Source organism: Aquimarina agarivorans (assembly GCF_000218485.1).
GTDB lineage: Bacteria > Bacteroidota > Bacteroidia > Flavobacteriales > Flavobacteriaceae > Aquimarina > Aquimarina agarivorans.
The window spans coordinates 1-50,172 of record NZ_AFPB01000144.1 but is presented as its reverse complement, the minus strand read 5'-3'; the positions used below and the strand labels follow the sequence as shown (position 1 = coordinate 50,172).

The window sequence follows — 50,172 nt, the reverse complement described above, 5'->3', positions numbered from 1 at the left end:
GAAAATTGATCCTGCTACTGGGTTCATTTATATCATTTATTACGAACAAAACCCCAATAATGCCCCTTTGATAAATGTGAAGCTTGCCGTTTCTAAAAATGGCGCAAAAAGTTTTAAAAATTATACTATTTCCGAAAAACCATTCCACCCAAAAGGAGCTAACTTTTTTGGAGATTACAACAATATTGATGTCCAAAATGGAATTATTAGACCCATTTGGACTCAGGTTGAAAATGGCTTAGTGAGTGTTTGGACTGCTATTATTGAAGTATCTAATTTGCGATAATGCACATATACGATTTAAATGAACCACTATTGACCAAAAGCACCATAGTTTCGGTTATGACTAAAAGTCATTACTTTTTAAACATCAGTTTTTTGCAATTAGCTATTATTAACCCGACGGCAATAAATAGAGATTTTATGCTGCGTATTTTATATCCTTATGGTTAAAATATTTAGCTACTCTTTGGCTATTTTCAGTTAGCATTTTCATATGATTCTTGACATTTTCTTCAAGCTGTTTTTCGTTTTTAGGAGCAGGTTTTTCAGATAAAGCATATTTTAAATCACAGTTTAGATACTCATCAGGGTTTTTCTCTGGAGAATAAGAAGGCAAGAAGAATAACTCAATATGTTCCAGTTTTTCTTCAATCCATTTCTTTACTATTTTACTGTGATGAACTCTTAAATTATCTAGGATTAAAAATATTTTTTGTGTTTTATCCTTTGATAAGCTGTTCTAGAAATTCAATGAATCTATCAGCATTCATAGTTCCTGAGTAAATCATAAATTGAACACTTCCTTGATTAGTTACTGTAGAAATCATGTTTACAGAAAAACGTTTAGACATACTTTTCTTTACAGGCGTTTTTCCTTTGGGAGCATAAGAACGACCATGTTGATTAGCGTTTCTTACTCCTGTTTCATCACCCCATTGTATTTCTGCATTTTCCTCTTTAGCGCGTTTCTTAATGGCTGGATATTGTTCATCTAACCATAATTGCACTTTTTTAGAACATTGTTCGTAAGCTTGTTTCTTGGGTTTTTGAGGACTAAATCCCCAAGAGCGTAGATAATCCCCCATTGTATTTATCGCTAATTTTACACCAAATTCACGTTCCACTAATTCCTTTACAGCTTTGCGTGTCCATAAAGCAAAATCCAATTTTAGTTGATCTGGCATAACATCTGTAATCATGCGTTGGATCTCTAACTCTTGAGTGCTACTAAGTAATTTTTTATCCTCAGAGCTAACACCGCGCTTATTATCTGTCAACCCTTTAATCCCTTCTTTTTTTATGTTTTTTAACCCAATTAGTAATTGTGTTTGGGTTAACTCCGTACATCATAGCTACTTTTTTCTTTTGAACACCTGAATTAATTTGCTTGATCGCTCGTTTGCGTATTTCCTTTCTGCTTGCAGAATCTACTGATCTAAAATCCATATCCTTCAGAAGGAAAAGATACGAATAATATCGCACTTAATCTAATTATATTACCGCTATGTTAATAGCAGTATTTTAAAGCCAATAGCTAATTACTAATTGCCAATAGCTCTTGTAATATTTTTAGAAGCTAAAAAGTGAAATGCATTAAAATTGCATAGTTTTAATTAAACCTGAGACCAATAAAAAGATGCTTAATTTTTTAAAGTTCATACACATTAATATCAAACTAAGTATTACAATGTTGTTTTTAGTAAATTTAAAACTGTAATTTTGCAATGCTTGTTATTAACAATTTTTTAATGAAAAAAATTTTTCTAGAAACTCATAATATAAATAATCTAAAATCTGGATTTGGTCAATTTAATCTAAATTTGATTAAGGCTCTTGCTAATCAATCAGAGTTTGTAAATGATTACAAAATTATTTGTAATGATAATAAAAATAACGCAAAAAAAGAACTAGGAGAGCTTGTAATGTATCATAAATATTGGCAAATTACCCGATACCCTCTTTTTAAAGGAGAAAACCAAGTTTGATTTATGGCATTCTGTTAATCAGAATACTAAAATTGAACCTTTTTCCACATCTATCCCTTATCTACTTACGGTTCACGATATCAATTTTATGGAAGAAGATACAGGCGAAAAATTAGATTTTAGAATTAAGCAATTCAAAGAAAAATTAAACCGAAGTAATGCTATAGTTTATATTTCCGAATTTGCTAAAAAAAGCACGCACGCTCATTTTAACATTCCTGATATCCCTGAATATATAATATACAATGGAAATACACTCAACAATTCAAAAAGCATAAATTTTGATAAATCTAAACCAAAAATTTTACCTAGAAGACCATTTCTATTTACAATAGGACAAATGGTCGAAAAGAAAAATTTTCATACTTTAATTAATATGATTGATTTTTTACCCGAAATTGATTTGGTAATTGCTGGAGATACTAGAACAAAGTATGCTGAAAACTTAAACCAATTAATACAAAAGAAAGGATTAAAACAAAAAGTTCATGTAGTTGGTCGCATAAATGATCAGGATAAAATTTATTATTATAAAAACTGTATGGCTTTTACATTCCCTTCATTGAGAGAAGGCTTTGGTTTACCTGTATTAGAAGCTATGTCATTTGGAAAACCCACCTTTTTGGCAAATAAATCATCTTTGCCTGAAATTGGGGGGGAATATTCATTTTACTGGGATCATTTTGAACCTAGGTACATGTCAAATGTATTTAGAAATGGAATGACTAAATTTAATTCTAATAAAGATTTTTATATAAACAAGTATACTAAACATTCTCAAAAATTTACTTGGGAAAATGCAGCTAAGCAATATATTAAAGTTTATAAAAGCATATTGGAGAAAGCATAATCTTTATTTTCCTTTAAATTTTCTTACTCTATTTTTTAAAAACAAAACAAATTTTATAATCAAATTCTTTTTCATTCGATGTATGTCTCTTTTTAGGTGAGTTATTTCGGAGTTTGCTATTTGTAATTGATTTAGCAAATAAGCATCGTGGTTTTTATTGATTGTTAATTCATCAAAATTTATATACAAATGCTTTAATCTATTACTCATTATTCTTCCCACAGCCTCAAATGACAATTTGGATTTAATACTTTTTTCAGCATTAATCGATTTTTGATTTCTTAAATTTGAATTTTTATAAACTAATTTCAACTTTTTTACGGTATCTTCTAAAATTGGATGCCCCCAAATAGTCTTACTTGAAAAATTTGCATCTGGATTTTCAATTTTCCCTACATGACAATCCACCAAATAGCTATTATCATTATTCATGTATTCGGTATTCCCAGAATAATTAGATGCCAGGGTTGGCTTACCTAAATACATTGATTCTGCCAATGTCAATCCAAAACCTTCAGAATGATGCAATGATAAATAACAGTCACAATTATTAATTAGTTGATCGACATTATTTCGATCTAAATCAATATCTATAATTTTAATATTATCTCGCCCCTCAATGGAATCATGCAATTTCTTTTCTGCTTTTTTATAGTTAGAAGATCCTGATGTTTTTATAATTAATTCTACATCTTCGTCATTAGCAAAAGCTTCTGAAAATGCTTCTATCAAATGAAAAGGATTTTTTCTTTCAATTGAACTATGATAATTAAAAATAAATAAAAAACTAAACTTAGTTTCAGAAAAAAATATTAATGAGTTGTGATTTTGTATCGGTTTCAAATTTACTTCTACTGGATGAGGAACAGTTATAATAGGACCTTCATAATTTTTTTTAAATATATTTTTACAGTAAGTTGACGGTGTCCAAACTTCATTAAAAAGATTTATTGCTTTTTTCAATTCGCTAGTAACATATTCTGATTCCCAAACTAAAAATAAGATAGTGTATCTATTTTTAAAAAAATTAGGGGTTATTATGCTAAAAAAATGATCTATATCATTTAATGATATTTGCACCAAATTTATTGAATAATCAAATTTATATTTATAATCACTAACTCTTTTGAGCATCTCAAAATCAATTTCACAAATTGGCACTTTTGCAGATCTCAAAGCTTTGATATTTAGCCTAACAGCCTCTCCTAGACCAAATTTTCCATTCAAATAACCTAAAATGTTTATACCATTCATGTTAGATACTTAATAATAAATTAACTTTTTAATTAACTTCTAACGACTGCAACTTTACCAAGTTTGTATAAGTTCCATTCATTTTTAATAATTGTTCATGTGAACCCTGCTCGACAATACTACCTTTTTTCATGACAACAATTAAATCAGCATTTTGAACTGTAGATAATCTATGAGCTATTACGATAGATGTTCTATTCTCCATCATATTTTCCAAGGCATCTTGAACCACTTTTTCTGATTCTGTATCTAAGGCAGAAGTAGCTTCATCTAATATCATAATCGGTGGATTTTTCATTACTGCTCTAGCAATTGCTATTCGTTGACGCTGACCTCCTGAGAGCATCCTTCCTCCGTCTCCTACTGAGTTATTATATTGCTCAGGAAACTCGGATATAAAATCATGAGCATTAGCTATTTTAGCTGCTTCAATAATAGCAGCTTCTTGAGGGTTATCTATTCCTAAAGAAATATTATTAGCAATAGTATCATTAAATAAAATAGAATCTTGAGCAACTATTCCCATTTGCTCTCTTAAGGATTTTGTAGTAACCTCTTTGATGTTGGTACCATCAAAAGTTATGTTACCCTCAGTCACATCATAAAAACGCGTTACTAAGTTTGCCAAAGTTGATTTTCCGCTACCAGATTCCCCGACTAAGGCTACTGTTTTACCCTTGGGCACTGTCAAACTAAAATCCTTTAAAACATATTCATCTTTGTATTTGAATGATATGTTATTAAATTTAATTTCTTGATTGAATCCACTAATTACTTTAGCTCCTTCTTTATCCTTCAGTGGATTCTCTGTGTCCAATATAAATGCCACTCGATCATATGCCGCGTTCCCTCCTTGCAATGCATGATTTGCTTTTGTTATTGCCTTAGCTGGTGTCAGAATTTGATAAGCTAATCCCATATATGCAATGAATGCTCCTCCACTTAGGGTTTTATCAATTAATACCAACGAACCTCCATATATTAAAATTATTGAAATTACGAAAATTCCTAAAAATTCACTTGAAGGTGCCGCTAAACTCATTTTTTTTCCAATAGAATTATTCATTTTATTGATTGTATCTGTGAATTCAGTAAATCGCTTCACAAAATAATTTTCAGAAGTAAAATTTTTAACTACTTGAATTCCTCCTAATGTTTCTTCAATATTTGAAAGTAATTCTCCTTCCATTGCGAAAATATCACCAGACTGACTTTTTATAGACCTTCCTAATTTAGAAATTAAAAAACCTGAAACAGGTATAAAAACAAAAACAAAAAAGGTTAATTTCCAACTTATCAGTACCATTGCCACTAAAGTAAAAATAACTGTTAATGGTTCTCTTATCATCATTAAAACACTCATAAACGATGCTTTAATTGTATTTATATCCGAAGTCATGCGAGCAATTAGATCTCCCTTACGTTCATTTGAAAAAAAAGAAACATGTAAGCTTATCACTTTTCGATAAACATCCTGTCTCAAATCTTTAAGAATTCCATTATTCAAATAAGTCATATAAATAATAGATAAATAGCTAAATAAATTTTTAAGCAAAAAAGTACTTAATACAAAAGCCACCATCCAAATTAATGTAACTAATGGACCTTTTGACTCATTCGTATTTGTAATAAAATAATTCAAATAGTTCTCAAAATAGTCCAAATCAAAATCTTGAATTCCTTTAAATATTGGTTTTTTATGAATTTTTTCTCCATCCTCAAATAGAACTTTAATCATGGGAAGTAATGAAAGCATTGATATCGACGAAAACAATGCGTAAAGTATGTTGAATAAAACACTTAAAAATTGATATTTTTTATAAGGTATAACATACTTTAAAAATCTTTTAAAATTTTTCATCCATTAATAATGTCATCATTCAAAATTATTTTTTTTGAATTTTATATAAGATGTAAAATTACAAATTAAAACTCTCTATTCTTTAGATTATATTAAATTTGTAGCCCTAAAAAACTATTCTACAAGATTAATGATAAAAATAGATAATTATAATTGATTGTAGTTTCTCATAAACTACAATCATTACTCAAAAACCATTCCAGCCAAAAGTAAATGTTGATGAATTTGTTCTTGGTTCGAAAGACGAAGAAAAAATCGTTAGAAGCTGCAATAGTAAGAAGAAAAAGGCAGTAATAGCTGTCAAACTAACCAAAGAAAGAAAAGTAAAAAGAATAGATATTTTAATGAATTTTGTTTTAGAATTAACCGATCCCAAAGTAAATATTTCCAACAATTTAATAGTGAGGATGACTAAAGCTGATTAGTTTCAAAAAAAGTATACATTTCATGAATAATAATAAGTAAAATAAAATAGCCAAAAACAGAATTATACGTAGTTCCCCGATCCGAGTAAATAACTATTGAAGTTGCCGAAAGTGGTAAAGAAATTATAAGTAGTTTGATCCATTGCCATTTTTTTTGTTCAACCAAATAGAACAATAAAGGAATTCCTAAAAACCCCAAATAAGAATACGGTAAAGTTCTGGTTAACAATCTCATAATTCGTTTCCAAATAATGTCAGCATACCACAATGGATCATTTATAATATCCGCCAATACTTTTGCTTTCACGATAGGTTCATATTCTGGAATTTCATCAAATTTTACGTAATACAATTTTTCATCATCATAAAATTGATCTAAATGATATCCTCCATTATATTTTAAATTTAAACCATACTTATTATTCAAAATAGGCATAGCATAATTAAATGCTACCATATCATTCCACTCATACCCATATTTAGTATCAAAATCGCCCAGCCCACAAAAAACAGGATGCCAAACCATATGCCCCTTTATAACGCTACCATGGTAAACATGTCCTCCTTTGCTTGCAACTAACGCTGTAGTTTCAGCAAACTTACTTTTAAAATAAAACCTTAAATACTCTTTAGTGCTTTTAAATGAAAATAGTACTAATACCAAAGCAAGAACTTTAAACTTATACCCTAAATTGTTTGTAAGTATATAAATTAGTAGTAGCGAAAGTAAAACTACAGCTATCTCATTTCTTATTTCACTGAAAAAACCAATAAAAAAAGCTGATAAAATTGGAACCATTAGTTTGTAGTATAGGCTTGTTTTTTTATTGAAAAGAATAGGCAAATTAAGTCCTAAAATTATATAAAAAGTAGCTGGTAAAATTCCAAAGATATTCTCTCTGGTAAATACCTCAAACAAATAAAATGGTGTGGTATTTATACAAAAAATGAGTAGTAACCCAAACAATAATTTTTTTATTTCCCCAAAACCCCAACATAAACACAATAAACTAAAAATAAAAACAATTGTATTAAACAACCTAATTGAAGGCTTTTCTACTCCACCATCCAACCAGGCATTAGGTAAAAAAGCAAAAATTCGTGTGTTTTCTCCTAACCTAGACCAATGATAAAATTCCATGATCAAATCACTCCCTCTTTTTTCAATTTCTTGTGCTGCTCCTTTATCAGTATACACTAAATCTGTATTGATGGTTCCTAAAGGGAAATAACCGGTGTGGTAATAAAAATAAATGAATTTTTTAGCAAAATATATCGAAAAGGCGGAGGCATCTCTCCTAGACTGTTCTGCCGAAAATTTATGAGTATTAGATACCGAATAGATTACTAAATTAGATGCTATTATAGCAAACATCGCCAAATACAACCCAACTTTTTTATCAAAAAAGCGTTTAATTTTTTCGGTTTTTTCTAAAAAAAGCCATAATCTTGACAATCTGTTTGTAATTTAAAATTAGAATACAAAATACTGAAAATAGTGAGTTTATCAGCATTTTTACTTTTTTTTTAATTACCTCCTGACTTCCAAATCACTTTAACCAATAGTTTCAATGGATTTATTAGAATCAAACAACAGTAATAATGAGCGACGACACCCCTGGGAATTAGCCCGTATAGAAGTAGTAAAACATTTAATTACGCTTCAATTTCCTGATACTGATTTTTCGCAAATAAATGTTTTTGATATAGGCTGTGGAGACGCTTTTGTACTTGAGCAATTGACTACTCATTTTAACTTTAATGAATGTTTTGGTGTTGACACTGCTTTAAATAAATCAGATCTTATTGAAATTAATAAAATTCTAAATCCAAAAAGTATAACTATATATAACAATTTAAATGATATAAAAACTACCAAAAATAACCGAAAATCGATAGTATTATTACTGGATGTTATTGAACATATTGAAGATGATAAAGGTTTTACTAATTCACTAGCTAAAAATGAACTTTTTAATACGGATACAACATTCTTAATTACTGTACCTTCCTATCAAAAATTATTTTCAATCCACGATCATTATTTAAAGCATTATAGAAGATATACTAAAAAAACGCTTAAACAATTACTAGTAGCAAATTTTCAAATACAAACCTCTGGGTATTTTTTCACCTCTTTATTACTTCCTAGGATACTGGGTGTTTTAAAAGAAAAAATCACCAAACCAAAATTGATAACTAATACAGGGTTAACCAAATGGCAAGGAGGTAGCAATATCACTAAAATAGTTACAAAAATATTATTTATTGATTATTTAATATCTTTAAAAGTATCAAAAACAATCCCGCTTCCTGGATTATCAACCTATGCTGTATGCAAAAAAAGTGTATAATTATTCCTTGTTATAATGAAGAAAAGCGTTTGCAACTAGATAAGTTTATTTCTTTCCTTAAAAAAAATTCAAATACTCATTTTCTTTTTGTTAACGATGGGAGTTCCGATAATACAAAAGCTATTTTAACCGAGGTTGCGAGTACAAATGATAGAGTGCATTTTCTTGATTTAAGTAAGAATCAAGGCAAAGGTGAGGCTGTAAGGCAAGGGATGCTGAAAGCCTTTGAAGATACTAGTTTTGATATAATTGGTTTTTTGGATGCTGATTTGTCCACTCCATTAGAAGAAATTCCAAAATTGGCGACCCATTTAAAAAATGATGTTTTGTTTGTTTTTGGAGCTCGAATTAAAAAAATAGGCGCTTTTATTGATCGAAAAGTACACCGCCATATTTTAGGTAGAATTTTTGCAACCGCAGTAAGTTTAACTCTACATTTAAATGTGTATGATACTCAATGCGGAATTAAGTTATTTAAAAGAAAAGTGGTTTTTAAAATTTTTGAGACTCCGTTTTTGAGCAAATGGATTTTTGATATTGAAATTTTTCACAGGTTCTCTAATATTTGTAAACCAAAAACTATTAATCATACGGCTATTGAAGTACCAATTAGTGTTTGGAAAGATGTCAACGGCTCAAAATTAAAATTGATTGATTTTTTAAAAGTCCCTTTTGAATTACTTCTTTTCATCAAAAAAAAAAGATAACTAGTTTAAAAAACTAAGGTCAGCCCCATGATAAATTACTATTGTTAATGCTTAGAGCACTACAAATTTACCAATATAGCTGAAAACTTTAAATTGATAATCACTTCAAATACTGAATTTAGTTTTTTAAAAACAATTTATTTGAGTAACAGAAGCAGGACTAACACATCTAAAAAATTGTTAATTACAACCTACTTTCAAGTCATAATTAACAATTACTTTTCAAATAATTTATAGCTTAAATAAATTAGCATTTACGTTCGTATAAAATTATCGCTTAATTGTTTTTACATAACTGTATCCCCCTTGATACATTACAACATTATATTCTGTGTAAGGTAAAGATTTGAATCTATAATTTTTAACAATTTTAGCAGCATTAATTTTTTCATCCGCAATTGCCACACTGCTTTCTTTAGGATAAATAATTATTGACACATCGTGCATATCAGGATTATCCATACTCACCCTCAAAACATCATTTTTAAAATCGAATTTAGGGGTGTTAAACGTTTTTACATCACCCTTAATTACTTTCGCTTTATCTGCATCAACAACAAAAGGTGTAATATTAATTTTATCAACTGTTTTGGTTTTCAAGTAATATAATCCATTTGGTAAGTTTGATAAATCAAATTTTTTAATGAACGAACCAACTTTAATTACTTCATCCGAAAACAAAACAAGCTCATTGGTATCTACTATTGAAATTGAGACTCCTGTAGATACTTCCGATAAAGATACATTTAATGATTTTGATCCTAATACTTCAACTTTAATTTTTTCTACTGCATTTGCTACTACGCTTGTCATAAGTGCTACACTCAACAAACCAATTTTAAATAAATTTTTCATTTTTTTTACAATTAATTGTTTATCAAATTGTTACATGACAAATTTATCTTTAAAGTGTAATATTATGTTTCACCACAATTTACCAATATTGATGCTAAATTAACGCAAACAACTAATTTTCAAACGATTAAATACAATTAAAGTTTTATTTAAAAAAAAATGGATTAACACTAAATCGTAACGCTAGCAAATTTCTAATCAAAATTACTTACGTATGCAATTTCTTTTTAAACTTGTTTGCTTAAAAAATAATACCAATACTGGTTTGAAATCACTCAAATAAAAATTGAGTTTTTTTTATTTGGACGATAGATAAATAAAAAGTGGGCTTTAAACTTTGGATTAAGCTCTTTTTTTATTTTAAAATATGTTTGTAGAAATGTTCTTTTAAACGGAGCAAAGTTTGTAATAATATGGACTAAAAGTACCGTAGTTTCGGTTATGACTAAAAGTCATTACTTTTTAAGCATCCGTTTTTTGCAATTAGCTATTAGTAGTATTTTAAAGCCAACAGCTAATTACTAATTGCCAATAGCTCTTGTAATATTTTTAGAAGCCAAAAGCGGAATGTATTAAAAATGCATAGTTTTAACTAAACCTGAGACCAATAAAACAAATGTGGTGTAGCATTTTTGAAAATAAATAGCCCTGCATATTGGGGTTATGCAGGGCTTACTATTTAAGATATTTTATAAAAACTATCTCTTTACTTTTTTTACGTAGCTGTAATCTCCTTGATATATAACAATTTTATATTCAGAAATTGGTAATGATGCAAAATTATATGTTTTGGAAATACTTGGTGTACTTACCTTAATATCTTCCATTGGAATACTACTGTTATTAGCATATACAGTTATTGAAACTTCGTGCTCATCTTCATTATTAATATTAACCTCAACTAAGCCATTTTTCACATCAAATACTGGTGTATGGTAAGTTTTAGTTTCACCTTTAATGATTTTAACTTGATCTGGTACAATAATAAATGGAGTCACTTTTATTGCTTCGTCAGTAGCTGCCTTAACGTAGTATACTCCTTGCGTTAATTTTGAAAAATCTAATGTTTTATTATAAGAACTAGTTGCGCTCAATATTTCAGAAAATACTAATTCACCTTTTTTATCAGAAATTGATAATACTTCACCTTCAACCACCTCTGACATTGTTATGCTTAATTCATTTGAAGATAACACTTCAACCTTAACTTTTTTCGATGCAGACATAATTCCAGTTGTCATAAGTGCTACACTTAACAACCCTAATTTCAATAATTTTTTCATAAGTAAGATTTTTTTGCAGACTATCGACGATCTGCGCATATTCCGCTGCAAATATACTACCGAACCTAACTTAGATACCTACTTAGAATTTACCGATTTTAATGCTATTTTAACCCTAACACAAGTCATATGCTATTTACGCATCAATTTAACATACACTTAACAACAAAACCTTCATAATTACACGATAAAGAACAAAAAATACTGCAGTATTGGTATACATAGAAAACTATTAATACAAAATCCTAAATAAGATCAATATTTCCTTTACCCGTTCTAATAATTTCAGGGGTGTCACCTGTGACATCTACTATTGTTGATGGAATATTATCACCATATCCCCCATCAATCACCAAATCGACCAAATTATTCCATTTTTCTAAGATTAATTCAGGATCAGTAGTATATTCTAAAATTTCATCTTCATCATGTATTGATGTTGAAATAATAGGATTTCCAAGAACTTCCACCAAATCATAGCAAATTTTGTTGTCAGGCACACGTATCCCTACAGTTTTTTTCTTTTTAAATACAGTAGGAAGTTGATTGTTGCCTGGTAAAATAAATGTAAAAGGACCCGGGGTGCATCTTTTTAATAACTTAAAAGTTGTAGAATCAATTTGACGCACATAATCCGAAAGATTGCTTAAATCTTTACAAAGGAAAGACCAGTTTGCTTTTTCAAGCTTCACACCTTTTATTTTAGCTATACGATTTAATGCCTTTACACTAGTAATATCGCAACCCAAACCATAAACGGTGTCAGTTGGGTAAATAATTAAGCCCCCACTTTTTAACACATTAACAGCCTCTGCAATTTGCTTCGGATTAGGGTTTTCTTCGTAAAGTTTGATAAATTTCGCCAAAATGATTTTATTATTTGGTATAAAATTACTTAAAACTAGCTAGTTGTATGGCTATTATTGCATAAAACAATACACCAATTACAATATATTGGTCGAGTCAAATTATAATTTGTAACACTTTTAATAAGTCAGCTAATATAATTCCAAATATTTTTGTGCTGTACTAATTGAGTATAAGCTTGTTTGATCATACTATTTTGGGGCAATGCTAAATTAGGGTCTTCCTTCAGTATTTGCTGAGCAAAAGCTCTTGCTACGTGCAAAATTTGATTGTCCTTTACAATATCAGCAATTTTTAAATTGAGTACACCACTTTGCTGCGTACCCATAATATCTCCAGGACCTCGTAATTTTAAATCCACTTCAGCAATTTCAAAACCATCATTAGTTTTCACCATGGTTTGTAATCGGGTTTTACTATCCTCGGATAATTTAAATCCTGACATTAGTATACAGTAACTTTGTTCGGCACCTCGGCCTACCCTACCACGTAACTGATGTAATTGTGATAAACCAAAGCGCTCCGCGCTTTCAATAATCATTAAACTAGCGTTAGGCACATTTACGCCAACTTCAATTACTGTTGTAGCCACCATTATTTGAGTCTCACCTTTAATAAATCGTTCCATTTCCATATCCTTGTCTGCAGGCTTCATTTTGCCGTGTACAATTGATATTTGATAATTGGGTTTAGGAAAATCACGCGATATACTTTCGTACCCATCCATCAAGTCTTTATAATCCATTGCTTCAGATTCCTGAATTAATGGATATACAATATATACCTGCCTCCCTTTGGCTATTTCTTTTTTTACAAAATGAAATACGTTCAATCGTTGTCCGTCAAACTTGTGCATGGTTTTAATTGATTTTCGTCCAGGTGGTAGTTCATCAATCACAGAAACATCCAAATCTCCATACAAACTCATAGCAAGGGTTCTGGGTATTGGCGTGGCGGTCATAACTAAAACATGTGGTGGTAATTTATTTTTTCGCCATAATTTAGCGCGTTGTGCAACACCAAACCGATGTTGTTCATCAATAATAGCTAAACCTAAATTATTAAATTTCACTTTGTCTTCTAATAAAGCGTGAGTACCAATTAAAATATGAATTTGGCCATTCTCCAAATCAGTATGTAACATCCGTCTTGCTTTAGTTTTTGTACTTCCCATTAATAAACTCACGTTAATTTGCAAGTCCTTGACTAATTCCGATATCCCATCAAAATGTTGTTTGGCTAATATAGCTGTTGGTGCCATAAGTGCAGCCTGAAAACCATTATCAATTGCCAATAACATACTCATTAAAGCTACAATAGTTTTTCCTGAACCAACATCGCCTTGTAATAGTCTGTTCATTTGGGCTTCATTGCCCATATCCCTCCTAATTTCTTTAATCACTCGTTTTTGAGCACCAGTTAAATTAAAAGGTAAATGATTCTCATAAAAATCAGTAAACATAGCACCTACCTTTTCAAATGCATAGCCTTTTATTTTTTGCTTTTGCAGAATGTTTTTACGAATCAATTGTAGCTGAATGTAAAAAAGCTCTTCAAACTTTAATCGGTAACTCGCTTTAGTCAATAAATCCTGACTTTTCGGAAAATGGATATTTAACAAGGCATCAGATTTGCCAATTAGTTTTAAATGATCCAAAATATTTTTGGGTAAGGTTTCTTCAAAAAAAATACCCTTAGTTAAAAATAGATTTTGAACCATTTTAGAAATGACCTTGTTGGTTATATTTCTTTTCTGCAACATTTCTGTTGAAGAATATATAGGTTGCATAATGGAGCTCATGCTCGATTTATGGATTTCCAGAAGTTCCATTTCCGGATGTGGCATGGAAAAACCGTTGTAATATTTTGTTTTACCAAATATAACGTAAGGTACGTTAAGCTTTATACTTTCCTGAATCCATTTGGCGCCACGAAACCAAACCAATTCCATAGTACCCGTTTTATCCTGAAATTTAGCTACCAAACGACTTCCGCCTCTTTTTTGGGTCACGGTTTTAATATGTGTAATTACTCCAACAATTTGTACTTCGGCATCATTTTGTTGCAATTCGCTAATAGTGTAATATCGAGTACGGTCAATATAGCGATGTGGAAAAAAATGAAGCAAATCCTGACAAACACGTATTCCGATTTCTTTTTCCAACACGGTAGCCCTTGTAGGACCTACACCTTTTATATAAGCAACGGGAGACTGTAATATATCGGCACTCATTAACTACTATTTTACTTCAAATAATCTAAACTATAAAAGGAATCTGAGGCATTCCTAACTTTTTTGGTCACTAATGCTGCCATTTCAACCCTTTTATCATCAACTGTTTCGTCACTTAATAATTCAAAATGTAATTTATTGACTAAACCTACATCCCTTTTAAACAACCGAAGCAATAATTTATTTTTTTCGCTTTCAGGAAGATTTATAATAGCTTCTTTAAATTGCTTATCAAACTTCATTATTGAATTTTTTAACAATATACACTTTTCGTATTTTTCAGCATATACTTTTTGTAATTTGCCTGATTAATAACCGTATTATTTATATGAATGTACTAGTAACTTTTACACTCTTTATTTTTTCCTTCTGCGCAAGCGTCAGTAGCCTATTGGCACAACAAAATAACACGGTTGATTTTAAAACTATTGAAGCTCAACTACAACTTGACACATTACAACAAAAAATTAAAGGAAACCTTACGGTAACTTTTAAAGCATTGCAAAATAGCACCAAGGTATATCTGGATGCTCAAAAAAATGGAAACTGTTGACCCTTTAAAGGGTGCTAACTTAAGTTATAAAGACAATAAAATTTATCTTAAAGGGGACTTTAAAGATAATCAGGAATATTCTTTTAGTTTTAACTACACCACACAGCCCAAAAAAGCGCTTTATTTTTGGGGTTGGGATAAAAAAAATATTGACCCAAAAGTTCCTAATCATAAACAAATTTGGTCGCAAGGACAAGGGAAATATACTAGTAATTGGCTCCCTAGCATTGATGACATGAATGATAAAATTAAATTCAAAATAACTGTTACGTTTAATAGCGACTATCATGTCATTTCTAACGGCAATTTGCTTGAAAAAAAATCAGCCAATAACCTTACCACATGGACGTATCAAACAAGTCACCCCATGAGTAGCTACTTGGTTGCCCTAGCTATCGGAAAGTATGCTATAAAAGAAACAAAAAGCGACTCTGGCATACCATTAGAAAATTATATATATCCAAATCTTGTAGCTAATTACGAACCTACATATCGCTACCACAAACAAATTTTTGATTTTTTAGAAGGTGAAATTGGAATTCCTTATCCATGGAGTGTTTACAGGCAAGTTCCTGTACGCGATTTTTTGTATGCTGGTATGGAAAATACTGGATGCACTATTTTTTCGGATGACTTTATTGTGGACAAAAACACCTTTAATGATCAAAACTTTGTCAACGTAAGCGCACATGAATTGGCACACCAATGGTTTGGGAATATAGTTACAGAAACCGATAGCAATCACCACTGGTTACATGAAGGTTTTGCCACCTATTACTCACTGCTGGCAGAAAAAGAACTATTTGGCGAAGATTATTTTTTCTACAAACTTTACGAAAGTGCAGAGCAACTGAATCACCAAAGCGAATTACAAAAAGGAAGCCCTTTGGTTACTCCAAAAGGATCTTCGCTTACCTATTACCAACATGGCGCTTGGGCTATAGTTGCTTTACGCGAATGGATTGGGGACACTAAGTTTAAAAAGATAATACCACAATTTTTAAAAACTCACCAATATAAAAATGTTACTACCGATGATTTTTTAAAAATTGTGACTGAAGTTACAGGAAAAGATGTTTCTGAATTTGCAAAAAAATGGTTACACAGTACAAAGTTCCCTGCTGAGGATGCTTTAAAAATAGTTACAAAATCTGATTTTATGAAAAGCTATTTACAATTAGCTGGCGAACGTACACAACCGCTAATTGGTAAATATCAACTTTTATCAAAAGCGCTTGATTTTCCTACAAATCCATATTTAGGACAAGAAGTAGTCTCCCAACTCCAAGGAGACTTTTCTGCCACAGCATTGCAATTACTCGAAAAAGCTTTTGATAGTAACCAACCACAAGTATTACAAGCTTTAGCAAATTCGTTAGTAAAAATTCCTGAAGCTTTTGAACCGAAAATGGCACAACTTTTAAAATCAAAGTCATATGCTATTGTTGAAGGTGCTTTGTATAATTTGTGGAATAATTTTGACTCAAAAAAAATGAGTTATTTGCAAACCACAAAAGCTATAATTGGTTTTAATGACAAAAATATCCGATCGCTTTGGTTAGTTTTGGCATTAAACACACCTGGTTTTTCTACGGAAGAGCGCACTCATTTTTTCGAAGAATTAAATTCATATACAGCCACAAACTATAACTTTAGATTACGCACCAAGGCTTTTGAATATTTAAAATTACTACAAAGCTATTCGGACAAAAGTTTACAAAATTTGGCTTTAGGAGCTACACACCCAAATTGGCGATTTAAAAAAAGTTGCACAGCCACTTTAAAAGAACTTTACTCCAATAAAAAGTATACCCAAAGACTAAATCGTTTATTATCAACATTTCCTGATAAAATAAAGCAATTACTTACCAATAAGTAAATGAACCAATACGGACTAAAAGTACCATAGTTTCGGTTATGACTAAAAGTCATTACTTATTAAACATCTATTTTTTGCAATTAGCTATTAGCCTTTGGCTATTAGCATTCGATGCAAGCCTGGTATCTTAAAATGACAAAAGAGGATTATTGTTAATTTTTTGACACAAAACATTTCATTTTCTTCGATGAATAACACAAAAAAAGTAAGAATGTAAGATTACTATAGCAGGTAACAATATACTTTGCTCGGTTTAGTTTCTTAACCATTAACCATATTTAAAAAAATGAAAATGAAACTGAGATTACACAAATTGAAGCTTTTAAAAAGAATTACTAATCTATTGGTTACACTAACTATTTCTCAAACTATGATTGGACAAGCTACTAGCGATACTGCTAATTGCTCTTATGATACGCCAAGAAATAGTCCTATGCCTATTATGAATTACCGTTCATATAACACGGACACCAATTTTGAGGGTAATATAACTGTTTTTGGTAAAAATGGTCCTGATTTAAGCCCTTACAGAAAATTGGACATTGCGTACACAAATGGTGAATTAAGCACTTTTTTCTTTCAATTGTTTGGTGGTGCAGGACAAGTTAATTTAATACCTAATACAGTAATTAATTTTGAGCAAACGGAACCTGAACTTACAATATCAAACTCTGGAATTGAAAATTTTGACGGTTCTTACTATACTAATATCATTGATAACGGAATGCGTGTAGATTTACATGATTTTGTTATGGTTTCAAAAACTGGCGATTTTTCAATCTATTTTGGGAATTTAGACGCCCCCGTAGCGTGTACTGATGAAGCTATTACACCGGATGAAAGCTTAACTTATGACGAAAGTTTGAATGGCAATTTATCAACCGATAATAATAATCCAACACTTATTGAATTCAAGCCTGGAGATAACCGTATAGCTTCTACACAACAAACTGGGGATGCTGCAAACTTTTTTACCTTTCAAATTCCTGAAGGCTATGAATTATCACAATTAATTGTAGATAATTATGATGGTTCTGATGATATTGGTTTTATCGGTATTAATAATGACTCTTCTATTTCAACAGCTCCTGCCATATTTAAAGGTGGATTGAGCTATGGAACTGCAAATATTGGCACTGATATATTACCTGCTATGGGTGATGCATCAAACCCTGCGGCTATTGCGATTACTGGTTTTGGGTTTACACCCCCTTTAAGAGATAATCAGTATACCGTTTGGTTAAATCAAACAGGTCTTAACTCGTCATCTGTATTAAATTTTGTAATTTCAGCTAAGGAAACAACTTTATCAGTACCTGATATTAACGTAGAAAATGGAATAGTACTAAAGCAGAATTATCCAAATCCTTTTAAAAATGCAACTACGCTTGAATATAGCTTAAGTAAAAAGTCTACTGTAAAACTTAACATATATAATTTACAGGGTCAATTAGTTAAATCGTTAAATGATGGTGTTCAAAGTTCAGGGAGTCATAAATTAACTTTTAACTTAAACGAAATGAGTAATGGTGTATACATATCAGTATTAGTAACTGATAATGGAAACCAAAAACAATTTATTGTTTTAGATAAATAAAAGGTGTTAAACCTGAAAACTCCTTTTAATTAAAGTAAACTACCTCAAAGCCAACTTACAAGGTAAGTTCAAAAAAATAGTTTGATTTTTAGGAAAACCTAAAAGAATTAACCCCTCATTGAGGGTGAAAATCAAGAGACTGGTTAAAAAGCAGTCTCTTTTTTTGTGAATTTTTGAACATACTATTCATAGAAGTGTGTACCTTCAGCTATTAAGGTTCAGCAATCATTACCGACCAATCAGATACTATTAATTTTTATATATTAGTTAAATCTTATTTCAGCTTATATTTTAAATTCAATTGAAGAAATATGCGATTCTTAGTACTAAATTCTTATCTGAATTTTACTTAAACTGACATATTTCCTTATTAAAGACTAAAAAATGCGTGCATTAGTAATTTCAGGTGGTGGTAGTAAAGGAGCGTTTGCTGGTGGTGTTGCCGAATACCTAATGCAGGTTCAAAAACGTAAATACGATTTGTTTTTAGGCACCTCAACAGGTAGCCTGTTAATCCCACATTTATCAATTAATAAAATTGATAAAGTACATGATATTTATACTAATGTAAACCAAAACACCATTTTCAGCTTAAATCCTTTTATAATTAAAAGCAAAGGTGATCGAGAATATGTAAGTATTAATTATTTAAATACTTTATTGCAATTCATTAAACGCAAACGCACCTTTGGCGAGAGTAAAAATCTTAAGAAGAATATTCGTAAAAATTTTACTCGTGAAGAATTTGAATTTGCCAAAAAAAACGTGACTGATGTAGTAGTAACGGTTTCAAACCTTTCAAAAAGTTGTACGGAATATAAGTCCATACACGATTTTAGTTACGAAGATTTTTGTGAATGGATTTGGATATCCTGCAACTACATTCCTTTTATGAGTATTGCCAAAAAAAGCGGTTATGAATATGCCGATGGTGGCTTTGGAGCTATTGTACCGATCCGAGAAGCTGTAAAACGCGGGGCAACTGAAATTGATGCCATAATATTAGAGTCCGAAAACTTAGATCGTAATAAAATTTTAGGTAAAAACCCGTTTTCGTTAATGGTGAATTTATTTGGGTATTTATTAGATCAAGTCGAACAGCATAACGTTACTGCTGGTAAATTGGCAGCAAAAAACAAAGATGCCATACTTAATTTGTACTATACGCCTACTGAGCTTACGGAAAACTCATTAGTATTTAATAAAAAACTAATGACGGAGTGGTGGCAGCAAGGTTTTGACTACGCTCGCGAAAAATTTGAACAAAAAGATTTAAACAGAATACGTGACTTAGATATGATGGGCTAGCTTTTAGTTTTCTTTAATAAAACCTTAATCAAGCTAATTCAAAACTCATTACAATAAATGAATCTCACTTTTAAATTACCTAAAAAGTAAACTCACCTCCGACCTAACGAAAGCTTGTGCTATGTTAGTTGGACTGGTACTGGAAGGGAATTGCGCAATTCCCTCATTTCGGTAAATAGCGGCATTATCAACACCTTCCTTAACCGATAACGTATGTAATTGAGATATTACTGTGTTTTTTGCGGTTAAAATTGTTTTCCAACATTCCTCTGAAATATAAATTTGCTGCGTTAGATTGTGCTCAAATTCTTGCTCAATGGTAGCAATCAATAAATTTTTGTAGCCATTTTTATCTTCTCCATTAGGGGAAACCCTAACCAATAATTTATCTAAACTAATCCTATCCAAAAGTAGTGTAAAGCGCTCGTAAGCTTGAAGCTTTAAAGGCAAAGTCTCTTTTTGAGTACTTTTTAACAAATTGTATTTTTGCTTCATCAACTCTTTTTTTAGCATGGATTGTATGGAATAAAAACAAACTAATGCTACTACAATTGCTGGTATAATTACTAGGATAACTAAATATATATCGATTTTCATAGGTGTATATGTACGCTGTTGAAATTTTACTGCTACAAATATAATTTAAGCATTAAGATTTTTATAGTTGACAACTATAATTTTAAATTAATTCTTTTTAATCATCGTCTTAATCACCATCCTCTTTTAGTAATTTTTAATTTTTCGTTTTCAAACTGTACTTCAAAATGACCTTTGTTCGTTTTTACAGCAGCCTGAAATGTTACTGGCAAAACAGCTACTTCAGTAGGAAACCAAGTGGTTTTGAAATTGTAATTGGGCAATAAAAAAATACCTTCAAGATCTCCATGGACTCCAAACCGTTTAAGGTCACCTTTCCAAAAATTTGTCCCTAATGTTGTTTCTAATTGACAATTAATGGCTGATATATTGGTAGTAGGCATTCCTATTTCATGAACACAAATTATTTGATTGATATTAAAATTATCATCAGTAAAATTATTTAAATCATGCCTAATAATAAATTCAACAACATTACCGCTAGCATCATAAAAATAAACAGATTCTGCATTCCAATCCTTAAAGTGCACTGTCTTTTTTGTCTCACTTATTTTTATAATATCCATCCTAGTTTCCAACCAAACAACAGCTTCCTGTAATTTGTTTGCAGGTATCAAAAAACAATAGTGATAGTTCTGTGCTTTTGACGCATATTTAAAAGTTAACAGTGTCCACCCTACTTTTATAGTAAAATGTGTTTGCGAAGCCTGCTTAATCGGAAATCCAAGAACATCGCTGTAAAAATCTTTTTCAGCTTCTACATTTGTTGTTTGTAAGATTAACTCCTTAATTTTCATTGCTTATCTTTGATTTACGCGACAATTAATACCTTACTTCCGCTTCATTTACCTTATCATTTTTATAATTCCCTCCTAGGTTAGGGCATGCAACTAATTCCTCAAAACCAGCAAAAGGCACTGGTGTTTTGTGATAGCCATAATTTCTTGCCAAGCTGGTCGTTTTGTTATTGTCTCCCTGACCAATATTTATATCATCCATTGCAAATTGTGATGGGTGCTCGTATCCGCAAGCATGTGTAATTTCTAACAACTCTTTATTAAAATTTTTAAAATAGTACTTTACACGCTCCGCTTTATTGGTAACATCAATTCCTGCTTGCAACCATTTATTTTGGGTAGCAACTCCCGTGGGACACCTGTTAGTATGACAAACTTGTGCTTGAATGCATCCTACGCTTAGCATCGCTTCACGAGCAACATTAATACAATCAACCCCCATAGCAAACGCCATGGCTGCTCTAGCAGGAAAACCTAATTTGCCACTGGCACAAAACACAATTCGATCCGTAATTTTGGCTTCGGCAAATAGTTTGTACACTTCACTAAAACCATACACCCAAGGTAAGGCTACATGATCTGCAAAACTTGGTGGTGCTGCACCAGTACCACCTTCGCCACCATCAATGGTAACAAAATCAGGCCCTTTATCTTGGGCTTTCATTTCAGTAACCAACTCTTTCCATTGATCTATCTTACCAATTGCCGCTTTGATTCCAACAGGCAACCCTGTTTCTGTAGCAATTTGTTCTACAAAATTTATGAGCTCAGGCACGTTTGAAAATGCAGTGTGATACGCTGGCGAAAGGACATCAACACCAACTTTTACATTTCTAATTTCAGCAATTTCCTTAGTGATTTTTGAACCTGGCAATACGCCACCCTTTCCTGGCTTTGCTCCCTGCGATAATTTAACCTCAATAGCACGTATACTAGGATTATTTTGCACTAATTTTTTTAGCATTTCCATAGAAAAATTACCGTCGGCATCACGTACACCAAAATACCCTGTACCAATATGAAAAACAACATCACCCCCTTTTTTATGGTAAGGCGATAATCCGCCCTCGCCAGTATTATGATAAGCATAAGACAGTTTACATCCTTTATTTAAAGTTTCTACTGCTTTTGCAGAAAGTGAACCAAAACTCATAGCCGAAACATTAATTATTGAGGCTGGTCTAAAGGGTCGTTTTCGTTTATTATAAGCTCCCATGACTTTTGCACATGGTAAAAAGTAAGGATCTAATGCATTTGCATGCTTCTTTTTTACCTTATAGGGAAACATAGCGTTTTTTATAAAAATATATTGAGGTCCATAAATATCCTGATCCGTACCAAAACCTTCATAATTATTTTCATTTTTTGAAGATGCATAAATCCATCCGCGTTCTATTCTATTAAAAGGAAGTTCTTCCCGGTTGTTTGCCACAATGTACTGACGCAATTCTGGACCAATACTTTCTAGCATATAGCGAAAGTGTCCTACAATTGGAAAATTATGTTTAATCGTGTGTGTTTTATTAAAGAAAACATCTTTTATTGCTACAACTAACAAAGCAATTAAAACCCAAGTCCACCAGGCAATGCCCGAAATAAATTCAATCATTTTTTTATAAATATGTCTAGCTAAAGTTAGTTTTCTTTACAGAAATGAGAAATTTTTTTATCAACAAAAGATACTGTCCATTTTATACATTTACTGATTTTTGATTATTAAATGAAAAATTAGGATTTTTATAAGAACTAGAAAGAAATGATAAGCAGTAATTTGGATTTATTTTGAAATATCAAGCAAAAAAACATTTCAAATAAGAAGCTTAATACTGGAAACGGTATATGTAATCTCTTTCTAAGTTTGACTTAGGTTTCAAGATTATGAAATAAAAAAAGGTTACTCAATAAATTAAGTAACCTTTTTTTTGAAATTTATTTTAATAAGATAGAATATTTAAAAAACTATTCAACAATTAATTTTGCTGCAGCTTGGTTTCCAACTTTAACAAAATAAATACCAGTACTAATACCATTCAAACTCAAATCTTGAGTTCCAGAAGCATCAACAGCTAACGTTTTTACAACTTGACCAGAAACACTGTACACTACAACTGTAGCATCAGATGCTTTTGCATTGATCCCCGCTAAAGTAATTGTACCGCCCACAGTACTAGGATTTGGGTATACTTCAAGTGCAATCGCACTATCATCCAATACTTTCAATCCGCTTGAAGTTCCTGAAATTTCCCATTTTTGGTTATTATTTGATGAATTGTACGCCCATGTAGTTAAATTTGCATCTACCAATCCACCTGCTCTGTCTAAAGCTTGAGAAGTACAATGTAATGGTTTTAATGCATAATATTTACCATTTTTCTCAACCTTCCATTTTTGATGGTTTTGTGCTGATCCTGTCCAAGTTCCTACATTGGCAGCATTTTTACACTCACCAAAAGGTACTTCTAAATATCTGTTGTTTCTATTATTTTTAATGGTATATGTATTATTTCCTAAGTGAGTAAACACCCATTGTTGATCAGTGTAATTTCCTTGATCAATCATAGTTGCATTGTAATTATCCAACTCTCTAGCTAAAACTGCTTGATTCTTAAACGGATCTTTAATGGTGTGTAAACCGTTTGCTATTAATTGATTTCTATTATTTCCAGGATTTGTCGGAACATTTACTCTATTAGTTACTGATACATTTATACTTCTTTCTCTGGTAGCACCTTTTTTATCAGTAGCAATAATTTTTAAAGTATATTCACCTAGTTTCATGTTTTTCAAAATTCCATCCTGATTTGTATTACCCCACTCATAAGGAGCAATATTTTCCTGACGCACAAATTGATTATTAATATATAATTTCAAATTAGCTATTCCGTCATTATCTGAGGCAGTTGCTCTTACTACTAAATCACTACCAATTCTGATATTAGCATTGTTAGCAGGCGCTGAAATATTTAATGATGGCTTTCCATTTCCGTTTGATGGTGGATTTGACACCACTGGATTAGATGGTTGCACTGAATTTTTTTTCACAGGCTTGTAAGTACGTACCCAATCCACTAACATTTTGTTTTTGCTTGGATTTCTTAAATCGGCATCTGATGCCACAATTCCTTGCGCTGATCTCCAACTGTGATCTTCAGTATCAATAATCATAAATACTGGTCGATCCATATTGAATTTATTCTTATCCATAACAGCCCCTGTGTAATCTTTATCTACAAATCTGGATTCTTGCCAAGATCCTTTTTTTGTCTGTTTTCCATCTATATAAAAGTATACTTCTTGAGGACTTTTCCAATACACCCCAAATGTATGGAACTTGTTTCTCCATAGTTCATTATTAGGTAAAGTTACGTGATTTTGGTCATTGAAATCTGATATAATTTGATTTCCACCACCTCTAACAAACATGTGAAAGTTAGTAGACATACGCTGAGCAAACCATACGTCACTTGCACCACCATATACCTCAAGCACATCAATTTCTCTTCTATCATCCTCACTTAACATCCAAAAGTTAGAAGAAAGTTCCAAGTTACTTACCTTGACTCTTGCTTCCATAAAAATTGGATAAATCACTTTAGTTTTAGAGGTTACCACTCCACAATTTACTCTATTAGCACCATGTCGCGAAGCTCTAATAACCAAATTACCACCCGATACATCAGAATGGTTTGATTGCCATTGCGTTAATCCTGGTCCAGTCCAACTATGAAAATAGGTGTCTCTCCAGTTTTTTCTGAATTTTGCATTTTTACCACTGTAGTTAAAATCATCAGAATAACTTTCCTGCAATTTCCATACGTTACCATCACCTGGATTAGCTGGTACAGGCCTGTTTTTCCAATCTTGAGCGCTTACTGAAGTAGCAAAGGAAGCTGACATTAGTGTAAATGCCAAAAGTTTAGTTAATTTCATAATATAAAATTCAATGAAGTTAGTTAATTATAGTTGGTAAAATAATTATCCTTTCATCTTGTATTTATTTAAAAAAGAAGGAATAATACTACGTCAATAGCCCTTACAACAAAAACATAACAATTTAATAAATAATTAATTACTTAATTGAAAATGAAATTTATAAACGGAATACGTTACTTTTAAAAGATTAAAAGTAAAAAGTTGCTTACATTTCCACATGAATTTCAAAAAAAAGTGACGATTTTACCTAGGTAGTTAGTTGTAGTTAATTTTATAAAACAATGATTGTTAAATAATTCTTTATAACTATTCAATTTATAACATTAAGTACACCTAGTCCCTCCTACACACGCTTATACTAACTTAAAAGTAGTTATCACATAAATTTGTTGTTAGTGTTTCCCATAGAATCAGTAATTTTATATTCACAAAAAAAGGCATTTTGGAAGAATACTTAAAACAACTTAATGAGGCTCAATTAGCACCAACTATTCATACAGAAGGTGCGCTAATGGTAATTGCCGGTGCAGGATCAGGAAAAACTCGTGTACTTACTTATAGAATAGCTTACTTAATGCATAAGGGAGTGGATCCGTTTAATATTTTGGCGCTAACATTTACCAACAAAGCTGCCAGAGAAATGAAACATCGTATTGCCCAGATTGTTGGTAGTAGCGAAGCAAAAAATTTATGGATGGGAACATTTCATTCTATTTTTGCAAAAATTTTAAGGTTTGAAGCTGACAAATTAGGGTACCCTTCAAATTTTACTATATATGACTCTCAAGATTCTCAAAGACTTGTTTCAAGCATTATAAAAGAAATGTCTTTAGATAAAGACATTTATAAATACAAACAAGTACACGGTAGAATCTCTTCATTTAAAAACAGCTTAATAACTGTAAAGGCGTATTTTAACAACCCTGAGCTTATGGAGGCTGATGCTATGGCTAAAAAGCCACGGATGGGTGAAATTTATCAGAATTATGTGGATCGCTGTTTTAAAGCTGGAGCTATGGACTTTGATGATCTATTGCTTCGTACTAATGAATTGCTTAATCGTTTTCCTGATGTTTTAGCTAAATACCAAAATAGATTTAAATACATATTGGTAGATGAGTATCAGGATACCAACCACTCACAATATTTGATTGTTAAAGCTTTGGCTGATCGTTTCCAAAATATATGCGTAGTTGGAGATGATGCACAAAGTATATATGCATTCCGAGGAGCCAATATTAATAACATTTTAAATTTTGAAAAAGATTACGATGACGTTAAAACCTATAGATTGGAACAAAATTACCGTTCTACAAAAAATATTGTTGAAGCTGCCAATTCAATTATAGATCACAACAAAACCAAACTTGACAAAATTGTATGGACAGCAAATGACGATGGTCCAAAAATAATTGTGAATCGCCTGCCCACTGATGGTGACGAAGGTCGTTATGTAGCTAGCTCTATTTTTGAAAATCAAATGACAGAGCAACGCAAAGCCTCCGACTTTGCTATTTTATACCGTACCAATGCACAATCCCGTGCTATGGAAGATGCGTTGCGCAAACGCGGAATTAAATACCGTATATATGGAGGGCTATCATTTTATCAGCGTAAAGAAATTAAAGACGTTTTGGCTTATTTGCGCTTAATTACCAACCCTAAAGATGAAGAAGCGCTTAAACGTGTTATTAATTACCCTGCGCGTGGTATTGGTGCAACTACTATCGATAAACTAATACTAGCTGCCAATCATTACAAATGTGCAATTTTCCAAGTAATGGAAGGTATTGATCGCATTCCCGAATTAAAGATTAATGCAGGCACAAAAACAAAGCTTCAAAACTTTGTAAACATGATCAAAAGCTTTCAGGTGACCAATCAAACTGCTGATGCGTTTACCCTTGCGGAAGAAGTAACGAAAAAGACAGGCTTAGTTCAAGAATTTAAAAAAGATGCCACACCCGAAGGTATTGCGCGAATTGAAAATGTTGAAGAACTATTAAATGGTATGCGTGATTTTGTAGAAGGGCAAAAAGAAATTGATGAAGCTACAGGCTCGCTCGACGAATTTTTAGAAGATGTAGCCCTTGCCACTGATATGGACAAAGAAGTAGATGATGAAGATCGGGTAGCATTAATGACCATTCACTTAGCTAAAGGCTTAGAATTTCCATATGTTTATATAGTTGGTATGGAAGAAGATTTATTCCCATCAGGAATGAGTATGAATACCCGCAGCGAATTAGAAGAAGAACGCCGGTTGTTTTATGTAGCATTAACAAGAGCCGAAAAACAGGCCTATTTGACCTACACACTCTCGCGTTACCGTTGGGGAAAATTAATTGATGCTGAGCCGAGTCGCTTTATTGAAGAAATCGATGACAAATTTATTGATAACCTAACGCCCTTAGACAATTACCGTTATAAATCTCTAATAAATACAGATATTTTTGGTGAGGTGGATAAAAGCAAGCTTCGCCAAAAAAAACCAGTAGCCAGCTCACCACCACCATCACATAAACCCACCGACGACCAATTACAAAAACTACGTAAGTTGCGTCCAATAAATACCAGCACACAAAAAATTGACAATGAGACCATGAATAAACTCATACCAGGTACTCAAGTAGAACACATGCGCTTTGGCATTGGACAAATTTTAAATATAGAAGGTAGTGGGCAAGACAAAAAAGCGGAAATTAAATTTACGCAAGGTGGTATCAAAAAATTATTACTCCGATTTGCTAAGCTTAAAGTATTGCAATAAAAAAAGCCTCAATAAAGAGGCTTTTTTGTAAATAATTTATATCGTAATTGAACCATTAAATTATTATTGCTCATTTAAAAGTACCTTGTCAATTATGTGAATCACACCATTTGATGCCATGATATCAACCGTAGTTATAGCTGCTTCTCTATCATTTGGATCAGTCACTTTATTAGGATTTAAATTAATTGTTAGCGCTTCCATAAAAAGTGTTAATGGCATCATACTATCGGTTAAATCGCCTGATGTTACTACGGAATTCAACACGTGCATTTTTAAAACGGTATCTAACGTTTCTTTGGTTAAATCCGAATATTCCACACCCAATTCCGCCAATAAAGCTTCAAAAGCAGCGTCTGTTGGTGCAAACACAGTAAATGTTCCATTACCATCAAAAGTTTGAGTTAATTCGGCATCTTCTAATGCTGTTTCTAACATTTCAAAATTATCGTTCACTTTAACAATTTCAGCAATTGTCATCATTTCTTCCATAGGCTTTTCAGCTGGCAAAATTACGGTATCCACAAAATGGATTATACCATTTGAAGCTTCCGCATCGGTAAGTATTATTCGTGATATTCTGCCTCTAGGATCTGTAATTGATGGCGGATTTAACGAAGTTGTAATATTTTCGCCTTCAAAGGTAGCTACACTAGCACCCTCCATTAAGTCTGTTGAACGAACTTCGGTTGTCAATACATGCATTTTTAATATTGAAGCCAGTAAATCTTTTGGCACTTCATCGTATTCAAGACCTAATTCAGTCAATAACTTTTCAAAAGCATCATTGTTAGGCGCAAACACAGTAAAAGTACCTTCACCTTCAAATGTAGCGAATAAATCAGTGTCTTTTAATGCCATTTCTAATAAGCTAAATTCTGAGCTTCCCTCTACAACTGCTGCTATACTTACCGTTTGAGTATCATTCCCAGAACCGTCATCATCATCATCACAAGAAAATGCAGTAATTGCCAATATTGAAAAGAGCGTAATTTTTAAAAATTTCGAAATTGTTTTCATAATAAATTGATTTTTTATTCTATGCTAAATTGAAAAAATATATCTTTTTTTGTTTAACTTTTTGTTAAATTTATTAAACAAAATATAATCTGCTAAAAAACAGAATACTATAATCGTGTGTTTTGAAAAATTTGATTTTATAATTAGGTTTATTGCAATTATGTGTTACAAAATAAACTTGAAAGAATTAAAAAATTGCATCTATATAAACAAAAAATTAACGCCATAAATAAGGATTACTTATTTGTAATCGTAATTTTTATCAGAAAAACATGAATTATTAAATTGTTATAAATTTTATCAACGAATACTATTTTATAAAATTTATTATGTTTTATTTAATATTACAATTAAAGTTACATTATAATGAAACTTAAGGAAGTCTTTAAAATTTTCTAAAAAAAGAACAAAAGAGGGAGATCTTTAAAATTTAAACTATAAATTTGTATAATATTTAAAGGGATAGATTTGACTGATTGCAACCCTTAGTGTTTTTCACTAAAAATATGCTAAAGCCAGTGTAAACTTCTTTCGTATATTTCGTCATACCTACCTTTTAAATAATATTAATTAAAATTTTTTAAAAAGATTTTGATTCATTTTTTATTATTCCAGAATAATCTGAAAATTTAACCCCACAATTTTGTGGACAAAAAAGTAAATTAGATGTCATATTTATTTACCTCTGAAAGTGTATCCGAAGGACACCCAGATAAAATTGCTGATCAAATTAGTGATGCTTTAATTGATAATTTTTTGGCTTTCGACCCTGAATCCAAAGTAGCTTGCGAAACTTTAGTAACGACTGGTCAGGTGGTTTTAGCGGGCGAAGTAAAATCTACCACTTATTTAGACGTTCAAAAAATTACCAGAGAGACCATCAATAAAATTGGCTACACTAAAGGTGAATATATGTTTGATGGAAACTCCTGCGGGGTACTTTCTGCTATTCATGAACAAAGCGAAGACATTAATCGTGGCGTTGACAGGGATACCAAAGAAGAGCAAGGAGCTGGTGATCAAGGTATGATGTTTGGCTACGCTACGCGCGAAACTGAAAATTTTATGCCACTGGCATTAGACTTATCACACAAATTACTTATAGAACTCGGTAATTTACGCAGGGAAGCTGATGCAATTCCATATTTAAGACCAGATGCTAAAGCACAAGTAACCATTGAATATAGCGATGACAATGTACCTCAACGCATTGATGCCATTGTAGTTTCCACGCAACATGATGATTTTGATGAAGATGAAGCAATGCTTACTAAAATTAGAAAAGATATTGTGGAAATTTTAATTCCAAGAGTTAAAGCTACTCTTCCAAAACATCTTGCTAATTTGTTTAACGACCGTATTAAATACCATATTAATCCAACTGGCAAATTTGTAATTGGTGGACCACATGGTGACGCTGGATTGACTGGTCGTAAAATTATTGTAGATACTTATGGAGGAAAAGGAGCCCATGGCGGTGGTGCTTTTTCAGGTAAAGATCCTAGTAAGGTAGACCGTTCAGCTGCCTATGCAACGAGACATATTGCCAAAAACCTTGTAGCTGCTGGTGTTGCCGATGAAATTTTGATACAGGTTTCCTATGCTATTGGAGTCGTTGAACCTATGGGTATTTTTGTGGATACTTATGGTACAGCAAAAGTAAATTTAACTGACGGGGAAATTGCTCAACTAGTTACTAAAATTTTTGATATGCGCCCTGCTGCCATTGAAAGCCGATTAAAATTAAGAAATCCTATTTATAGTGAAACTGCTGCTTACGGCCATATGGGACGTAAAAATGAAGTGATTACAAAAACTTTTTCACAACCTGATGGAAATAGTGTCACTAAAGATGTAGAATTATTTACTTGGGAAAAGCTTGATTACGTAAATAAAGTTAAAGAAGCGTTTTTTATTTAATTTTAAATTACTTATAATCAATTACTTATATGAAAAAGTAATAAATACGAATTAAAAAAGCCTCAATTTTTTGAGGCTTTTTTTTGACCAATGGAACAATTTTAACACCATACAAATACAGATAAAGACTACTTAATATACAAAAAAATATGCATTTCATCGATCATTAAAAACATATAAACGTCATTTTTTTGGATTTAATCTGAATTTCAGTTTGATTATTAAATAATTATTATATTTTTGTACAATGATTCTTACGATTCTATTTCTATAAAGATTAATGGAAATTACTTAAAAATTCGAATCAAAATTTTAATTCTAATTAAAGCTTTATGGACATAAAAGAACTAATTTTTTATTATCAATCAAGATTTTTTGGTAAAAACAATGAAGAAAAATTAAATCAAGAATATTTGAACGAAATTCAGGAAATAAGAATGAATACCAATTTGGATGAAATTGACACTACAGCTTACAGTGAAAATACTAATAATAAGCAAGCTTCATAACCACGCTTTTTTTATGATTAATTAATTTAACGTTATTGTTAATTTATGACACTAAAATTAAATACAACTCATTTTTAAAGTGAAAAAATTCACATATTCATATTTTTTAACTAAATTAATAAAAATTATAAAAAACATCTTATGAGTTTTTCCAATATTCAGTTTTATTACTTAAATCGCTTTAATAAATCCAGTATCAATTTGGAGCATACTAACAAAGAGCTAACTAATGAGCTAGAGGCTATTTTGAAAAATAACGATTTACAACATCCTGATACTGGCGCTCAATCTGCTCCTGATAATAAAATTGCCTCATAACTTAGGCTCTTTGTAGGATCTTCAATTTATTTATTAATTTGAAGCTATAAATTGAACAATTTTATTAGCATCTTCTCTTGAGTTTTCGATAAAGTAGGTACTCGTTTTCATTCCTGATTTGATAACTCCTGCAACAAACACATTTGGCAATTCAGTCAGTAGTGTTTCTTTATCGTGAATAGGTTTTTTTTGAGCATCGTCACTTATAGGCACCCCCATTTTCCTGAATAACTTATAATCAGGTTGATACCCTGTCATTGCTAACACGAAATCATTTTCCAATATCACTTCTCCCGTAAGGGTTTGCAATACCACTGTACTTTCCGTAATTTCTTTTATCGTAGTTTCAAAAAAAGCTTTAATACTTCCCTCCTTGATACGGTTCTGAATATTTGGCTTAATCCAGTATTTTACCCTCGAATTTATTTCCGAACCCCTAACCATCATGGTCACTTCAGCATTTTTGTGATACAATTCCAACGCAATATCGCAAGCCGAATTAGCTGCCCCTATAACTAATACTTTTTTGCCTACATAAGGGTGCGCATCATCATAAAAATGCTTTACTTTAGGAAGCGATTCTCCTGGCACATTCATCATCCGTGCGGTATCATAAAAACCTGTACTAATAACTACATTTTTAGCTTTCAAAGTTCCTTTTGGTGTTTGTATACTGTATCCGCCACCTTGTAACTTTTGTAAAGCTTGGGCTTCGCAAAAGGTAATAATGTTTAAATTCCAAGTATCAACAACCCTACGGTAATATTCCAGGGCTTCGGATCGGGTAGGTTTATCGTTATGAGAAATAAATGGTACATCTCCAATTTCTAATAATTTAGACGTGGAAAAAAACGTCATGTTGGTAGGAAAGTTGTAAATGGAATTTACCAAAACTCCTTTTTCTAAAATTAACGCAGTCATGCCATGCTTTTGTGCTTCAATGGCGCAGCATAAGCCAATAGGTCCAGCACCTATAACTATCATATCATACGTTTGTGTATCCATATCGCATTTATCTATTTCTCCAAAAAAATGGGGTAAACAAAATTAAAACAGTAAACAGTTCTAAACGACCAATTAACATTAGAAATGAACACCACCATTTACCCACATCTGGTAATGAATTAAAATTATTTACTGGACTCAACTGTCCTAAACCTGGACCTACGTTTCCTAAGGAAGTAGCAGCACCTCCGATAGCGGTTTGAAAATCCAGTCCCATTAATCCAAATACTAGTGCTCCAATTATAAATGACAGCATATATAAAATAAAAAAGCCCAATATAGTAAATACAATTTCTCGGGTAACTGCTCTGTTATTATACCTAACCGGCAATACGGCATTAGGGTGCAAAGTCCGTTTAAATTCTAAAAAACCATTTTTTATAGTGATTATATGACGTACCACTTTAATCCCTCCCGAAGTAGAACCTGCGGAACCTCCTGAAAACATAAGCCCAAAAAATATTACCGTTAAAAAAGGCGTCCACATGGTATAATCAGCACTTACAAAACCTGTGGTTGTGACCACGGCGAGCACCTGAAAAATTGCATGCCTAAAGGAGCTTTCCGCTTTTCCCCAAACCATAGGATGTTCAATAGATGAATTTGCAGGGTCGGCTTGAAAATATATAAACAGCGCTACAATAATCGAAAAACCTAAAACGTAACCTGCGTAGTACCTAAATTCTTCATCATGCAATACTTTTTGAACCCTTCCCTTAAAAGCAAAATAGCTCAAAACAAAGTTTCCACCTGCCAAAAACATAAATAAAATAATAATCCATTGTATTAATGGATTATCGTTCCAATGAGCTGCACTGGCATTTTTAGTTGAAAATCCACCGGTTGAAAGTGTACTCAACGCATGATTAATGGCATCAAAAAAATTCATACCTGCCAATTTTAGCAAAATTGTTTCGGCAATGGTATAGCCCACATAAATTAACCAAAGGCGCTTTGCTGTATCTGTTATACGAGGATGAAGTTTATCCGCACTTGGCCCAGGCGCTTCTGCCGAAAATAATTGCATGCCACCAATACCTAATAAGGGTAAAATTGCTATTGCGAGCACTATAATTCCCATACCTCCTATCCAATGCGTTAAACTCCGCCAAAACAAAATACCTTTAGGCATAATTTCAATATCATCCAATATTGAGGCTCCTGTGGTGGTATAGCCCGACATCGTTTCAAAAAAAGCGTTGGTAAAATACGGGATTGAACCCGAAAATAAATAAGGTAACGTACCGCTAAAAGACATAAATATCCAACCGAATGTTACTACTATATACCCCTCTCGCTTTCCTAAATCTTTTTCATGCTCCCTTGTGAAGAACATAAAACTTAAACCTGTAAAAATCGTTAACATTGAAGCTAATGCCATTTTTATGGTAACTCCATCGTGATACAAGTAACTGACTAGCGTTGCCAATAACATAAACCCCCCATTGCAAAGCAAAAGCAGCCCCATGATAAAAAAAATAATCTTGTAATTTAACTTAGGCATCTACACAAAAAGTTTTTCTACTTGTACAATGGCTTTAGGAAGACAGCAAACTACCACTTTATCTGCTGGTTTTATTTTGAAATCTCCTAAAGGTATTAATCCTTCTTCGCCCCTTACGACACCCGCAATAATTGCCGAACGTGGAAAGTCAATTTCTTTAATAATAGTATTAGCTACTTTGGAGGTGTATTTAACTTCAAACTCCAACAACTCCGCATTCATATTATTTAGCTTTGTCATTGCCAATACTTCCCCTCTTCGCACATACCTAAATATAGAATTTGCAGCTAATAACTTTTTATTGATCAAAGTATCAACTCCTATAGAGTGTGATAACTGAAAATAATCCATATTTTCAACCAAAGCAATAGTTTTAGGCACTCCTTTTGACTTTGCTATTAAACAGGACATAATATTAGTTTCCGAATTACCTGTAACAGCAACAAAGGCATCCATGTCATGTAAATTCTCCTCCTCAAGCAGTTCTACATTGCGTCCATCGCCATTGATAACTAATGCTTTCGGAAGATTGTCCGCCAAATCAAATGCCCTTTCTGGTATTTTTTCAACCAGTTTGATATTGAATTTGTTGGCGCATAGATCTTTTGCAGATTTAGCTCCAATTTTACTTCCTCCCAAAATCATTACATCTTTGATTTTAGTTTTTTCCTTCCCAGTCAGTTTATACAATTCATCAACACCTTCTCGAGCCGTTATAAAATATACATGATCCCCTTTTCTAAACTCAGTTGATCCTCTTGGTATAATTGTAAATTGCGTACCCATTCGTTGTATAGCAATGGGTATAAAATGAAGTTCTGGAAAAATTTTAGCAGCTACCTGTACTGTTTTACCCACAAAAGGAGCTTCGCCCGAAAGGGTAGTCCCTACCATTATTAATGCTCCATTATCAAATTGATAAGTGTCATCAAAAGCAGATTGATTCAGCAATAAACTAATTTCATTGGCTGCTAGTGTTTCAGGCGAAATTAACTCATCAATACCAAACTTTTTAAAACCGATATCTTCATCATTGTTAATAAATTCAGTATTTGAAATATTGGCTATAGACTGTCCAACCCCCAATTCATTTGCCAATACACCAATAGTGATATTTGCAGTTTCAACACCAGTAACGGCAATAATTAAATCTGCCTTTCCTACATTGGCTTTTTTTAGTACACTAATGGATGTAGCATTTCCTTTCACTGCTCGAATATCCAGATGGTTTTCCGCATAAGCGAGTGCATCTTTATCTAAATCAATTAGTGTTATGTCCTGGGATTCAAACGAAAGTAGTTTTGCTAAGTGAAATCCAACTTCACCAGCTCCTGCAATAATAATCTTCATGCAATGCAAATTTTTAAAAGTGTTTGATCAGAAATAAATACACTTTTAATGCTCAACAAATATAATGTAATTAACAAAAACTAAAACATATTAAAAGGAGCTAATTTTTATTATCGCATACGTATTCAAAATCATATATTTGCCTAAATTTAAATTATGCTAAATAACATCACCCCATACAAAGATTCTGCAGCAAGTAAAAAAGAGCAAGTAGCCTCTATGTTTGATACTATTTCAGGGCATTATGATGGATTAAACCGTGTAATTTCATTCGGAATTGATATTAAGTGGCGTAATAAGGTGGTAGCGTTAGTTAAAAAAACGAATCCTCAACGTATTTTAGATGTAGCCACTGGCACTGGTGATTTGGCTATAAATCTTGTACGCACTGGGGCTACTGAAATTATTGGACTTGACATTTCAGCTGGAATGCTAGAGGTAGGAAAAGAAAAAATTTTCGAAAAAAAACTGGATGCTACTATTACAATGGTTTTGGGCGATGGTGAAAAAATTGATTATCCCAACGACCACTTTGATGCCATAACTGTTTCCTTTGGTGTAAGAAATTTTGAAAACTTAGAACAAGGACTTTCTGAAATTTTGAGGGTGCTAAAACCAGGTGGTATTTTCGTAGTCTTAGAAACCTCTATTCCTACAAAATTCCCTTTTAAACAAGGCTATACGTTTTACAGCAGACGTATTTTGCCGTTAATAGGAAAAGCTTTTTCTAAAGATAAGGTAGCTTACAAATACCTTTCTGAAAGTGCTGCTGTTTTCCCTTACGGAGAAGCATTCAACAATATTTTGACAAAAATTGGGTTTAAGAATACAGTAGCGCGTCCGCAAACGTTCGGTGTAGCTACCATTTATACCGCTACCAAATAATGATGAAGAGAATTTTAGCTATATGTTTTGTGTTTATTTGTGCTCAGCAAATTGGAGCCCAAGGAATTTTTACTAAAGAACGTTTATTAAATCGGGAAAACCATGACAAACAACGTTTCCGTTGGGGGTATTACCTTGGTTTTAATTCTTTAGATTTTAAAATAGACTACACCGCGGACAGAATTAACACATTGGCTGATGGCGTTACACCTACATCTCCCGATACTCAAGATATTGTAACCAATAAAGCACTTGGATTTAATGTTGGGTTAATAGGAAATTTACGCATTAACGATTATTTGGATTTACGTACGGAACCGGGAGTAATATTTAATACGCGCGAATTATTTTTTCCTAATTTAGGCCCCCAAAATAGTGATCAAATCAGAGAGGTTCAAACCACTGCCGTTCATATACCATTGCTTTTAAAACTTTCCACTAAACGTTTGAATAATTTTAAACCGTTTGTTGTTGGTGGTGTTTCGGCATCTATAAATCTTTCCAGTAACGAGAAAAATCCTGATGATAACAGTTCTGGTCAATTTAGAACAGCTACAAATTTTTACTCTTATGAACTAGGTTTCGGAATTGATTTCTTTTTGCCCTATTTTAAATTTACACCTTCAATTAGAGGTGTTTTTTCTACTACTGATGAAATCATACAAGACGAAGACCCCAATAGTAATTACACCAAACAAATAGATAAATTAAGTACCAGAGGGGTATTTATTAATTTTACTTTTCAATAGTTGATGGTTGATGGTTGATGGTTGATGGTTGATGGTTGATGGTTGATGGTTGATGGTTGATGGTTGATGGTTGATGGTTGATGGTTGATGGTTGATGGTTGATGGTTGATGGTTGATTTTTTTGGTAAACCAAAAAAATGGAGCTAATCCTTAAAGTAAAATCATTAAACCCAAAACTAACAACCAATATCAAGAGACAGACTTAAAACAATTGTTCTTCATTGTAATATATAACACTCCAACCTGACAACCCACAACTGACAACCCACAACTGACAACTCAAAACTCACAATCCTCAACTAAAAAACCTAAGCTCTTCTAAATTCACTTAAAAGAATAGCAGTTGCTGTGGCTACATTTAAACTTTCGGTCTTTTGTGTAGTACCAAATCTGGGAATAGCAATACGCTCATTTACCAATTGGGCAATTTTAGGACTAATTCCATTAGCTTCATTACCCATAATAAGTAAACCTTCTTGCGGAAGCTGCTTTTGGTATACGTTTATGCCGTCCATAAAAGTTCCATAAACTGGAAGCTTACTAACTTTAATATACTGCTCAATGTCAGTATACATTACTTTAACCCGCGTTAACGAACCCATAGTAGCCTGAACTACTTTTGGATTATAACAATCAACAGTTTCCACTGAACATATTACTTGTATCACCCCAAACCAATCACACAAACGAATGATAGTTCCTAAATTTCCTGGGTCTTTAACATCATCAAGTACAACTTGCAATCCTGAACTTACATATTGAGACGCTCCATTTGAAATTTTAAATACTGCTACTGCCTTTTGAGGTGTTGTTAAAAAAGAAAGTTGCGATAATTCCAAAACGGAAACCGTGTTTAGTTTGTTCCGATCAACTTCTTTAAAAAGGTGAATTTCGGACTCAAGTACAAAAATTTGTTGTAAAATGTAATGTGTCTCTAAAAATTCACGAATTACTTTTATACCTTCAACAACAAATAAACCATGTTGTTTTCGGTATTTTTTTTGTTTTAAACTACGTATTAATTTTTTTTGGTTTTTGCTAACCATACAAATAATGTACATTTGACTCCAATAACTACACTTTAGTAATTAATTGAATAGATTTTTTGTAAAAATATCACTTATTCTGCTACTACCGCTTATAATTTTAAGTTGTAATGTCGTAAAAAAAGTTTCTGAAAATGAAAGCCTGCTTACTGAAAATACCATTTTAGTTAACGGCGAAAAAACTAAGAACAACAAGCTTTATGACTATTTAGTGCAACAGCCAAACAAAAAACTTTTAGGAATACCTTTTAAATTGGGTATTTACAATTTAAGTAAAGATGATGCTGATTCTACTTATGTTAACAGGTTAGCAAATAATCCGCGAAGAAAAAAACGTTTAGCCAAACTACTCTCAAAAAAACAAGTCAACCGTATTGCTAAACGCAAAGCAAATTTTAATGATTGGCTAAAAAAAACTGGAGAGCCTCCCGTAATTAATAGAAAAAGTAAGATTGAAAAATCTCAAAAAAAGTTAGAAGCTTATTTTTGGAACAAGGGATGGTTTAATGTTACTTCCTCGCATAAAATTACCCCTGTAGACAGCTTAAAGTCCGCAGTGTCCTACAATATTACTACTCGAAAACCTTATGTTGTGGATAGTATTGGTGTGCAAATAAATTCAGCAATAGCTGATTCCATTTACCAAAAACACCAACACAAATCACTTTTAAAAAGTGGACAACAATACAACACCATTGAACTTGAAAATGAACGAAATCGAATTACAAATCGCCTCCGAAATGAAGGCCTTTTTCATTTTGAACGTGATTTTATAAAATTTGAAGCGGATACCATAAATACCAACAAAAAAGTAAATCTGACTTTAAATATTAATAACAGACCCATAACCTTAAATGACTCCACCGCGCAAGTACCTTTTAAGGTACACACTATAAGTAAAGTCAATATTTTTACTGACACTGCCCTAAAAAATAAGTCAAAAAAACTACAGGATAGCGCTACTTATAAAGGTTTTGAACTATTTAGTTTCAATAAACTGAAATTTAAACCAAAAGCAATTACTAACGCTGTTTTTTTAACACCAAATTCAATTTACAGGGATAGTTTACGGACACTGACTTACAATTCACTAAATAGTTTGGGAGTATTTAAATATCCTAGTATTACCTTTCAGGAAGATGGTAGGGATCCTAAAGGAGAAGATTTAATTGCGAATATTTTTTTAACACCCCGAAAAAAATATGCCATTGGTTTTAATTTTGATGTTTCTACATCTATTATTCAGGATATTGGATTGGGGTTTGGAGGTTCCTTACTGATCCGTAATGTATTTCGAAGAGCTGAGTCTTTTGAAATTTCAGCACGTAGTAATATTGGATCATCAAGGGATGTAGCTGATAGCGATGAAAAATTTTTTAATATTTCCGAGTTAGGCTTGGATGCCAAACTTAGTTTTCCGCGAATTTTATTTCCACTAAGGACAGATAAAATCATTAAAAAATCAAGTGCTCCTCAAACCAGCATCAACCTAGGTATTACTACACAACAAAATATTGGACTGGATAAAGAGAGTGTTTCGGGTATTTTTAATTACAAATGGAAACCTAACAGAGTACTTTCTAATCAATTTGATCTTTTTGGCTTGCAATATGTCCGAAATTTAAATGCACAAAATTATTTTAACGTCTATCAAAATTCTTATAATCGCCTGAATGATATTGCCCAAAATGTACTTGACACAAATAGTCCCTTTTTTAACGACAATAATAATTTAGATATTTTGTCAGGAGCAGATCAATTTATTAACAGTGTCATAAATGGTACAATTGTTACTAGCACCAATCAGTTGAATGATGTTAGAAATATTTCCGAACGTAAAAATCGACTTACAGAAGACAATTTGATTTTAACCACCAGTTATAGTTTTATTAACGATACGCGTAAAAATTTGTACGATGAAGATTTTTCTCGTTTTCGTTTAAAAATTGAAAGTGCTGGTAGTTTTTTATCCACTATTGCTGGCATAGCAAATAGAGAAAGAAACGAGGATGACAACTTTGACCTTTTTGGGGTGGAATTTTCTCAATTTATTAAACTTGAATCAGAATATATTAAGCACTGGGATTTTGGAGATAAAAATGTTTTAGCCGTACGAGGTTTTGGTGGGGTTGCTTTTCCTTACGGAAACTCCAACTCCATCCCATTTTCGCAAAGTTATTTTGGAGGAGGATCTAATGACAATAGAGCGTGGACGCCTTATGATTTAGGCCCTGGAAGAAGCAGTGGCCGAAATGAATTTAATGAAGCCAATTTAAAACTTGCTTTTAATATTGAATACCGCTTTAATTTAGCAGGAGCTTTAAACGGTGCCTTGTTTGCAGATGCTGGAAATATTTGGAATGTGCTTGATAGTTTTGAAGACGAAGAAGATGTTAATTTTTCTGGCTTTAAAGATTTATCAGAACTTGCACTAGGATCGGGACTTGGATTGCGCTATGATTTTAGCTTTTTTGTGCTGCGTTTGGATGCGGCTTGGAAAATTTTTAATCCTGCCCGAATTGATAACAGGCCTTGGCTGACCGAACTAAATTTCTCAAAAACCGTGTTCAACGTAGGAATTAACTATCCGTTTTAACGACCAAATAAGAACCAGCATCTTACAAGTCGATATGATGATTATTTATTTACCGAACACTACTTACTGTAATTTACAACCTAATTACTAAAAACATAATAAGGTATTCTGCTTTAAAACAGGAATTGTTTTTATGCGCTTTTTCAATAGAAATTCATTACTTTTATGCCTTTAAAATAAACAAAAAACTAATGAGTCATAACATTAAACCAGGAGTAGTAACCGGAGACGATGTACAAGCGTTATTTAAATATGCCAAAGAAAAAGGCTTTGCAATGCCTGCTGTAAACGTAATTGGATCAAATACAATTAATGCAGTTTTGGAAACCGCCGCTGAATTAAATTCACCTGTTTTTATTCAATTTTCAAATGGAGGTGCTCAATTTAATGCTGGTAAAGGCCTTTCCAATGAGGGGCAAAAGGCGGCCATTGCCGGAGCAATTGCTGGCGCTAAACATGTACATTTAATGGCTGAAGCTTACGGTGTCCCTGTAGTAATGCATACGGATCACTGTGCTAAAAAACTACTTCCTTGGATTGATGGATTACTTGATGCTGGTGAAGAGTTTTACAAGCAAACGGGCAAGCCTTTATATTCTTCTCATATGATTGATCTTTCTGAAGAGCCATTAGAAGAAAACATTGAAATTTGCAAAACATACCTTGAGCGCATGAGCAAAATGGGAATGACTTTAGAAATTGAATTAGGAATCACAGGTGGTGAAGAAGATGGTGTAGACAACAGCGATGTTGATGTTTCTAAATTATACACACAACCTGAAGAGGTAGATTACGCATATACTGAATTAAGCAAAGTAAGTGATAAATTTACTATTGCTGCTGCTTTTGGAAATGTACACGGGGTATATAAACCTGGAAATGTAAAGTTAACGCCAAAAATTTTATTAAATTCACAAGAGTATGTTACCAAAAAGCATGGGGTAGAAAAAAATCACATTGATTTTGTATTCCATGGTGGTTCAGGTTCAACGGTTGAAGAAATTAGAGAAGCTATTGGTTACGGAGTAGTAAAAATGAACATTGATACTGATTTACAATTTGCTTTTTGCGATGGTATCCGTGATTATATGGTGAATAACGAAGCGTACTTAAAAACGCAAATCGGAAATCCTGAAGGAGCTTCTGAACCAAATAAAAAACACTACGACCCTAGGAAATGGTTGCGTGTTGGAGAACAAACCTTCGTAACGCGTTTAAAGAAAGCATTTGCTGACTTAAATAACGTTAACACACTGTAAATCCTTATAGGTTTCAATATAAATTTGCAATCTATACTTTATAAAGAAAAGTCAGACTAAGTACACTGCTGATACGTTTATTTTTATGAACAACAAACAGTAAACACTTATTAGTCTGACTTTTTTGGCAATTAATTTTAAACAATACTTATGGCTTGGTTTAAAAGAAAAGAAAAAGGAATACAAACTCCTACCGAAGAAAAAAAAGATGTACCAAAGGGGCTTTGGTACAAATCACCAACTGGAAAAGTAATTGAAGCTAAAGAGCTTGAAAAAAACTTTTACGTCAGTCCCGAAGATGGTTACCACGTCCGAATTGGAAGTGCAGAATACTTTAATATCATGTTTGATAATAACGAGTTTAAAGAACTTGATAAAAACATGACCTCAAAAGATCCTTTGAAATTTGAGGATAAAAAGAAATATACGGATCGTTTAAAACAAGCGCAATCTAAAACCAAATTAAAAGATGCTGTCCGTACGGCTGTTGGCAAGTCCAACGGAAATGAGTTAGTGATTGCCTGTATGGATTTTGCTTTTATTGGTGGCTCCATGGGAAGTGTTATGGGCGAAAAAATAGCACGCGCTATTGATTATGCCATTGCTCACAAGCTCCCGGTAATGATTATTTCAAAATCGGGTGGCGCTCGTATGATGGAAGCTGCTCACTCACTTATGCAAATGGCTAAAGTTTCGGCAAAATTAAGTTTACTATCAAAAAAAGGATTGCCTTACGTGTCATTATGTACTGATCCTACCACTGGTGGAATTACAGCGTCATTTGCCATGCTTGGTGATATTAATATTGCCGAACCTGGTGCCTTAATTGCATTTGCAGGTCCACGTGTGGTGCGTGATACTACAGGAAAAGAACTCCCTGATGGTTTTCAAACATCTGAATTTTTATTGGAACACGGCTTTTTAGATTTTATTGTACATCGAAAAGATCTTAAAAATAAAGTAAACAAGTACTTAAATCTTATTTTAAATAAACCATTAGCTACTACTGAATAGTACTAATTAAATTATAGCGAAATAAACCGTTTTCTTTTCAGAAAGCGGTTTTCTTTTTTAAGCAACTTTTACACTATAACAGCTTTAAATTACGTTTATAACTTACAATACTGTTTCGCTCATTATATGACCCATTTAAAATGGTCTTTTTTTGCTTGAAACTTTAAAATAAAATTTCAGCGATGCTCAAGCTAAATGAAGGTTTTCTTTTTTGTCCAAATAAAAAATTTAAATTTTTATTTGAGTAATTTAAAATCCGAATTGTACTAAAAATCAATGTTATGAAGACTATACTACTTAAACTATTTGTTTCATTACTCATCACCAGTTGCACTTCTGACGAAAGTCAACAACCTGCAAACAATGACAATATGGATAATATTAATCCTTCCGTAACTTCCAAAGACACTATGTCCACAGATGGTGTGCAAAACGTAACCGTAAGCGGAAATGAAAATGAATACACTTTTAGTGTCACTGTTAAAAGTCCTGATACTGGTTGCGATCAATATGCCGACTGGTGGGAAGTTATAGACTTGGAAGGCAATTTAATTTACCGAAGAATTTTGGTCCACAGCCACGTAAACGAGCAACCATTTGCACGCTCTGGCGGTAAGGTTTCCATTACAAGTAAGCAACAAGTAATTGTTAGGGCACATATGAATACTAGCGGATATTTACCCCAAGTGAGTAAAGGTACTGTTGCCAATGGATTTTCAAATGAAGCTTTTGACACTAAACAATTTGAAGATGCGGCTCAAAAAGGAAATCTTCCTACTAATTGTGCTTTTTAATACTTTGATTGTTCTGGTTCAACTATATTATAAATAACTTTTAATAGAATCAATTTCATAAATGTAAGTATTCATTTGCTATGCAAATAGCTAACCTTACTACTTACAATACATTAAAACACTATAGTATTTATTACTTATATTGCAATTTCAAATCAATTAACTACACTTAAAATGCGAATTATATTTTCAGTAATTATTACTGCGCTCTTATTATTTTCTTGTAAAAAAGAAACAAACCAAAAACCTATTCCTACCACAAATAATGTTGCTTTAAACCAACTTAAATCAAATCAATTTAAAATTGAAGGTGAGTTCCAGCAGTTTAAAGACAGTACAATGGTTGGTTTATTTATTGATAATGAAATAGTAGACTCTACTTATATTTTCAACAAAAAATTTGAGTTTAAAGGCGACTTCACTGAACCTATTGATGCTAGAATTTTAGTTAAACAAACGCCATTTTTTGCTGATTTTTGGATCGAAAACGGGGTAATTTCTATAAAAAACACCACTGGCAAACGCCTGGATACAAAAATAGTAGGTGGTAAAGTACAAACTGAAGAAAACATATTGACTGAAAAAATAGTTACCGTATCCAAAAAGCGAGATAGTTTATACAGCATTTTATCAAACCCTGAACTAGACCCTAACACCAAAACAAAAACCAACAACTACCTTGATGTACTACAAGAACAAGAAAAACAAATGTGCTTTTCTTTTTTAGAAACGTACCCAAGCTCAGTAGTAAGTATGCGTTTATTAAATATTTTTAAAGGAATTTGGAAAAAAGATGAAGTAGCCAGCATCTATAAACAAGCGGATAATAAAACTAAACAAACCAAATACGGTAAAATTATTGGAACATTTTTAAAACTAAGTGGAAACCCGAAAAAAGGAGATAGTTACACGGATTTTACCCAAAATGACATTACTGGAAAACCTGTTACATTTTCCGAAGTAAAAAAGAAATATACATTATTAGATTTTTGGTCGTCATGGTGTAGGCCTTGCCAAAAATTAAATCCTGAATTTAAAAAAGTATATGATGAATTTAAAGATAAAGGATTTGAAATTGTAGCTATTTCTTTTGATCAAAATAAGGATGTTTGGAATAATGCAGTAAAAAGAGATCGTACAAACTGGATTCATTTAAGCAGTTTGGAAGGATGGGAAAACCCAGTGGGCTACATGTATGGAGTTAACAATGTTCCTGAAAACTTTTTAATTGATGCCAATGGTACTATTGTGGAAACAAAAATTAACCCTAACAAACTTCGAAAAGTATTATCAAAAGCTTTAAAATAAGAATTCCCTTAACTAAAATTTTAGTATCCCTAAAATAGATTAGTATCAGAAAAAAGAATATATTTGCACCCTTGAAAGAAAACCTTTCAAATACATAAGAATCATTTAAATAATATTGGAATGTATTTAACAAAAGAAGTTAAAGAGGAAATCTTTGCTAAACACGGTAAAGGTAAAAATGACAGTGGAACTGCAGAAGCACAAATTGCTTTATTTACGCACAGAATTACACACCTAACTGAGCACTTGAAAAAAAATCGTAAAGATTATAATACTGAACGTTCATTAGTAAAATTAGTAGGTAAACGCAGAAGCTTACTAGATTACTTAATCAAAAAAGACATTTTAAGATACCGTGCTATTGTAAAAGAGCTTGGTTTAAGAAAATAAGTCATCAATACTTTAAAAAGCGGAGCTTGCAGCTCCGCTTTTTTTTATCTGCAAATAGTAAAGAAAAACGTATCTTCGTTAACATACAAAAACAAATTTAATTGTACTTACGTAATTTTCCGAAATACATTAAATGTAGATATAAATACTTATTACCAGAAATAATGTAAAATACAATTAAGTTTTATGCTGTTTTTGGTAAGATATAAATTGTCTCCCTTGCAAAGGAACTTCTCGCGAAGCTTAGCAACACAACAACCAATGATTTGCCACCAACAAATCGAGACAAACTAAAATGAATTAAACAAATTATGATTCCACAAGTCTTTAAGGAGGTCATTGACCTAGGTGACGGTAGAGAAATTACTATCGAAACCGGAAAATTAGCAAAACAAGCCCACGGGTCTGTTGTTGTGACTATGGGTAAAACCATGTTGCTTTGTACCGTAGTTTCTAATTATGAGCAAAGTAATGTTGATTTTTTACCCCTTACGGTAGATTACCGTGAAAAATTTGCCGCTGCGGGTCGTTACCCTGGTGGTTTCTTTAAAAGAGAAGCGCGTCCTAGTACCGAAGAAATATTAGTTATGCGAATAGTAGATCGTGTATTGCGTCCACTATTCCCTAAGGATTACCATGCCGAAACACAGATTATGATACAATTAATGTCTCATGATCCGGAGGTGATGCCTGATGCCCTTGCCGGCTTGGCTGCATCAACGGCTATTCAACTATCGGACATTCCTTTTGAAACTCCAATTTCAGAAGTGAGAGTAAGCCGAGTTGATGGTCAATTTATTGTAAACCCTAGCTTTGAACAATTAGCTGCTTCTGATATTGATATGGTTATCGGTGCATCTGCCGATTCTGTAATGATGGTAGAGGGTGAAATGGACGAAATTTCTGAAGAAGAAATGATCGAAGCCATTAAAGTGGCTCATGAAGCTATAAAAGTACAATGTGCTGCGCAAGTAAAATTAGCAGAAGCTTTTGGCAAAAAAGAAACACGTGAATATACCGCTGAAGATGCTGATGAAGATTTAGCAAAGGTAGTGAATGAGTTTGCTTATGATAAGTGTTATGCTATTGCAAAACAAGCTTCGTCCAAAAAAGATAGGGGTGCCGCTTTCGCAGAAGTAAAGGAGGCATTAAAAGCGCAATATTCTGAAGAGGAATTAGAAGAAAAAGGCGCTTTAATTTCCAAATACTTTAACAAATCGCAAAAAGAAGCCGTTCGTAACTTAACTTTGGAAGAAGGTATTCGTTTAGATGGTCGTAAGACTACTGATATTCGTCCAATATGGTGTGAAATAGATTATTTACCAACAACTCACGGTTCTTCTATTTTTACTCGTGGTGAAACTCAAGCTTTAGCTACAGTAACTTTAGGAACATCTCGTGATGCTAATATGATCGATAATCCTTCGCAAGAAGGTGAAGAGCGTTTCTATTTACATTACAACTTCCCTCCTTTTTCTACTGGAGAAGCTAGACCTTTAAGAGGAACTTCACGCCGTGAGGTAGGGCATGGAAATTTAGCGCAACGTGCATTAAAAGGAATGATCCCTGAAGATTGCCCTTATACAGTTCGTGTAGTTTCAGAAATTTTAGAATCTAACGGTTCTTCATCTATGGCAACTGTATGTGCGGGTACAATGGCATTAATGGATGCAGGTGTTCAGATTAAAAAACCTGTTTCGGGTATTGCTATGGGATTAATTTCTGATGGTGATCGCTATGCGGTATTATCTGATATTTTAGGTGATGAAGATCACTTAGGAGACATGGACTTTAAAGTTACAGGTACAGAAGATGGTATTACTGCATGCCAAATGGATATCAAAGTTAAAGGCTTAAGCTATGAGATTTTGGTAAATGCATTAAAACAAGCACGTGACGGTCGTTTACATATTTTAAGTAAACTTACAGAAACTATAACTGCACCAGCAACTGACGTTAAAAATCACGCTCCAAAAATGGTGACTCGTGTAATTCCAAATGAATTTATTGGAGCATTAATTGGCCCTGGGGGTAAAAATATTCAAGAGTTACAAAAAACTACAGGTACTACTATTGTAATTAACGAAGATCCTGTTACTGAAGAAGGTATTGTAGAGATTTTAGGAACTGGAGCAGATGGAATTGATGCTGTTTTAGCTCGAATTGAGTCTATGTTATTCAAACCACAAGTGGGAAGCGTGTACGAAGTTAAAGTAATTAAAATACTTGACTTTGGTGCTGTTGTTGAATACAAAGAAGCTCCTGGTAACGAAGTACTATTACACGTATCCGAATTTGCATGGGAACGTGTTGAAAACGTTACCGATGTACTTAATTTAGGTGATGAACTTGATGTGAAATACTTTGGTACAGACCCAAGAACTCGTAAAGAAAAAGTTTCAAGGAAAGCTTTACTTCCAAAACCTGAAGGTTATGTGGCTCGCCCACCAAGAGATGACAAAGGAAAAGGAAGAGATAACAGAGGAAGAGACAATCGTGATCGTAAGCCTCGTGAAAAAAGAGATTAACCCACCAGTGAGCTTATTCTTTTAAATAAATTACTATTAAAACACCTCAACAAATTTAATTTGTTGAGGTGTTTTTTTTACATACAAACAAGCATTTAAAAGATACATTCGTTAGCGCTTTGTTAAGGTTACTCATAGATCCTTAGTTTTTATTATTTTAGAAAAAAAATAACGTTGTTTTATGAAACATGTTTTACTTCTATTTTTATTTCTAATTTGTTTGCATCCCACCTTCGCGCAAAGCGATAAAAAAATTTACGATATAATTGAAAGTGTATCGGACAAACGTATTGAAAAAGACATTCGTAAACTTGCTGGCTTTGGCACCCGAAATACATTTAGTGATACCATTTCCGAAACCAGAGGAATTGGAGCTGCCAGGCGTTGGATAAAAGCTGAATTTGATAATATATCAAAAGCATGTAATCAATGTTTGGATGTGACTTACCAAAAAGATTTTGTTACTAAAAGTATGGGCAAACGAGTCCCTAAAGATGCTTGGGTGGTCAATGTCCTTGCTATTCAAAAAGGTACAAAATACCCCAACCGTTATGTTATTATGAGCGGTGATATTGATTCTCGCGCAAGCGATACTATGGATTTTACTACCGATGCACCAGGTGCGAATGATAATGCCAGTGGTATGGCTGGTACTATTGAAGCCGCCAGGGTACTTTCAAAATACACTTTTGAGAGCAGTATAATTTACGTTGGCCTGTCGGGAGAAGAGCAAGGTTTATTCGGGGGTGCTGGTTTAGCTAAATATGCAAAAGAAAAAAACTGGGAAATTATTGGCGTACTCAACAATGATATGATTGGCAATATTAAAGGAGTTGATGGGGTGATTGACAATCGCTCTTTTCGTATTTTTTCGGAACCTACAAATACAACAGATACTGAAGAACAAATAAAGCGTAGACGCTATTACGGGGGCGAAGTTGATGGTATTTCGCGTCAATTAGCCCGCTATATACACAAAAACGTTAAAAAATACATGCCCGAAATGAATCCGATGCTCATTTACCGTTTGGATCGTTTTGGCCGTGGTGGGCATCACAAACCTTTTAATGATATCGGGTTTGCTGGTATTCGAATTATGGAAGCTCATGAAAATTACACCCAACAACATCAGGACATACGTACCGAAAATGGTATTGATTACGGTGACACTGTGGAACACGTGAATTTTGGGTATGCAGCAAAACTCACCGCCGTTAATGCTATCAATTTAGCGTATTTGGCTTGGGCACCCCCTGCTCCTACCGAGGTTAAAATTGGTGGTATTGTAGAGGCTTCTGCAAAATTGAAATGGAAAAAAGTCCCTGATAGCAACGTAAAAGGGTATAAAATATACTGGCGAAACACTACTTCACCCACCTGGGATCACAGTCGTTATGTTGGAAATGTAAATCAATTTACTTTAAAGGGTATTGTTATTGACAATTATTTTTTTGGTATAGCTAGTGTAAATAATGAAGGTATTGAAAGTCCTGTTGTTTTCCCGCAAGGCGTTTTTAGGTAAAAATTATTTAATTACAAATACTTTTTTACACTAAAAGGCAAATAAACTGTAACCTCTTTAACTATGATTGCTATTTATTTTTATGAATAGGTTTACTTTTCAACTAAGTTTTGTCTTTTATTTTAAAGTATCAAGCAAAAAGAACCCTTTAAAGGGGTTAGCTGTTATAACTGACATGATTTACAAACAAAAATTTCGCATGTATCTTGTGTCTTTTTGTACAAAATTCTTAATAATAAGTCTTGTAATTCCTACATTTAAAATCTTCAAAAGGTAAATTATTAAAACAATATTGAATACTAAAAGCAATCAACTTACTCCATATAAGACTGCCAAGTTATCAG

42 protein-coding genes and 2 pseudogenes are annotated in these 50,172 nt (G+C 32.5%); 24 read left to right on the top strand and 20 right to left on the bottom strand.

Going from position 1 to position 50,172, the window contains the following annotated elements; genetic code table 11:
- Positions 1-286 (top strand): annotated as a pseudogene (locus GMC_RS0109520) (sialidase family protein); the annotation flags it as partial.
- Positions 287-421: 135 nt separating this feature from the next.
- Here the strand turns inward: GMC_RS0109520 and GMC_RS22560 are convergent.
- The 3 genes from GMC_RS22560 to GMC_RS22225 are packed head-to-tail and all read right to left on the bottom strand — an operon-like array spanning position 422 to position 1,449.
- Complete coding sequence (locus GMC_RS22560; protein WP_262482006.1) at positions 422-670, bottom strand: transposase; 249 nt, start codon at positions 668-670, stop codon at positions 422-424.
- A gap of 52 nt (positions 671-722) precedes the next feature.
- Positions 723-1,280: an IS630 family transposase gene (locus tag GMC_RS22555; protein ID WP_010521914.1), complete on the bottom strand. Its 558-nt coding sequence runs from the start codon at positions 1,278-1,280 to the stop codon at positions 723-725.
- A gap of 4 nt (positions 1,281-1,284) precedes the next feature.
- The gene (locus tag GMC_RS22225; protein WP_238527961.1) at positions 1,285-1,449 is read right to left on the bottom strand and encodes a transposase; all 165 of its coding nucleotides are present in this window, start codon (positions 1,447-1,449) and stop codon (positions 1,285-1,287) included.
- 302 nt (positions 1,450-1,751) lie between these two features.
- Between GMC_RS22225 and GMC_RS22220 the strand changes: the two genes are divergently transcribed.
- Both GMC_RS22220 and GMC_RS19605 read left to right on the top strand, forming a co-directional pair.
- Positions 1,752-1,988 (top strand): hypothetical protein, encoded by a 237-nt coding sequence (locus tag GMC_RS22220; protein ID WP_238527960.1) that lies wholly within the window; start codon positions 1,752-1,754, stop codon positions 1,986-1,988.
- A gap of 88 nt (positions 1,989-2,076) precedes the next feature.
- Positions 2,077-2,838, top strand: coding sequence for a glycosyltransferase family 4 protein (locus tag GMC_RS19605; protein ID WP_010521911.1), 762 nt, complete (start codon positions 2,077-2,079; stop codon positions 2,836-2,838).
- 3 nt (positions 2,839-2,841) lie between these two features.
- Here GMC_RS19605 and GMC_RS0109505 read toward each other — a convergent pair whose 3' ends face one another.
- Positions 2,842-4,092, bottom strand: coding sequence for a glycosyltransferase (locus GMC_RS0109505; protein WP_010521910.1), 1,251 nt, complete (start codon positions 4,090-4,092; stop codon positions 2,842-2,844).
- 28 nt (positions 4,093-4,120) lie between these two features.
- A complete protein-coding gene (locus GMC_RS0109500; RefSeq protein ID WP_010521909.1) occupies positions 4,121-5,953 on the bottom strand; it encodes an ABC transporter ATP-binding protein in 1,833 nt (610 codons plus the stop codon).
- 194 nt (positions 5,954-6,147) lie between these two features.
- Between GMC_RS0109500 and GMC_RS23250 the strand changes: the two are divergent.
- Positions 6,148-6,378 (top strand): annotated as a pseudogene (locus tag GMC_RS23250) (IS1595 family transposase); the annotation flags it as partial.
- On the opposite strand, the gene GMC_RS0109490 reads toward GMC_RS23250, so the two are convergent.
- A complete protein-coding gene (locus tag GMC_RS0109490; protein ID WP_010521908.1) occupies positions 6,365-7,834 on the bottom strand; it encodes a hypothetical protein in 1,470 nt (489 codons plus the stop codon). The pseudogene GMC_RS23250 and the gene GMC_RS0109490 sit on opposite strands and share 14 nt — an antisense overlap.
- 115 nt (positions 7,835-7,949) lie before the next feature.
- Here GMC_RS0109490 and GMC_RS0109485 point away from each other — a divergent pair, with 115 nt between their 5' ends.
- Positions 7,950-8,732, top strand: coding sequence for a methyltransferase domain-containing protein (locus GMC_RS0109485; RefSeq protein WP_010521907.1), 783 nt, complete (start codon positions 7,950-7,952; stop codon positions 8,730-8,732).
- A complete protein-coding gene (locus tag GMC_RS0109480) occupies positions 8,714-9,439 on the top strand; it encodes a glycosyltransferase (RefSeq protein ID WP_010521906.1) in 726 nt (241 codons plus the stop codon). The genes GMC_RS0109485 and GMC_RS0109480 overlap by 19 nt, the downstream gene beginning before the upstream one ends.
- Positions 9,440-9,709: 270 nt before the next feature.
- Here GMC_RS0109480 and GMC_RS0109475 read toward each other — a convergent pair whose 3' ends face one another.
- From GMC_RS0109475 to GMC_RS0109455, 5 genes are all read right to left on the bottom strand, one after another.
- Positions 9,710-10,294, bottom strand: coding sequence for a T9SS type A sorting domain-containing protein (locus tag GMC_RS0109475; protein WP_010521905.1), 585 nt, complete (start codon positions 10,292-10,294; stop codon positions 9,710-9,712).
- A 698-nt stretch (positions 10,295-10,992) separates the two neighbouring features.
- A complete protein-coding gene (locus GMC_RS0109470; RefSeq protein ID WP_010521904.1) occupies positions 10,993-11,577 on the bottom strand; it encodes a T9SS type A sorting domain-containing protein in 585 nt (194 codons plus the stop codon).
- Between the two features lie 245 nt (positions 11,578-11,822).
- Positions 11,823-12,443: an L-threonylcarbamoyladenylate synthase gene (locus GMC_RS0109465; protein WP_010521903.1), complete on the bottom strand. Its 621-nt coding sequence runs from the start codon at positions 12,441-12,443 to the stop codon at positions 11,823-11,825.
- 128 nt (positions 12,444-12,571) lie between these two features.
- Complete coding sequence (gene recG, locus GMC_RS0109460; protein WP_010521902.1) at positions 12,572-14,677, bottom strand: ATP-dependent DNA helicase RecG; 2,106 nt, start codon at positions 14,675-14,677, stop codon at positions 12,572-12,574.
- 11 nt (positions 14,678-14,688) lie between these two features.
- Entirely contained in the window at positions 14,689-14,919 is a 231-nt protein-coding gene (locus GMC_RS0109455) for a hypothetical protein (RefSeq protein WP_010521901.1), read from the bottom strand.
- Between the two features lie 86 nt (positions 14,920-15,005).
- On the opposite strand from GMC_RS0109455, the gene GMC_RS21505 reads away from it, so the two are divergent.
- From GMC_RS21505 to GMC_RS0109440, 4 genes are all read left to right on the top strand, one after another.
- Positions 15,006-15,230, top strand: coding sequence for a hypothetical protein (locus GMC_RS21505; RefSeq protein ID WP_010521900.1), 225 nt, complete (start codon positions 15,006-15,008; stop codon positions 15,228-15,230).
- Positions 15,217-17,109 carry a M1 family metallopeptidase gene (locus GMC_RS19600; protein ID WP_010521899.1) on the top strand — a complete coding sequence of 631 codons (1,893 nt, stop codon included), beginning with the start codon at positions 15,217-15,219 and terminating at the stop codon, positions 17,107-17,109. The genes GMC_RS21505 and GMC_RS19600 overlap by 14 nt, the downstream gene beginning before the upstream one ends.
- Before the next feature lie 292 nt (positions 17,110-17,401).
- The gene (locus GMC_RS0109445; protein ID WP_010521898.1) at positions 17,402-18,706 is read left to right on the top strand and encodes a T9SS type A sorting domain-containing protein; all 1,305 of its coding nucleotides are present in this window, start codon (positions 17,402-17,404) and stop codon (positions 18,704-18,706) included.
- 384 nt (positions 18,707-19,090) lie between these two features.
- Complete coding sequence (locus GMC_RS0109440) at positions 19,091-20,014, top strand: patatin-like phospholipase family protein (protein ID WP_010521897.1); 924 nt, start codon at positions 19,091-19,093, stop codon at positions 20,012-20,014.
- 75 nt (positions 20,015-20,089) lie between these two features.
- Here the strand turns inward: GMC_RS0109440 and GMC_RS0109435 are convergent, their stop codons facing one another.
- The 4 genes from GMC_RS0109435 to GMC_RS0109420 all read right to left on the bottom strand — a co-directional run bounded on the left by GMC_RS0109435 (position 20,090) and on the right by GMC_RS0109420 (position 25,338).
- The gene (locus tag GMC_RS0109435; RefSeq protein WP_029489695.1) at positions 20,090-20,611 is read right to left on the bottom strand and encodes a DUF7935 family protein; all 522 of its coding nucleotides are present in this window, start codon (positions 20,609-20,611) and stop codon (positions 20,090-20,092) included.
- Positions 20,612-20,724: 113 nt separating this feature from the next.
- Positions 20,725-21,408 (bottom strand): VOC family protein, encoded by a 684-nt coding sequence (locus GMC_RS0109430; RefSeq protein ID WP_010521895.1) that lies wholly within the window; start codon positions 21,406-21,408, stop codon positions 20,725-20,727.
- A gap of 25 nt (positions 21,409-21,433) precedes the next feature.
- The gene (locus GMC_RS0109425) at positions 21,434-23,017 is read right to left on the bottom strand and encodes an FMN-binding glutamate synthase family protein (RefSeq protein WP_010521894.1); all 1,584 of its coding nucleotides are present in this window, start codon (positions 23,015-23,017) and stop codon (positions 21,434-21,436) included.
- Between the two features lie 350 nt (positions 23,018-23,367).
- Positions 23,368-25,338, bottom strand: coding sequence for an RICIN domain-containing protein (locus tag GMC_RS0109420; RefSeq protein WP_010521893.1), 1,971 nt, complete (start codon positions 25,336-25,338; stop codon positions 23,368-23,370).
- 445 nt (positions 25,339-25,783) lie between these two features.
- On the opposite strand from GMC_RS0109420, the gene GMC_RS0109415 reads away from it, so the two are divergent.
- Complete coding sequence (locus GMC_RS0109415) at positions 25,784-28,111, top strand: ATP-dependent helicase (RefSeq protein ID WP_010521892.1); 2,328 nt, start codon at positions 25,784-25,786, stop codon at positions 28,109-28,111.
- Positions 28,112-28,174: 63 nt separating this feature from the next.
- Here GMC_RS0109415 and GMC_RS0109410 read toward each other — a convergent pair whose 3' ends face one another.
- On the bottom strand, positions 28,175-29,131 hold the full coding sequence (locus GMC_RS0109410; RefSeq protein ID WP_010521891.1) for a fasciclin domain-containing protein: 957 nt from the start codon (positions 29,129-29,131) through the stop codon (positions 28,175-28,177).
- 666 nt (positions 29,132-29,797) lie between these two features.
- On the opposite strand from GMC_RS0109410, the gene metK reads away from it, so the two are divergent.
- The 3 genes from metK to GMC_RS21685 all read left to right on the top strand — a co-directional run bounded on the left by metK (position 29,798) and on the right by GMC_RS21685 (position 31,878).
- Positions 29,798-31,051: a methionine adenosyltransferase gene (gene metK / locus GMC_RS0109405; protein WP_010521890.1), complete on the top strand. Its 1,254-nt coding sequence runs from the start codon at positions 29,798-29,800 to the stop codon at positions 31,049-31,051.
- A 332-nt stretch (positions 31,052-31,383) separates the two neighbouring features.
- Positions 31,384-31,560, top strand: coding sequence for a hypothetical protein (locus GMC_RS21690; protein ID WP_157998156.1), 177 nt, complete (start codon positions 31,384-31,386; stop codon positions 31,558-31,560).
- Positions 31,561-31,701: 141 nt separating this feature from the next.
- A complete protein-coding gene (locus GMC_RS21685; RefSeq protein WP_157998155.1) occupies positions 31,702-31,878 on the top strand; it encodes a hypothetical protein in 177 nt (58 codons plus the stop codon).
- A gap of 33 nt (positions 31,879-31,911) precedes the next feature.
- Here the strand turns inward: GMC_RS21685 and GMC_RS0109390 are convergent, their stop codons facing one another.
- The 3 genes from GMC_RS0109390 to trkA are packed head-to-tail and all read right to left on the bottom strand — an operon-like array spanning position 31,912 to position 35,737.
- On the bottom strand, positions 31,912-32,883 hold the full coding sequence (locus tag GMC_RS0109390) for a YpdA family putative bacillithiol disulfide reductase (RefSeq protein WP_010521889.1): 972 nt from the start codon (positions 32,881-32,883) through the stop codon (positions 31,912-31,914).
- Positions 32,884-32,890: 7 nt separating this feature from the next.
- Entirely contained in the window at positions 32,891-34,387 is a 1,497-nt protein-coding gene (locus tag GMC_RS0109385; protein WP_010521888.1) for a TrkH family potassium uptake protein, read from the bottom strand.
- A complete protein-coding gene (trkA, locus tag GMC_RS0109380; protein WP_010521887.1) occupies positions 34,388-35,737 on the bottom strand; it encodes a Trk system potassium transporter TrkA in 1,350 nt (449 codons plus the stop codon).
- Positions 35,738-35,893: 156 nt separating this feature from the next.
- On the opposite strand from trkA, the gene ubiE reads away from it, so the two are divergent.
- Complete coding sequence (gene ubiE, locus GMC_RS0109375) at positions 35,894-36,622, top strand: bifunctional demethylmenaquinone methyltransferase/2-methoxy-6-polyprenyl-1,4-benzoquinol methylase UbiE (protein WP_010521886.1); 729 nt, start codon at positions 35,894-35,896, stop codon at positions 36,620-36,622.
- 2 nt (positions 36,623-36,624) lie between these two features.
- A complete protein-coding gene (porT, locus tag GMC_RS0109370; protein ID WP_010521885.1) occupies positions 36,625-37,371 on the top strand; it encodes a type IX secretion/gliding motility protein PorT/SprT in 747 nt (248 codons plus the stop codon).
- A 308-nt stretch (positions 37,372-37,679) separates the two neighbouring features.
- Here porT and GMC_RS0109365 read toward each other — a convergent pair whose 3' ends face one another.
- The gene (locus GMC_RS0109365; protein WP_010521884.1) at positions 37,680-38,417 is read right to left on the bottom strand and encodes a TrmH family RNA methyltransferase; all 738 of its coding nucleotides are present in this window, start codon (positions 38,415-38,417) and stop codon (positions 37,680-37,682) included.
- A 46-nt stretch (positions 38,418-38,463) separates the two neighbouring features.
- Between GMC_RS0109365 and tamL the strand changes: the two genes are divergently transcribed.
- The 8 genes from tamL to GMC_RS0109325 all read left to right on the top strand — a co-directional run bounded on the left by tamL (position 38,464) and on the right by GMC_RS0109325 (position 49,828).
- Entirely contained in the window at positions 38,464-41,013 is a 2,550-nt protein-coding gene (gene tamL, locus GMC_RS0109360; protein WP_010521883.1) for a translocation and assembly module lipoprotein TamL, read from the top strand.
- A 191-nt stretch (positions 41,014-41,204) separates the two neighbouring features.
- Positions 41,205-42,272, top strand: coding sequence for a class II fructose-bisphosphate aldolase (gene fbaA, locus GMC_RS0109355; RefSeq protein WP_010521882.1), 1,068 nt, complete (start codon positions 41,205-41,207; stop codon positions 42,270-42,272).
- 150 nt (positions 42,273-42,422) lie between these two features.
- A complete protein-coding gene (gene accD / locus GMC_RS0109350) occupies positions 42,423-43,286 on the top strand; it encodes an acetyl-CoA carboxylase, carboxyltransferase subunit beta (RefSeq protein ID WP_010521881.1) in 864 nt (287 codons plus the stop codon).
- A gap of 281 nt (positions 43,287-43,567) precedes the next feature.
- Complete coding sequence (locus GMC_RS0109345; RefSeq protein WP_010521880.1) at positions 43,568-44,080, top strand: hypothetical protein; 513 nt, start codon at positions 43,568-43,570, stop codon at positions 44,078-44,080.
- Between the two features lie 174 nt (positions 44,081-44,254).
- Entirely contained in the window at positions 44,255-45,388 is a 1,134-nt protein-coding gene (locus GMC_RS20670; RefSeq protein WP_010521879.1) for a TlpA disulfide reductase family protein, read from the top strand.
- A 120-nt stretch (positions 45,389-45,508) separates the two neighbouring features.
- Entirely contained in the window at positions 45,509-45,778 is a 270-nt protein-coding gene (rpsO, locus tag GMC_RS0109335) for a 30S ribosomal protein S15 (RefSeq protein WP_010521878.1), read from the top strand.
- A 311-nt stretch (positions 45,779-46,089) separates the two neighbouring features.
- Positions 46,090-48,306: a polyribonucleotide nucleotidyltransferase gene (locus GMC_RS0109330; protein WP_010521877.1), complete on the top strand. Its 2,217-nt coding sequence runs from the start codon at positions 46,090-46,092 to the stop codon at positions 48,304-48,306.
- 181 nt (positions 48,307-48,487) lie between these two features.
- Entirely contained in the window at positions 48,488-49,828 is a 1,341-nt protein-coding gene (locus tag GMC_RS0109325; protein WP_010521876.1) for a M28 family peptidase, read from the top strand.
- The last annotated feature ends 344 nt before the right edge of the window (positions 49,829-50,172 follow it).

Bases quoted from the DNA above. Each gene is read 5' to 3' on its own strand.
- GMC_RS22225 (WP_238527961.1), bottom strand. From the start codon at position 1,449: ATGGATTTTAGATCAGTAGATTCTGCAAGCAGAAAGGAAATACGCAAA.
- GMC_RS22220 (WP_238527960.1), top strand. From the start codon at position 1,752: ATGAAAAAAATTTTTCTAGAAACTCATAATATAAATAATCTAAAATCT.
- GMC_RS19605 (WP_010521911.1), top strand. From the start codon at position 2,077: ATGGAAGAAGATACAGGCGAAAAATTAGATTTTAGAATTAAGCAATTC.
- GMC_RS0109505 (WP_010521910.1), bottom strand. From the start codon at position 4,092: ATGAATGGTATAAACATTTTAGGTTATTTGAATGGAAAATTTGGTCTA.
- GMC_RS0109500 (WP_010521909.1), bottom strand. From the start codon at position 5,953: ATGAAAAATTTTAAAAGATTTTTAAAGTATGTTATACCTTATAAAAAA.
- GMC_RS0109485 (WP_010521907.1), top strand. From the start codon at position 7,950: ATGGATTTATTAGAATCAAACAACAGTAATAATGAGCGACGACACCCC.
- GMC_RS0109480 (WP_010521906.1), top strand. From the start codon at position 8,714: ATGCAAAAAAAGTGTATAATTATTCCTTGTTATAATGAAGAAAAGCGT.
- GMC_RS0109475 (WP_010521905.1), bottom strand. From the start codon at position 10,294: ATGAAAAATTTATTTAAAATTGGTTTGTTGAGTGTAGCACTTATGACA.
- GMC_RS0109470 (WP_010521904.1), bottom strand. From the start codon at position 11,577: ATGAAAAAATTATTGAAATTAGGGTTGTTAAGTGTAGCACTTATGACA.
- recG (WP_010521902.1), bottom strand. From the start codon at position 14,677: ATGAGTGCCGATATATTACAGTCTCCCGTTGCTTATATAAAAGGTGTA.
- GMC_RS0109455 (WP_010521901.1), bottom strand. From the start codon at position 14,919: ATGAAGTTTGATAAGCAATTTAAAGAAGCTATTATAAATCTTCCTGAA.
- GMC_RS21505 (WP_010521900.1), top strand. From the start codon at position 15,006: ATGAATGTACTAGTAACTTTTACACTCTTTATTTTTTCCTTCTGCGCA.
- GMC_RS19600 (WP_010521899.1), top strand. From the start codon at position 15,217: ATGGAAACTGTTGACCCTTTAAAGGGTGCTAACTTAAGTTATAAAGAC.
- GMC_RS0109445 (WP_010521898.1), top strand. From the start codon at position 17,402: ATGAAACTGAGATTACACAAATTGAAGCTTTTAAAAAGAATTACTAAT.
- GMC_RS0109440 (WP_010521897.1), top strand. From the start codon at position 19,091: ATGCGTGCATTAGTAATTTCAGGTGGTGGTAGTAAAGGAGCGTTTGCT.
- GMC_RS0109435 (WP_029489695.1), bottom strand. From the start codon at position 20,611: ATGAAAATCGATATATATTTAGTTATCCTAGTAATTATACCAGCAATT.
- GMC_RS0109430 (WP_010521895.1), bottom strand. From the start codon at position 21,408: ATGAAAATTAAGGAGTTAATCTTACAAACAACAAATGTAGAAGCTGAA.
- GMC_RS0109425 (WP_010521894.1), bottom strand. From the start codon at position 23,017: ATGATTGAATTTATTTCGGGCATTGCCTGGTGGACTTGGGTTTTAATT.
- GMC_RS0109420 (WP_010521893.1), bottom strand. From the start codon at position 25,338: ATGAAATTAACTAAACTTTTGGCATTTACACTAATGTCAGCTTCCTTT.
- GMC_RS0109410 (WP_010521891.1), bottom strand. From the start codon at position 29,131: ATGAAAACAATTTCGAAATTTTTAAAAATTACGCTCTTTTCAATATTG.
- metK (WP_010521890.1), top strand. From the start codon at position 29,798: ATGTCATATTTATTTACCTCTGAAAGTGTATCCGAAGGACACCCAGAT.
- GMC_RS21690 (WP_157998156.1), top strand. From the start codon at position 31,384: ATGGACATAAAAGAACTAATTTTTTATTATCAATCAAGATTTTTTGGT.
- GMC_RS21685 (WP_157998155.1), top strand. From the start codon at position 31,702: ATGAGTTTTTCCAATATTCAGTTTTATTACTTAAATCGCTTTAATAAA.
- GMC_RS0109390 (WP_010521889.1), bottom strand. From the start codon at position 32,883: ATGGATACACAAACGTATGATATGATAGTTATAGGTGCTGGACCTATT.
- GMC_RS0109385 (WP_010521888.1), bottom strand. From the start codon at position 34,387: ATGCCTAAGTTAAATTACAAGATTATTTTTTTTATCATGGGGCTGCTT.
- trkA (WP_010521887.1), bottom strand. From the start codon at position 35,737: ATGAAGATTATTATTGCAGGAGCTGGTGAAGTTGGATTTCACTTAGCA.
- ubiE (WP_010521886.1), top strand. From the start codon at position 35,894: ATGCTAAATAACATCACCCCATACAAAGATTCTGCAGCAAGTAAAAAA.
- porT (WP_010521885.1), top strand. From the start codon at position 36,625: ATGAAGAGAATTTTAGCTATATGTTTTGTGTTTATTTGTGCTCAGCAA.
- GMC_RS0109365 (WP_010521884.1), bottom strand. From the start codon at position 38,417: ATGGTTAGCAAAAACCAAAAAAAATTAATACGTAGTTTAAAACAAAAA.
- fbaA (WP_010521882.1), top strand. From the start codon at position 41,205: ATGAGTCATAACATTAAACCAGGAGTAGTAACCGGAGACGATGTACAA.
- accD (WP_010521881.1), top strand. From the start codon at position 42,423: ATGGCTTGGTTTAAAAGAAAAGAAAAAGGAATACAAACTCCTACCGAA.
- GMC_RS0109345 (WP_010521880.1), top strand. From the start codon at position 43,568: ATGAAGACTATACTACTTAAACTATTTGTTTCATTACTCATCACCAGT.
- GMC_RS20670 (WP_010521879.1), top strand. From the start codon at position 44,255: ATGCGAATTATATTTTCAGTAATTATTACTGCGCTCTTATTATTTTCT.
- rpsO (WP_010521878.1), top strand. From the start codon at position 45,509: ATGTATTTAACAAAAGAAGTTAAAGAGGAAATCTTTGCTAAACACGGT.
- GMC_RS0109330 (WP_010521877.1), top strand. From the start codon at position 46,090: ATGATTCCACAAGTCTTTAAGGAGGTCATTGACCTAGGTGACGGTAGA.
- GMC_RS0109325 (WP_010521876.1), top strand. From the start codon at position 48,488: ATGAAACATGTTTTACTTCTATTTTTATTTCTAATTTGTTTGCATCCC.